This is a genomic window from Frigoribacterium sp. Leaf164, assembly GCF_001423665.1.
GTDB lineage: Bacteria > Actinomycetota > Actinomycetes > Actinomycetales > Microbacteriaceae > Frigoribacterium > Frigoribacterium endophyticum.
Map to the genome: position 1 here is coordinate 1,181,867 of NZ_LMOX01000001.1, position 57,545 is coordinate 1,239,411.

At 71.4% G+C, this 57,545-nt stretch carries 52 protein-coding genes and 1 pseudogene (1 of these 53 cut by a window edge); 32 read left to right on the forward strand and 21 right to left on the reverse strand.

The window, feature by feature from the left end:
* Window positions 1-228: 228 nt before the first annotated feature.
* The 4 genes from ASF82_RS15200 to ASF82_RS05360 all read right to left on the reverse strand — a co-directional run bounded on the left by ASF82_RS15200 (window position 229) and on the right by ASF82_RS05360 (window position 4,326).
* Window positions 229-1,176, reverse strand: a complete 948-nt coding sequence (locus ASF82_RS15200; protein ID WP_162240258.1) for an NADP-dependent oxidoreductase — start codon at window positions 1,174-1,176, stop codon at window positions 229-231.
* 104 nt (window positions 1,177-1,280) lie between these two features.
* Window positions 1,281-2,051: a glucose 1-dehydrogenase gene (locus tag ASF82_RS05350; protein ID WP_056054349.1), complete on the reverse strand. Its 771-nt coding sequence runs from the start codon at window positions 2,049-2,051 to the stop codon at window positions 1,281-1,283.
* Between the two features lie 78 nt (window positions 2,052-2,129).
* Window positions 2,130-3,347 carry an MFS transporter gene (locus ASF82_RS05355; RefSeq protein ID WP_369814250.1) on the reverse strand — a complete coding sequence of 406 codons (1,218 nt, stop codon included), beginning with the start codon at window positions 3,345-3,347 and terminating at the stop codon, window positions 2,130-2,132.
* A 91-nt stretch (window positions 3,348-3,438) separates the two neighbouring features.
* Window positions 3,439-4,326 carry a helix-turn-helix transcriptional regulator gene (locus ASF82_RS05360; RefSeq protein WP_056054352.1) on the reverse strand — a complete coding sequence of 296 codons (888 nt, stop codon included), beginning with the start codon at window positions 4,324-4,326 and terminating at the stop codon, window positions 3,439-3,441.
* 220 nt (window positions 4,327-4,546) lie between these two features.
* Between ASF82_RS05360 and ASF82_RS05365 the strand changes: the two genes are divergently transcribed.
* Window positions 4,547-5,581: an alcohol dehydrogenase catalytic domain-containing protein gene (locus tag ASF82_RS05365; protein WP_200931968.1), complete on the forward strand. Its 1,035-nt coding sequence runs from the start codon at window positions 4,547-4,549 to the stop codon at window positions 5,579-5,581.
* Here ASF82_RS05365 and ASF82_RS16290 read toward each other — a convergent pair.
* Window positions 5,568-5,699, reverse strand: a complete 132-nt coding sequence (locus ASF82_RS16290) for a hypothetical protein (protein WP_255354146.1) — start codon at window positions 5,697-5,699, stop codon at window positions 5,568-5,570. The genes ASF82_RS05365 and ASF82_RS16290 overlap by 14 nt on opposite strands.
* A 217-nt stretch (window positions 5,700-5,916) precedes the next feature.
* On the opposite strand from ASF82_RS16290, the gene ASF82_RS16045 reads away from it, so the two are divergent.
* The 7 genes and pseudogenes from ASF82_RS16045 (at window position 5,917) to ASF82_RS05395 (ending at window position 11,058) form a co-directional block, all read left to right on the forward strand.
* Window positions 5,917-6,243: a cyclophilin-like fold protein gene (locus ASF82_RS16045; RefSeq protein ID WP_235491163.1), complete on the forward strand. Its 327-nt coding sequence runs from the start codon at window positions 5,917-5,919 to the stop codon at window positions 6,241-6,243.
* Window positions 6,240-7,382, forward strand: coding sequence for a sorbosone dehydrogenase family protein (locus ASF82_RS05375; protein WP_056054360.1), 1,143 nt, complete (start codon window positions 6,240-6,242; stop codon window positions 7,380-7,382). The genes ASF82_RS16045 and ASF82_RS05375 overlap by 4 nt, the downstream gene beginning before the upstream one ends.
* 50 nt (window positions 7,383-7,432) lie before the next feature.
* Window positions 7,433-8,425, forward strand: a complete 993-nt coding sequence (locus ASF82_RS05380; protein ID WP_056054362.1) for an aldo/keto reductase — start codon at window positions 7,433-7,435, stop codon at window positions 8,423-8,425.
* A 14-nt stretch (window positions 8,426-8,439) separates the two neighbouring features.
* Window positions 8,440-8,934, forward strand: coding sequence for a lipocalin-like domain-containing protein (locus ASF82_RS05385; RefSeq protein ID WP_056054366.1), 495 nt, complete (start codon window positions 8,440-8,442; stop codon window positions 8,932-8,934).
* 166 nt (window positions 8,935-9,100) lie between these two features.
* A pseudogene (locus ASF82_RS16050) lies at window positions 9,101-9,445 on the forward strand (alcohol dehydrogenase catalytic domain-containing protein); the annotation flags it as partial.
* Window positions 9,446-9,541: 96 nt separating this feature from the next.
* Entirely contained in the window at window positions 9,542-10,105 is a 564-nt protein-coding gene (locus ASF82_RS16055) for a zinc-binding dehydrogenase (RefSeq protein ID WP_235491208.1), read from the forward strand.
* On the forward strand, window positions 10,102-11,058 hold the full coding sequence (locus ASF82_RS05395) for a PfkB family carbohydrate kinase (RefSeq protein WP_056054373.1): 957 nt from the start codon (window positions 10,102-10,104) through the stop codon (window positions 11,056-11,058). The genes ASF82_RS16055 and ASF82_RS05395 overlap by 4 nt, the downstream gene beginning before the upstream one ends.
* Before the next feature lie 45 nt (window positions 11,059-11,103).
* Here ASF82_RS05395 and ASF82_RS05400 read toward each other — a convergent pair whose 3' ends face one another.
* Window positions 11,104-12,039: an AraC family transcriptional regulator gene (locus tag ASF82_RS05400; protein ID WP_156369923.1), complete on the reverse strand. Its 936-nt coding sequence runs from the start codon at window positions 12,037-12,039 to the stop codon at window positions 11,104-11,106.
* A 164-nt stretch (window positions 12,040-12,203) separates the two neighbouring features.
* Here ASF82_RS05400 and ASF82_RS05405 point away from each other — a divergent pair, with 164 nt between their 5' ends.
* The 5 genes from ASF82_RS05405 (at window position 12,204) to ASF82_RS05425 (ending at window position 18,154) form a co-directional block, all read left to right on the forward strand.
* Window positions 12,204-13,565, forward strand: coding sequence for a sugar ABC transporter substrate-binding protein (locus ASF82_RS05405; protein WP_056054381.1), 1,362 nt, complete (start codon window positions 12,204-12,206; stop codon window positions 13,563-13,565).
* A gap of 224 nt (window positions 13,566-13,789) precedes the next feature.
* The gene (locus tag ASF82_RS05410) at window positions 13,790-14,644 is read left to right on the forward strand and encodes a carbohydrate ABC transporter permease (RefSeq protein ID WP_235491209.1); all 855 of its coding nucleotides are present in this window, start codon (window positions 13,790-13,792) and stop codon (window positions 14,642-14,644) included.
* Entirely contained in the window at window positions 14,641-15,549 is a 909-nt protein-coding gene (locus tag ASF82_RS05415) for a carbohydrate ABC transporter permease (protein ID WP_082514337.1), read from the forward strand. Before ASF82_RS05410 ends, ASF82_RS05415 begins: the two co-directional genes overlap by 4 nt.
* 58 nt (window positions 15,550-15,607) lie before the next feature.
* On the forward strand, window positions 15,608-17,143 hold the full coding sequence (locus tag ASF82_RS05420) for a mannitol dehydrogenase family protein (RefSeq protein WP_082514338.1): 1,536 nt from the start codon (window positions 15,608-15,610) through the stop codon (window positions 17,141-17,143).
* Window positions 17,144-17,260: 117 nt separating this feature from the next.
* The gene (locus ASF82_RS05425) at window positions 17,261-18,154 is read left to right on the forward strand and encodes a 3,4-dioxygenase subunit beta (RefSeq protein WP_056055861.1); all 894 of its coding nucleotides are present in this window, start codon (window positions 17,261-17,263) and stop codon (window positions 18,152-18,154) included.
* A gap of 49 nt (window positions 18,155-18,203) precedes the next feature.
* Here ASF82_RS05425 and ASF82_RS05430 read toward each other — a convergent pair whose 3' ends face one another.
* Window positions 18,204-19,145, reverse strand: a complete 942-nt coding sequence (locus tag ASF82_RS05430; protein WP_156369924.1) for a hypothetical protein — start codon at window positions 19,143-19,145, stop codon at window positions 18,204-18,206.
* 119 nt (window positions 19,146-19,264) lie between these two features.
* Between ASF82_RS05430 and ASF82_RS05435 the strand changes: the two genes are divergently transcribed.
* The 4 genes from ASF82_RS05435 (at window position 19,265) to ASF82_RS05450 (ending at window position 24,319) form a co-directional block, all read left to right on the forward strand.
* Window positions 19,265-19,753 carry a helix-turn-helix domain-containing protein gene (locus ASF82_RS05435; protein ID WP_082514339.1) on the forward strand — a complete coding sequence of 163 codons (489 nt, stop codon included), beginning with the start codon at window positions 19,265-19,267 and terminating at the stop codon, window positions 19,751-19,753.
* A gap of 335 nt (window positions 19,754-20,088) precedes the next feature.
* Entirely contained in the window at window positions 20,089-22,323 is a 2,235-nt protein-coding gene (locus tag ASF82_RS05440; RefSeq protein WP_056054396.1) for an MMPL family transporter, read from the forward strand.
* 110 nt (window positions 22,324-22,433) lie between these two features.
* Window positions 22,434-23,618, forward strand: a complete 1,185-nt coding sequence (locus ASF82_RS05445) for a sensor histidine kinase (protein ID WP_056054399.1) — start codon at window positions 22,434-22,436, stop codon at window positions 23,616-23,618.
* Window positions 23,615-24,319 (forward strand): response regulator transcription factor, encoded by a 705-nt coding sequence (locus ASF82_RS05450; protein WP_056054402.1) that lies wholly within the window; start codon window positions 23,615-23,617, stop codon window positions 24,317-24,319. The genes ASF82_RS05445 and ASF82_RS05450 overlap by 4 nt, the downstream gene beginning before the upstream one ends.
* Before the next feature lie 317 nt (window positions 24,320-24,636).
* On the opposite strand, the gene ASF82_RS15515 is transcribed toward ASF82_RS05450, so the two are convergent.
* Window positions 24,637-24,813: a hypothetical protein gene (locus ASF82_RS15515; RefSeq protein ID WP_156369925.1), complete on the reverse strand. Its 177-nt coding sequence runs from the start codon at window positions 24,811-24,813 to the stop codon at window positions 24,637-24,639.
* A gap of 107 nt (window positions 24,814-24,920) precedes the next feature.
* Here ASF82_RS15515 and ASF82_RS05455 point away from each other — a divergent pair, with 107 nt between their 5' ends.
* Complete coding sequence (locus ASF82_RS05455) at window positions 24,921-25,247, forward strand: hypothetical protein (RefSeq protein ID WP_056054405.1); 327 nt, start codon at window positions 24,921-24,923, stop codon at window positions 25,245-25,247.
* 34 nt (window positions 25,248-25,281) lie between these two features.
* Here the strand turns inward: ASF82_RS05455 and ASF82_RS05460 are convergent, their stop codons facing one another.
* On the reverse strand, window positions 25,282-26,304 hold the full coding sequence (locus ASF82_RS05460) for a LacI family DNA-binding transcriptional regulator (RefSeq protein WP_056054408.1): 1,023 nt from the start codon (window positions 26,302-26,304) through the stop codon (window positions 25,282-25,284).
* A 225-nt stretch (window positions 26,305-26,529) separates the two neighbouring features.
* On the opposite strand from ASF82_RS05460, the gene ASF82_RS05465 reads away from it, so the two are divergent.
* The 10 genes from ASF82_RS05465 to ASF82_RS05510 all read left to right on the forward strand — a co-directional run bounded on the left by ASF82_RS05465 (window position 26,530) and on the right by ASF82_RS05510 (window position 39,662).
* The gene (locus ASF82_RS05465; RefSeq protein ID WP_082514340.1) at window positions 26,530-28,143 is read left to right on the forward strand and encodes a sugar ABC transporter ATP-binding protein; all 1,614 of its coding nucleotides are present in this window, start codon (window positions 26,530-26,532) and stop codon (window positions 28,141-28,143) included.
* Complete coding sequence (locus ASF82_RS05470; protein WP_056054411.1) at window positions 28,140-29,171, forward strand: ABC transporter permease; 1,032 nt, start codon at window positions 28,140-28,142, stop codon at window positions 29,169-29,171. The genes ASF82_RS05465 and ASF82_RS05470 overlap by 4 nt, the downstream gene beginning before the upstream one ends.
* Window positions 29,164-30,261, forward strand: a complete 1,098-nt coding sequence (locus ASF82_RS05475; RefSeq protein ID WP_082514341.1) for an ABC transporter permease — start codon at window positions 29,164-29,166, stop codon at window positions 30,259-30,261. Before ASF82_RS05470 ends, ASF82_RS05475 begins: the two co-directional genes overlap by 8 nt.
* Window positions 30,262-30,366: 105 nt before the next feature.
* A complete protein-coding gene (gene rhaS, locus ASF82_RS05480; protein ID WP_056054413.1) occupies window positions 30,367-31,434 on the forward strand; it encodes a rhamnose ABC transporter substrate-binding protein in 1,068 nt (355 codons plus the stop codon).
* Window positions 31,435-31,543: 109 nt separating this feature from the next.
* Complete coding sequence (locus ASF82_RS05485) at window positions 31,544-33,043, forward strand: L-fucose/L-arabinose isomerase family protein (protein WP_056054416.1); 1,500 nt, start codon at window positions 31,544-31,546, stop codon at window positions 33,041-33,043.
* Between the two features lie 76 nt (window positions 33,044-33,119).
* On the forward strand, window positions 33,120-33,590 hold the full coding sequence (locus ASF82_RS05490; protein ID WP_082514342.1) for an L-rhamnose mutarotase: 471 nt from the start codon (window positions 33,120-33,122) through the stop codon (window positions 33,588-33,590).
* Window positions 33,587-34,750, forward strand: coding sequence for an L-rhamnose isomerase (gene rhaI, locus ASF82_RS05495; protein ID WP_056054420.1), 1,164 nt, complete (start codon window positions 33,587-33,589; stop codon window positions 34,748-34,750). The genes ASF82_RS05490 and rhaI overlap by 4 nt, the downstream gene beginning before the upstream one ends.
* Window positions 34,751-34,822: 72 nt before the next feature.
* Window positions 34,823-36,868 (forward strand): bifunctional rhamnulose-1-phosphate aldolase/short-chain dehydrogenase, encoded by a 2,046-nt coding sequence (locus ASF82_RS05500; RefSeq protein WP_056054422.1) that lies wholly within the window; start codon window positions 34,823-34,825, stop codon window positions 36,866-36,868.
* Between the two features lie 7 nt (window positions 36,869-36,875).
* Window positions 36,876-38,393 (forward strand): rhamnulokinase family protein, encoded by a 1,518-nt coding sequence (locus ASF82_RS05505; RefSeq protein ID WP_056054427.1) that lies wholly within the window; start codon window positions 36,876-36,878, stop codon window positions 38,391-38,393.
* Between the two features lie 30 nt (window positions 38,394-38,423).
* Window positions 38,424-39,662, forward strand: coding sequence for an alpha-hydroxy acid oxidase (locus tag ASF82_RS05510; protein WP_056054429.1), 1,239 nt, complete (start codon window positions 38,424-38,426; stop codon window positions 39,660-39,662).
* Window positions 39,663-39,733: 71 nt separating this feature from the next.
* Here the strand turns inward: ASF82_RS05510 and ASF82_RS05515 are convergent, their stop codons facing one another.
* Window positions 39,734-40,753, reverse strand: a complete 1,020-nt coding sequence (locus tag ASF82_RS05515) for a LacI family DNA-binding transcriptional regulator (RefSeq protein ID WP_056054433.1) — start codon at window positions 40,751-40,753, stop codon at window positions 39,734-39,736.
* A 231-nt stretch (window positions 40,754-40,984) separates the two neighbouring features.
* Between ASF82_RS05515 and ASF82_RS05520 the strand changes: the two genes are divergently transcribed.
* From ASF82_RS05520 to ASF82_RS05535, 4 genes are all read left to right on the forward strand, one after another.
* On the forward strand, window positions 40,985-43,027 hold the full coding sequence (locus ASF82_RS05520; protein WP_056054436.1) for a beta-galactosidase: 2,043 nt from the start codon (window positions 40,985-40,987) through the stop codon (window positions 43,025-43,027).
* Window positions 43,024-43,968 (forward strand): carbohydrate ABC transporter permease, encoded by a 945-nt coding sequence (locus tag ASF82_RS05525; protein WP_056054441.1) that lies wholly within the window; start codon window positions 43,024-43,026, stop codon window positions 43,966-43,968. The genes ASF82_RS05520 and ASF82_RS05525 overlap by 4 nt, the downstream gene beginning before the upstream one ends.
* A gap of 89 nt (window positions 43,969-44,057) precedes the next feature.
* A complete protein-coding gene (locus ASF82_RS05530; RefSeq protein ID WP_056055866.1) occupies window positions 44,058-44,891 on the forward strand; it encodes a carbohydrate ABC transporter permease in 834 nt (277 codons plus the stop codon).
* 116 nt (window positions 44,892-45,007) lie between these two features.
* Window positions 45,008-46,336, forward strand: coding sequence for an ABC transporter substrate-binding protein (locus ASF82_RS05535; protein ID WP_056054445.1), 1,329 nt, complete (start codon window positions 45,008-45,010; stop codon window positions 46,334-46,336).
* A 114-nt stretch (window positions 46,337-46,450) separates the two neighbouring features.
* Here the strand turns inward: ASF82_RS05535 and ASF82_RS05540 are convergent, their stop codons facing one another.
* From ASF82_RS05540 to ASF82_RS15520, 11 genes are all read right to left on the reverse strand, one after another.
* A complete protein-coding gene (locus ASF82_RS05540) occupies window positions 46,451-47,497 on the reverse strand; it encodes an NAD(P)-dependent alcohol dehydrogenase (RefSeq protein ID WP_056054448.1) in 1,047 nt (348 codons plus the stop codon).
* A gap of 162 nt (window positions 47,498-47,659) precedes the next feature.
* Window positions 47,660-48,673 (reverse strand): zinc-binding dehydrogenase, encoded by a 1,014-nt coding sequence (locus tag ASF82_RS05545; protein WP_056055867.1) that lies wholly within the window; start codon window positions 48,671-48,673, stop codon window positions 47,660-47,662.
* Between the two features lie 19 nt (window positions 48,674-48,692).
* Window positions 48,693-49,460, reverse strand: a complete 768-nt coding sequence (locus ASF82_RS05550) for an SDR family oxidoreductase (RefSeq protein WP_056054451.1) — start codon at window positions 49,458-49,460, stop codon at window positions 48,693-48,695.
* Between the two features lie 85 nt (window positions 49,461-49,545).
* Entirely contained in the window at window positions 49,546-50,937 is a 1,392-nt protein-coding gene (locus ASF82_RS05555) for a GntP family permease (RefSeq protein WP_056054456.1), read from the reverse strand.
* Window positions 50,938-51,100: 163 nt separating this feature from the next.
* Window positions 51,101-52,129, reverse strand: a complete 1,029-nt coding sequence (locus tag ASF82_RS05560) for an ABC transporter substrate-binding protein (protein ID WP_056054459.1) — start codon at window positions 52,127-52,129, stop codon at window positions 51,101-51,103.
* Window positions 52,130-52,151: 22 nt separating this feature from the next.
* A complete protein-coding gene (locus tag ASF82_RS05565) occupies window positions 52,152-53,057 on the reverse strand; it encodes an ABC transporter ATP-binding protein (protein ID WP_056054462.1) in 906 nt (301 codons plus the stop codon).
* On the reverse strand, window positions 53,054-54,070 hold the full coding sequence (locus tag ASF82_RS05570) for an iron chelate uptake ABC transporter family permease subunit (RefSeq protein ID WP_056055868.1): 1,017 nt from the start codon (window positions 54,068-54,070) through the stop codon (window positions 53,054-53,056). Before ASF82_RS05570 ends, ASF82_RS05565 begins: the two co-directional genes overlap by 4 nt.
* Before the next feature lie 122 nt (window positions 54,071-54,192).
* On the reverse strand, window positions 54,193-55,227 hold the full coding sequence (locus ASF82_RS05575) for an iron ABC transporter permease (protein WP_056054465.1): 1,035 nt from the start codon (window positions 55,225-55,227) through the stop codon (window positions 54,193-54,195).
* Between the two features lie 31 nt (window positions 55,228-55,258).
* Window positions 55,259-56,107: a glycosyltransferase family 2 protein gene (locus tag ASF82_RS05580; protein WP_235491164.1), complete on the reverse strand. Its 849-nt coding sequence runs from the start codon at window positions 56,105-56,107 to the stop codon at window positions 55,259-55,261.
* The gene (locus ASF82_RS05585) at window positions 56,095-57,153 is read right to left on the reverse strand and encodes a glycosyltransferase (RefSeq protein WP_056054468.1); all 1,059 of its coding nucleotides are present in this window, start codon (window positions 57,151-57,153) and stop codon (window positions 56,095-56,097) included. Before ASF82_RS05585 ends, ASF82_RS05580 begins: the two co-directional genes overlap by 13 nt.
* A protein-coding gene (locus tag ASF82_RS15520) for a glycosyltransferase (protein WP_156369926.1) crosses the window boundary here: on the reverse strand, window positions 57,150-57,545 show its 3' end. Its footprint extends 1,932 nt past the window's final position; the window shows 396 of its 2,328 coding nt (coding positions 1,933-2,328); its start codon lies beyond the right edge, outside the window; its stop codon occupies window positions 57,150-57,152. The genes ASF82_RS05585 and ASF82_RS15520 overlap by 4 nt, the downstream gene beginning before the upstream one ends.

Consider the following 57,545-nt stretch of genomic DNA (forward strand, 5'->3'; position numbering starts at 1 on the left):
CCCGAACGTGCGGCGCCCGCCCCCGATCTGGATCGGCTGGTCGGCCATGGTGGTTCTCCTGTCCGTCGTGTCGTGGAGGGCCGCGCGTCGCGGTCCTGTCGTCCACGGAACACCCACGCGCCGCCCGAGGGAGGCCCTGACGTGGCACCCTTTGCCGGGCATCAGGGCCGTCTGGTCAGAAGGTCTCGTTCTCCGTGAGGACTTGTTCATGAGGAGCCAGGCGGCACATCAGAAGGTCAGGATGAGGCGGCCGCGAAGACCGCCGGCTTCCATCCGGCGATGAGCGGTACTGGCCTGGTCCGCGGGGAGCGTGTCGGCGACGCGGACGGTGAGTTCCCCGCGACCGACCCGACCGGCAAGAGCCTCGATGGCGTCATGGCGACGGTTCGACCTCATGACGTAGGACTGGAAGACACGAACACCTCGCCTCGGCTCGAGATCAGCTGGCAAGAACAGTGCGAGTTGCCCACCATCGGCGACCGCCTCGAAGGCGGCAGCCCCACGAGCCGCCGGATCAGCGAGAGCGTCGGCTCCCTTTCCATCGGTGAGTTTCCTGACTTCTGCACCAAAATTCGCATCACGATCCACGACATGGTGAGCCCCGAACGCGCGGACGATCGCGTGCTCGTCCGGGCGGGCATCAGCGATGACGGTCACTCCCCGCGCCGAAGCCAACTCGACGAGATACCCGCCGACCGCCCCCGTGGCGCCCGTGACCGCGAGAACCGAGCCAGGTTCCAGGTGGAGCCCTTCTAGGGCCATCTCGGCAGTCAGGGCATTGGACAAGAAAGCGGCCCCCGAGACATGGTCACCTCGAGTGGGCAGCGCAACCAACGATTCTGCTGGCAGAACAACGAATTCGCTGTACCCGCCGTGCGAGCCTGATGGAGCGACGAAACCCACCACCTCGTCACCTACCAGAAGTGTCATGCTCTCCGGAAGATCCGATCCGACCTCATCGATGACACCGGACACGTCCGTGCCGGGAACGACCGCGGAGGTGATCTCGCCGTCATTGCCCTGGAACGATCCGCTGCGAATGATGGCGTCGACCGGATTCACCGCGGCCGCATGGACTCGGATTCGGACCTGGCCCGGGCCCGCGTGTGGCTCGGGCAGATCGACTGCCATCAGCTCCTCTGGACCGCCGTAGTGCCTCACACCGATTGCGCGCATGACTCTCCTTCTTCGCTCCGCTCCTCGAGGGCGAGGCGTCCGTCGTAGGTTCACAGGGACGGGGTGCAGCCAGGGGGACCTGGCTTGACTCCGCATCCAGTGGCTCAGCCGATGGTCTGGCCGCCATCGACGACGAGGGTGTGACCGACGGCGAAGCCGCCGTCGTCGGAGGTGAGCCAGAGAACGGCCGAGGCGATCTCTTCGGGCTTGCCGAGTCGGCCGATGGGCTCCTGGGAGATGACGTCTGCGTAGCCGTCGTCGGTCCCTCCGGTGAGGCGTTCGATCATCTTCGTGTCGATCATCCCGGGGGCGACGACGTTGACCCGGATGCCGTCTGCGACGTACTCCAGGGCGGTGGACTTGCTGAGTCCGATGACAGCGTGCTTCGCGGCGGCGTAGGCGGCTTGACCCGAGATGCCCATGACGCCTGCTCCCGAGGAGGTGTTGACGATGGCGCCTCCTCCGGAGGTCTTCATGTGCCGGATCTCGTGCTTCATGCAGAGGTACACGCCGCGCACGTCGACGCTCATGATCCGATCGAACTCGGCGTCGTCGAGGTCGGCGGTGGGGGTCTGGGTCTGTTCGACGCCGGCGTTGTTGAAGGCGACGTCGAGACGGCCCCAGAGGGAGACGACGTGGTCGAGGGCAGCGACGACCTGAGCGGCGTCGGAGACGTCGAGATCGATGGCCGTCGTGGTGCCGCCTGCTGCGGTGATCATCGAGGCGGTGTCGTGGTGGCCGGCACCGGGGAGGTCGGCGACGGCGACGCGGGCGCCTTCTGCGGCGTAGGCGAGGGCGGTGGCGCGGCCGATGCCGCCCGCGGCGCCGGTGACGAACGCGACCTTGTCCGTGAATCGGGGGGTGGTGAAGCTCATGATTGTCTCCTTGAGGAGTCGGGGGGATGGGTGGTGAGGATGCCGCGGCGCTGTGCGTCGAGGGCGGTGGATGGAGGGTCAGAGATCGGCGGGGAAGGCGTTCCTGCGACCGATGAGGGTGAGACCGAACGCGATGGTCCCGAAGATGATCAGGACGACGGGGAGGATGAGGCCGTCGGCTCGGGTCAGCAGGCCGGCGCCGACGATCCCGGCGGCGAAGATCGCGATGTTGAACGCCACGGGCAGGAACGAGTTGGCGACATCGGCGTTGTCGCCGCCAGCTGTTGTGAGGGCTGCTTGGAGCTGCGCTGCGGCGCCGCCGAAGGTCAGGCCCCAGAGCACGGCGGCGACGAGAACGGCCGGTGCTGACGCGTGGCTGACGAGGAGCACCACGCCTACGCCGACGAAGACCGCGAGGCTGCCGTGCAGCAGTGGTCGCGGGTGTCGGTCGAGGAGGGCGCCGGTGATGATGATGCCGCCGATCGAGGAGACGCCGTAGACGAGCAGGGTGAGGTCGACGCCGAGGCCTGAACCGCCGGTCCGGAGGTAGGGCGCGATGTAGGTGTACAGGGTGTTGTGAGCGATCATCCACGTCGCGATGACGGCCAGGATCATTGCGACCCCGGGGATCCTGATCACTCGGGTGAGGGGCAGGCGCGATGTCGCTGGTGCCGGTTCGGCGTCGGAGACGACGGTGAGCACCAGGACCAAGACGACGGCCCCGAGGATGCTGAGACCGCCGAAGGACCACCGCCAGTCGAAGGTCGTTCCGATCCACGAGCCCAGGGGTGTGCCGAAGGCGAAACCGACGGGGGCTCCGGCGGAGACGATCGCGAGAGAGCGCCCGGCCTGGTTCGTCGGGCTGATGCGGCGCCCGTAGGCGGCGAGCATGCCCCAGATGGTTCCCGAGAATGCTCCGGCGACGAAACGAGCGACGAGGGCGACGATCACCGTCGGTGCCACGGCGGTGACGGCATTGGCCACGATGAGACCGACGAGGGCGACGGCGAGCAACCGTCGGCGACGGACGCCCCGGGTCAGGGTGATCGCAGGGACAGTGGCGATGACGGTGCCGAGCGCGTAGGCGCTGATGAGCAGGCCCACGGTGCCTTCGCCGGTGTCCAGTCCGCTGGCGATCTGCGGTAGCAGCCCGGCGGGCATCGTCTCCATGGCCACGAGGATGAACCCGGTCGTGGCGAGGACGATGAGGGAGAACAGAGGCAGCCTCGGTGAAGGCCCGCCAGCGTCCTGTGAGGGAGGGACACCGATCGGGACGGATGCGGTCGGAGTGGTCACGAAGTCCTTTCGGGCGCGGTGAAGCAGCCTGAGATCACGAGGAGTCGGAAAGTGTCGGGTCCGAGGAGAAGACCGGGAAGGGGCTGCCGGGTCAGACCGCGTGTTCGGTGCTCCGGGCGCGTTCGGCGATGCATTCCGTCGCAGCCCAGGAGGCGAGCAGCTGCAGTCCTTGGTCGGACTCGCTGCCGGGGGCAGCGGTGTAGACGGTGAGGGAGTGGCCGGGGGAGTCCTGCAGGTCCATGGCGTGGAAGTCGAGCTCGAGGAGCCCCACGACCGGGTGCCGGAACTGCTTCGCGCCGGAGTAGTGCCGCCGAACATCGTGTGCAGCCCACCGGGTACGGAAGTCGTCACTTCGGATGGAGAGCTCCCCGACGAGGGCTGCGATGCCGGCGTCATGGGGGTCGCGTCCTGCATCCCGTCGGAGGATGGCGACGTTGACGTTCGCCGCGCGCTCCCAGTCCGGGTAGAACTCGTGTGCCCGAGGGTCGAGGAAGATGAACCGGGAGTGGTTCGCCGGCCGGAGTGAGCCACGGTACATCTCCGAGTACAGGGCGAATCCGAGGGCGTTGGCTGCGACGAGATCCATGCGGGTGTTCGTGATCATGGCGACCGAACCGGTCATCGCATCCAGCATGTGCTGAAGAGGGGAGGCTGCGATCTTCTGCTCAGGGCTCGACGTGGGGCGGCGACGGGTGGGCGCTGCGGCACGGGCGAGGTCGTACAGGTGGTCCTGTTCGGCCTGATCCATCTCCAGTGCCCGAGCGATGCTGTCGAGCACGCTGTCAGAGACCCCACTGAGGCTGCCGCGTTCGACCCTGGTGTAGTAGTCGACACTGACACCGGCGAGACGGGCGACTTCCTCACGCCGCAGGCCCGGTACCCGGCGGCGACCGCCGACGCTGATGATGCCCGGCGCGTCGGGGCTCAGTCGTGCACGGCGTGACGAGAGGAACTCCCGTACCTCAGCTCGATTGTCCATGCCGTGACGCTACGACTGATGTCCTTCGCCAGCCAGGCCCTGACGGGACCCCCGTTCCGCCGAGAGGGCCGAGCACCAAGGGGGTTCTGACCGGGCCTGTCAGCTTCTCCAGCGACGGCTTAGCGTCTCCGGGAAGAACCCCGCTGACCCGCATCGCCCTGTGACTGGGGCCTGCGCAGCGCGTACTGCCTCTCCGCAACTGATCTGAGAAGGAGCCCCAATGAAGGCCACCGTGATGTACAAGTCCGGCGACGTCCGAGTGGTGGAGGTCCCTGACCCCGTCATCCAGCAGCCCACCGAGGCGCTCATCCGCGTCACCTACGCCTGCGTCTGCGGGTCCGATCTGCACCCCTACCACGACCTCGGGGACACCCCCGAGGGCCGCCGCATGGGCCACGAGGCCATCGGTGTCGTCGAGGAGATCGGCGAAGACGTTCGCACCCTGTCGGTCGGCGACACGGTCATCGTGCCCTTCGCCTGGTCCGACGGAACCTGCCCGTTCTGTCAGGACGGCATCACGACGGCGTGCATCCACGGCGGCTTCTTCGACGGTGCGGCCTCAGCCACCCAGGCCGAGAAGCTGATCGTCCCCCAGGCCGACGGAACCGCCGTCGTCATCCCCGAGGGAACCGACGAAGCGCTCATGCCGAGCCTGCTGACCTTGTCCGACGTGTACCTCACCGGCTACCACGCCGCGATCCGCGGCGATGTCGAGCACGGGAAGACCGTCACCGTCATCGGCGACGGCGCCGTCGGCCTCTCCGCTGTCCTCGCGTCGAAGCAGCTCGGTGCGGAGACGATCATCCTGATGGGCCGTCACACGACCCGCACCGACCTCGGGCGCGAGTTCGGGGCCACGCACGTCGTCCCTGAGCGCGGCGACGAGGGCGTCGCGAAGGTCATGGAGATCACCGGAGGCGAGGGCTCGCACGTCGTGCTCGAGGCCGTCGGGCACATGCCGGCGTACGAGCAGGCATACAAGATCGTCCGTGCCGGAGGAACCATCAGCCGTGTCGGCGTTCCCCAGTACGAAGAGGCGGCGGTCGGCATGGCGTCCCTGTTCGGAAAGAACGTCACCCTCACCGGCGGCCCCGCGACTGTCCGCGCTTACCTCGAGCAGGTCCTGCCCCAGGTCCTCGACGGAAGCATCGATCCTGGCCGTGTCTTCGACCGCGAGATGCCCCTCGACGACATCGCCGAGGCGTACCGCCTCATGGACGACCGCGAAGCACTGAAGGTCCTCATCCGCCCCTGACCTCCCCGGGCGGGACTGACCAGATGCCCACCCACCCGCCGTCCAGCACGATGAACGACAGGAACATCTCCATGGCCCCGCCCACCTCCACCCACGGACGACGTGCCGCCCAGGTCACGTCGGCACTCCTTCTCACGACCGCCAGCATCGGTGTCCTCACCGGATGCTCGAGCGCCACGGGACAGACCCCGGACCCTGCCGGCGCATCCACGCCTGCGGCGGAACCCTCGGCCGCTGGCACTGCCCGACCGACTCCTGAGGCAGGCCCTACCCCAGAGCCCGAAGCCCCTCGCGAGGTCGTCGGGACCGTCATCAGGTTCAGCGGCGGAGGCAGCGTGGTCGACGTGACGCTCGAGGAAGACAACCCCACCACCCGGGATCTCCTGACCCGGCTGCCGACGACCCTGCGCCTCGAGGAGTTCGCCGGCCGCGAGAAGATCGGCTACCCCTCACCCGGACTCATCGTCGAGGGGTCTCCGGGCTCCGATCCCGAGGACGGCGATCTCATCTACTTCACACCCTGGGGCAACATCGGCTTCTACTACGACGCCTCCGGAATCGACTACTCCGAGAAGACGATCCACCTCGGCAGCTACGACGCCACACCGGACCAGCTCGCGGCGTTCGACGACACCGACGTGACCATCGAGGTCGTCCCGTGACGAACGGAACGTCGCCGGGAAGAGCGACGACACGCAAGACCGTGAGGGCCGTCGTGGCTGTAGCCGCCGCAGGTGTCCTCGCATCGGCCGTGTTCAGCGCCTGCACCAGCACCGGTTCCGGCATGGACCGACCTCCCTCGTTCTCTGCCACCTCGGGCGCGTCCCCTACCGCCCCCCTCGTCGCCGATGCCCCCACCCAGATGGCATCAGGGCTCGAGGCACCGTGGTCGATCGCCTTCCTCCGAGGCACACCGCTGGTCAGTGAACGGGACTCGGGCCGAGTCCTCGAGCTGACATCGACGGGTGAGACCCGCGTCGTCGGGACGGTTCCCGGCGTGCAGCCCGATGGCGAAGGGGGTCTCCTCGGTCTCGCTGTCGGGGAGGACGATCGCCTGTACGTCTACTCGACCGGGGAGGAAGGGAACCGCATCGAGCGGTACACCCTGACGGGCGAGGCCGGGTCCCTCGAACTCGGACCAGGCGAGACGATCATCGACGGGATCGCGTCCGCCGGGTACCACAACGGAGGCCGGATCGCCTTCGGCCCCGACGGGATGCTCTACGCCGGCGTCGGCGACGCCGGACAGAGCTCAGCCAGCCAGGACCCCGATTCGCTCTCCGGGAAGATCCTGCGCATGAACGCCGACGGGTCCGTCCCCGCCGACAACCCCTTCCCCGGATCAGTGGTCTACAGCCTCGGCCACCGCAATGTCCAAGGGCTCGGGTGGGCGGCCGACGGGACCATGTTCGCCAGCGAGTTCGGTCAGAACACCTGGGACGAACTGAACATCATCGAAGCTGGCGGCAACTACGGCTGGCCCGAGGCCGAGGGCTTCTCCGGGGGAGAGGACTACATCGACCCCGTCCAGCAATGGTCACCCGCCGACGCCAGCCCGAGCGGCATCACCGTCACCGCCGACACGGTGTTCATCGCGAACCTCCGCGGCGAAGTCCTGCGGGCAGTGCCGGTCGCTGACCCCACCACAGCCACCGACTACTACGAGGGTGAGTTCGGTCGCATCCGAGCCGTCACCGAAGGCCCCGACGGGAACCTCTGGTTCCTCACCGGGAACACGAACAGCCAAGGCACCCCACGGGACGGCGACGACAAGCTCCTCCGAGTCCCGCTCACCCCCTGACGACTGCGCCTGCCCGCCACGTCCCCTCCGATCCACGAAAAGAGCGACTCATGATCCCTCGCACATTGGGAGCCGGTGGTCCCGCCGTGTCCCCCCTCGGCCTCGGCTGCATGACGATGACCGGCGGCTACGGCGCTGCACCCGAGCGTCGCGACATGGTGGAGCTTCTCCGCGGAGCCGTAGACCGCGGGGTGACCCTGTTCGACACGGCAGAGGTCTACGGGCCGCACTCCAACGAAGAGCTCCTCGGAGAGGCCCTCGCCGATCGACCCGACGACGTCGTCATCGCCACCAAGTTCGCCATGGCCATCGACCCTGTCACCCGGGAACCCCGGGGGCGACTGCTGCGGCCCGACGAGGTCGCGGAGGCCGCCGAGGGTTCCCTCCGACGTCTCGGCGTCGAACGGCTCGACCTCTACTACCAGCACCGGATCAACCCGGACATCCCCGTCGAGGAGTACGCCGGCGCGGTGTCGCAGCTCGTCGACGCCGGGAAGGTCCACCGCTACGGGCTCTCGGAGGCCTCCGAGAGCACCATCCGCCGAGCCCACGCCGTGCTGCCCCTCGCTGCGGTGCAGAGCGAGTACTCGCTCTGGTGGCGTCGACCCGACAACGGCGTCCTCGCGGCGTGCAATGAACTCGGCATCGCGTTCGTGCCGTACAGCCCCCTCGGGAAGGGGTTCCTCACCGGCACCATCACCGCGTCCAGCTCCTTCGCCGACGGCGACCTCCGGGGCAGCATCCCGCGTTTCGGCGCCGACGTCATCGAGCACAACCTCCAGCTGGTCGACGTCGTCAAGGGCATCGCGGCCGAACACGGCGCCACGCCGGCCCAGGTAGCCCTCGCGTGGCTGCTCGCCCGGGAGCCGTTCATCATCCCCATCCCCGGTACGACGAAGGTCCACCGCCTCGAGGAGAACCTCGGAGCGTCGGACATCACCCTCACCGACGCCCAGACGCGGCGCCTCACGTCCCTCTCCGACGACTCAGCGGTCGTCGGAGCCCGCTACCCCGACTTCCTCGAAGCGCAGACCGACATCTGATCGAAAGGCACCACATGAACACCACCCACCGGACCACGAGCATCGCTCTCGCCCTCATCGCCGTCGGCGCGGCGGTCACCGGGTGCACCTCGACCACCGCGGACGCCGGCGACGCGACCGTGACGACCTCAGCGACGGCCCCGACGAGCAGCTTGACCGGTGAATGGGAGATGACCTCCCTGGAAGTCGGAACAGACGGCGACCTGGCCGAGATCCCCTACGGCGGCCAGGTGATCTTCACCGATGCCGGCACCATGGCCGTCCAGGCAGCGAACCCCGACACCGCAGCTCCCGACGGCCCCTACACCGTCAACGGGTACGAGGCCTTCTACGGCGAGGTCACGCTCGTCGACGACGACTCCTTCACCGTCGAGGTCGAGTCCGCACTCGCTCGAGACCTCATCGGGCAGAGCCTCGCCCGGGACTTCGACATCGACGGTGACACGCTCGTCCTGACCCCGACGGACCCCACGGAGGGATTCCGGGCCACCTACGAGCGACAGGGCTGACCTCCAGCCTGCTGGCCACCGACGGACGAGACGACTGCAGTCGGGCAGGGTGGCAAATTCGTACCAGTCAGAGCGGGAGCGTGAGCTAGTCGTCCTTGCCCGTGCTCCGTAACCTCGGGATCCTGTGGGACCGAACACTGCCTCACCCCGAGCAAAGGAGCCCGAGATGTCCAATTCGTCAGCCGTCCTCTACGCAGCCGGTGACCTCCGTATCGAGGAGCGCCCGACACCCGTGCCGGCGACCCATGAAGTCCTCGTGGAGATCCACGCCGTCGGGATCTGCGGGTCCGACGTCCACTACTTCGAGGCTGGTCGGATCGGCCGGTACGTCGTGGAGGCACCGATGGTCGTGGGCCACGAGTCGGCCGGAGTCATCGTCGGCGTCGGTACGGACGTCTCGCCTGAACGCATCGGCCAGACTGTCGCCCTCGAGCCAGGAGTCCCGTGCCGTCACTGTGAGCAGTGCCGTCTCGGGCGATACAACCTCTGCCCGTTCGTCCAGTTCTTCGCGACGCCACCGGTCGATGGCTCGATCGCGCGCTACGTCGTCATCGACGCCGAGTTCGCCCACGTCGTCCCTCATGGCCTGAGCGCTGAGAAGGCAGCGATGGCGGAGCCGGTGTCGGTGGGGGTGTGGGCGTGCCGCAAGGCCGAGGTGACTGCCGGCGACCGCGTCCTGGTCACCGGGGCCGGGCCGATCGGTCTGCTCGCCGCCCAGGTCGCCCGCGGCTTCGGAGCAACACAGGTCACCGTCACCGACGTGAGCGAGTTCCGGCTCGACACTGCTCGCGATCTAGGTTTCACCGCGACCCGGGCGGGCGAGGCGCTCGAGGGAGAGTTCGACGTCCTGCTCGAGTGCTCTGGTGCGGCTCCCGCGCTGGCCTCAGGCCTGGAGGCGCTCGCCTCCGCGGGCCGTGCCGTCCTCGTGGGCATGGGCGCGGACGAGGCCACGATCAACGTGCCGCTCGTCCAGGGGAAGGAGCTCACTCTCCAGGGCATCTTCCGCTACGCCAACACCTACCCGACGGCCCTGCAGTTGATCGCGTCGGGGGGCGTCGACGTCGACAGGGTCATCACGCACCGGTTCGGCATCGCTGAGACGCAGGCCGCGCTCACACTAGCGAGGCGCGAGGCACGATCCCTCAAGGCCGTCGTCGACCCTCGCGCGTGACGGCAGCGGACAGGGAGTCTCGTGCCCTGGGGCCGGGTGACGTCCTCGTCATCGGCGAGTCGCTCATCGACGTCGTGGTGCCCCGACACGGCCAACCGAGGCGACACGCCGGGGGATCACCCCTGAACGTCGCGGCGGGTGCCGCCAGGCTCGGATCCCCGGTGCGGTTCGTGACGTCTTACGCCCAGGACGACGCGGGCACCCTCATCGATCAGCACCTCGTCCGCTCGGGCGTGGAAGTCTGGAGCCAGGCCCCCGTCTCAGGTCACACGTCGACGGCGACGGCGGTGCTCGGACTCGGCGGGGCAGCATCCTACGAGTTCGACATCGAGTGGGACATCGCACCGGTGTCCGTCCCCGGCCCTGCCGCCGTCGTCCACGCCGGATCGATCGCGACCCACCTCATGCCGGGCGCGAACACTGCCTTCACTCTCCTCATGGAGCAACACGAGGAGGCGGTGGTCACGTTCGACCCCAACGTCCGGCTCGGCCTGGGCACCGCAGCCGACGATGTGGCCCGCTCATTCGAGCGCTTCGCCACGGTCTCCGACGTCGTGAAGCTGAGCGACGAGGACGCTGCTGCCTTGTTCGGGTTTTCCCTTTCCCCGGAGGACGTCGTGACCCGAATCTTGGAGCTGGGCCCAAGCTTGGTGGTGCTCACTCGTGGTCGTGAGGGGGCACTCGTCGCGACCCATGCCGATCGCAGGCACACCGTGCCCCCTCTCGTCCAGGTCGTGGACACCGTGGGCGCTGGGGACTCCTTCATGGCCGCCCTCGTTCACGGCATCGCCGGCGCCCGGTCGTCCGGCGCCCTCGACCTCGTTCGGATGCGCAGCGCCGACCACTGGCCTGAGGGCGTCCTGAGTCGCCTGGCCGATCTCGCCACCCGCTGCGCTGCCATCACCGTCTCCAGGGCCGGCGCCGATCTCCCCTGGGCTCGCGACCTCCGGTGACGCGCACCGGTGTCATGTCGAAGTCGACAACGCAGCGGAGCCCTCTCACGCCTCGTCGCCCTTACTGAGTCCGTTGCGGAATTGCCTCGGGGTCAAGCCCTTCTCACGGAGGAACTGCCGGTTGAAGTTCGAGAGATTCGTGAACCCCACGTCGAAGCAGATCGTCGCCACAGGGAGGTCGGTCTCGAGGAGAAGGCGACTGGCGTGCGCAACGCGGAGCTTGCGCACCAGCTCGCTGAAGTTCTGACCTGTCGCACGCTTGAAGTACTTCGAGAACGTGGCGTCGGACATGCCGACGGTGGCAGCAGCCTCAGCCATGCTGATCTCGCCCGTGTGCCCGGCGAAGGCGTACTCGAGAACGACGTCAACGATCGCGGCGGCGCGATCGTCCAGCTGCGGCTGGAAGAACTCGGTCGCCAGAAGGAGCCGTTCTTCGTGAGGTGACCGAGCCAGCACGGTGAGCAACTCGAACACGTGTCGCAGTCGGTCCAGACCGTTCGTGACTCCCACCTTCTCGATGAGGGCCGCGGCTCGAACGGCGGACTCGCCGGTGAATTCGATCCCCCTTGAGGACGCTAGGAGGAGCGGCTGCACCTCCCGAAGCTCCGGCATCACAGCTGAACCCTGGGTGATCCACGCCGGGTCGATCTGGATGACGGCGTCGCGGTTAACTAGGGCTTCGCCATCGGCCAGGTCGCTCACCCAGTCGTGTGGCAGGCCAGACCCGATGAGGGAGACGTGGCCGGCCTCGAACGTACCGACATGGTCACCGACGATGAATCGGCCAGTGCCAGAGCGGATCAAGTGGATCTCGTACTCCGGATGGTAATTCCACCTAGCCACAGGGCTCGGGTAGTCGTGCTGAGCCCACCGCACCGACCGGTCCGGGTCGGCCGTGATGATCTCCCTCGCCGCTCGCATCCCGGTCAGGCGCTCAGCGAGCATCGTCGCCGTGTCCGATCCAGGGCCATGTGCATCCATGGCGACAGCATACAAATTCGTACCAGTTCTCGGAGGTGGGCGCGCTAGTTCGTGTTCCGTCATGAAGTCAGACTCGTGCCCGGACGGCGCCTCGCAGCAGCGGCATCGCCCCAGGGCTCACCACGGCGGTGGGTACCCGCCCGGAGAACGAAGGAGTCCTTCCGATGAACAGACGACACAGGCGCATCGCCACGACAGTGGCCGGTGCCTCGATCATGGCCATGGCCCTCGCGGCGTGCGGCGGCGCAGGCGGATCGACGGGGGCCGACGGGGGAGACCAAGAGGTCAACGTCCTCATGGTCAACAACCCCCAGATGGTCGACCTGCAGAAACTGACCGCCGATGCCTTCACGGCCGACACCGGCATCAAGGTCAACTACACAGTGCTGCCAGAGAACGACGTCCGCGCCAAGATCAGCCAGGAATTCTCCAGCCAGGCCGGCCAGTACGACGTCGCGAGCATCAGCAACTACGAGGTCCCCTTCTACGCCACGAACGGGTGGCTGACGCCTCTCGGCGACACCGTCGCCGCCAGCGCGGAGTTCGATCAGGGCGACATCCTCGAGCCCATGACGAAGTCCCTCACCGCGGCAGACGGCAAGCTGTACGCCGAGCCCTTCTACGGGGAGAGCTCGTTCCTCATGTACCGCAAGGACGTCTTCGACGCGGCCGGGCTGACGATGCCCGACAAGCCCACGTGGGACCAGGTCGCCGAGCTCGCGGCCGAGGTCGACGGAGCAGAGGACGGCATGAAGGGCATCTGCCTCCGGGGACAGCCCGGCTGGGGACAGGTGTACGCCCCGCTGACCAGCGTCGTGAACACCTTCGGTGGCACGTGGTTCGACGAGGACTGGACCGCTCAGGCGGACAGCCCCGAGTTCACCGAGGCCGTGCAGTTCTACGTCGACCTCGTGAGAGAGCACGGAGAGAACGGTGCCGCCCAGGCCGGCTACACCGAGTGCCTCAACAACCTGCAGCAGGGAAACGTGGCCATGTGGTACGACTCCACGGCCGCAGCGGGCAGCCTCGAGGCCGACGACTCGCCCGTCAAGGGCAAGCTCGGCTACGTCGCAGCGCCGGTGAAGGAGACCGCCAGCTCCGGCTGGCTGTACTCGTGGGCCTGGGGCATCCAGAAGGCCGGCAAGAACCAGGACGCCGCAGCCGAGTTCATCGCGTGGGCATCGAGCAAGGAGTACGAGCAGCTCGTGGGCGAGAAGATCGGCTGGTCGAGCGTCCCCGCCGGCAAGCGCGCCAGCACCTACGACAATGCCGACTACCAGGCATCCGCCGGGGCGTTCTACCAGCAGACCGAGGACGCCATCACGACCGCCAACCCGGACGACCCGGGTGTGCAGCCCCGCCCGGCCCCGGGGATCCAGTTCGTGGCGATCCCCGAGTTCGCCGACATGGCGACCCAGGCCTCCCAGGAGATCAGCGCTGCCATCGCCGGGCAGACATCCGTGACGGATGCCGTCGCCGAGGGCCAGCAACTTGCCGAGAAGGTCGCCGAGAAGTACCAGGAGTGACAACGAAGGGGGCGGCGGCCACACGCCGTCGCCCCCTGTGCACCCTCCTGCCACGACATCGTGCCCACCAGAGACGAGGACGTCCAGTGACATCGACACACGCCCCATCCGTCGGCCGTACGCCGACCCCGGCGGAACCGCGCCCCACGGCGCCCCGCTTCCGGCAGCCGCGCCGAGACGCAGCCCGACTCGCCAAGGCCGGCGCCTGGGCACGTCGCGCACCGCTGCTCCCTGCCTTGATCTTCGTCATCGCAGTCACCCAGGTGCCGTTCGTCATCACCATCGTGGTGTCGTTCATCAACTGGAACTCGCTCTACCCGAACGACATCGCCTTCGGCTGGTTCGACAACTACGTCAACGTCTTCACCGACGCGACCATGCGCGCCTCCGTCGTCACCACCATCGTCCTGACCGTGGCCGTTGTTCTCGTCAGCCTCATATTCGGGCTCCTGATCGCGCTCCTGCTCGACCGGAAGTTCCTCGGTCGCGGGGTCGTGCGCACGATCATGATCGCGCCGTTCCTCGTGGTGCCCGTCGCTGCGGCACTGGTCTGGAAGCACGCGCTCTACAACCCCGAGTACGGCCTGTTCAACGGCGCGCTCACCTGGTTCTTCGGCCTCTCCGGCGCCACCGCGCCGCAGCCCGACTGGATCACGAACAACCCGCTGATCGCGGTCGAGGCGGCACTGATCTGGCAGTGGACTCCGTTCATGATGCTGATCTTGCTCGCAGGCCTTCAGAGCAGACCCCTCGACGTGCTCGAGGCTGCACGCGTCGACGGCGCCAGCGCCTGGCAGATCTTCCGCTACATGACGCTTCCCCACATGCAGCGCTACCTGGAGCTGGCAGCGCTGCTCGGGTCGATCTACATCGTCCAGAACTTCGACGCCGTCTTCACGATCACCGCCGGCGGGCTCGGCACCGCGAACCTGCCGTACACGATCTACCAACAGTTCTTCCAGGCGCACGACTACGGCGCAGCATCCGCGGCAGGCGTCATCGTCGTCATCGGCTCGCTCATCATCGCCAACTTCGCGCTCCGCACCGTGTCCACGCTTCTCAAGGAGGAGAACCGATGACCACCCTCACCACCCCACGCCGCGCTGCCCGTTCGGTCCGAGCCTCATCGGCCCCGGGAGCCACGGCGGGACGCACGCTCGGAAGCCGGGCCCGCGGGGGCTTGGCGGGCCTCGCAGCCTGGATCGTCGGCTTGGCCTTCTTCGCCCCGGTGGCCTGGATGGTGCTGACGAGCTTCCACTCCGAGACCGACGCGGCCACGAACCCGCCCTCGCTCTTCGCGCCTCTCACCCTCGATGGCTACGCGAACTTCTTCGGCGCGAACTCGGGTGCCGGCCCCTGGCCGCCGCTGATCAACAGCGCCTCCGCGTCGATCATCTCGACCCTGCTCGTGCTCGTGCTGGCACTGCCCGCCGCGTACGCCCTGTCGATCCGTCCCGTGGAGAAGTGGTCGGACGTCATGTTCTTCTTCCTCTCGACGAAGATGCTGCCGATGGTCGCCGGGCTGCTCCCGATCTACCTCATCGCCTCCCGCATCGGCGCCCTGGACTCGATCGGGCTGCTGATCGTGCTCTACACGTCGATGAACCTCCCCATCGCGGTGTGGATGATGCGGTCGTTCCTCTCAGAGATCCCCGTTGAGATCCTCGAGGCCGCTGCGCTCGACGGCGCGAACCTCCTGTCGATCTTCCGCCGTGTCATCATCCCGATCTCCGGACCGGGCCTCGCGGCGACAGCATTGATCTGCTTCATCTTCAGCTGGAACGAGCTGCTGTTCGCCTCCGTGCTCACCAGCACCCAGGCGTTCACGGCGCCGGTGTTCCTCACCAGCTTCGTCACCAGTCAGGGCCTGTTCCTCGCGAAGGTCTGCGCAGCCGCCGTCGCTGTGTCGTTCCCGGTGTTGGTCGCCGGCTTCGCGGCACAGGACAAGCTCGTGCAGGGCCTCAGCCTCGGCGCCGTGAAGTAGCTCGTCCACGCCAGCCCGCTCCGCGCCTCCACCTGCACCCCCGTCTCACGGAGAGATCATGACGAACGACAACCACGAGAGCCCTGTTCCCGGCTCCCACGCCGCACGTGAGCCCCTGCCCCTCCGGCCGGACACCCTCGCCGCCCTCGCGGCGCGTGGTGTCTCGGTGCCGACCTACGACCGGGAGGGGCTCACGGCCGGCATCGTGCACTTCGGCGTGGGCGGGTTCCACCGGGCCCACCAGGCGATGGTGATCGACCGCCTCCTCGCGGCGGGCGAAGCGCGCGACTTCGCGATCTGCGGCGTCGGTGTGCTCGAGCAGGACCGTCGCATGAAAGAGGTGATGGACGCCCAGGGCGGCCTCTACACGCTCGTCCTCAAGCACCCGGACGGCCGACGTGAAGCCCGCGTCGTCGGCAGCATCGTCGAGTACCTGCTGGCCGTCGACGACCCCGAGGGGGTCATCGAGAAGATGGCGTCGCCCGAGACCCGGATCGTCTCGCTGACCGTGACCGAGGGCGGCTACAACTTCCACCACGTGACGGGCGACTTCGATGAGTCGACCCCGGTCGTCCGCGCCGACGTCGAGACGGTCGTCTCAGGCGGACTGCCGCACACGACGTTCGGTCTCGTCGCGGCGGCCCTGCAGCGTCGCCGCGAGCGGGGCATGGAGCCGTTCACCGTCATGTCGTGCGACAACATCCCCGGCAACGGACACGTGGCGAAGAAGATGTTCTCGGCCTACGCCGACCTCGTCGACCCGGACCTCGGCGCCTGGATGCGCGAGTCCGTCTCGTTCCCGAACTGCATGGTCGACCGGATCACCCCGGTCACGAGCGACGACGACCTGGCCGAGGTGCGCGACGTGCTGGGCGTCGATGATGCGTGGCCAGTGGTGGCCGAGCCGTTCTTCCAGTGGGTGCTCGAGGACGACTTCCCCCTCGGGAGGCCGCCGTACGAGCACGTCGACGTGCAACTGGTGGACGACGTCGAACCGTACGAGCTCATGAAGCTGCGGCTGCTCAACGCCAGCCACCAGGGCCTGTGCTACTTCGGCTACCTGGCGGGCTACCGCTACGCCCACGAGGCGACCGCCGACCCCGCGATCGCGACCTTCCTCCGCAGCTACATGGACCGCGAGGCCACGCCCACGCTCCCGCCCGTTCCCGGCATCGACCTCGACGGCTACAAGTCGACACTGATCGAGCGCTTCCGCAACCCCGAGGTACGGGACACCCTCGCCCGGCTCTGCGCCGAGTCGAGCGACCGCATCCCCAGATGGCTGCTGCCGGTCGTGCGCGAGAACATCGCGTCGGGAGGTGACGTGGCTCGGTCGGCCGCGATCGTCGCGAGCTGGGCCCGCTACGCCGAGGGCACCGACGAGCACGGCGAACCCATCACGGTCGTTGACCGACTGGCCGACCGGCTGACGACCACAGCCCTGAGCCAGCGCGCTGACAGGCTCGCCTTCCTCCGTGATCGCGAGCTCTTCGGCGACCTCGTCGACGAACCCCGCTTCACTGAGCCCTACGTCGAGGCGCTCACCGGCCTCTTCGAGGACGGGGCGCACTCGACCGTGACACGCTTGCAGTGACCGAGTCCACGATGATTCCCGAGGCGCAGCTGCACCTCGCCCTCCAGGTCACCAGACGCGAGGGTGGTCGCGACAGGGCCTGGTTGCCGCTGAGGTCCGCGCCGTACCGTGGGCCACATGACGAAGCCTGCCGGTGAGCCCGCGGGGCTCATCCCCCAGCCCGAGCCCACGTCACGAGGGCAGACGTTCGAAGGACGTCCATTGGCGCGGCCTCACGACGAGGTCGTCGATCAGGGGGCCGCCTTCGACGTCACCACCGTGATCAACCGGCGTCGCGCCATCAAGCTCCTGGGCCTCGGCGCCGGCGCATTCGCCCTCGCAGCCTGTACAGCACAGGGCTCGCCATCGTCGTCACAGCCGCCCATCGGAGGCTCCAGCATGCTGGACACTCCGGAAGAGATCGCGGGGCCCTTCCCGGGCGACGGGTCGAACGGCATCGACGTCCTCGATCGTTCCGGGATCGTCCGGCAGGACATCACCTCCAGCATCGGAGGTGGACGCGCAGTAGCTGGAGTGCCCCTCGTCATCGCGCTGACCATCACCGACGCGGGCAACGGCGGCCTTCCCGTCAGTGATGCGGCGGTCTACGTGTGGCAGTGCGATTCCCGAGGGGGCTACTCGATGTACTCGCCCGGCCTCGAGACCGAGACGTACCTTCGCGGCGTCCAACAGGTCGACTCCTCGGGCACGGCCACCTTCACCTCGGTGTTCCCCGGTTGTTACCCCGGCCGCTGGCCGCACGTCCACTTCGAGGTCTACCCCCGACTCGAGTCGGTGACAGGGTCACAAGACCCCGTCCTGACGTCCCAGCTCGCGCTGCCCGAGAGCATCAGCCGAGAGGTCTACGGGCAGGCCTCCTACGAGGGATCTCTCGAGAACCTGGACCAGCTCTCCCTCGCGACCGACATCGTCTTCGGCGAAGACTCTGCAGCTCTTCAGACGGCGAACGTCACCGGCAGCCCCGGAGGCGGGTTGAGCGCGGCACTCGAGGTGCGTCTCGGCGCACGCTGACACTGCGTGCGAACGTCAGGACCCCCGCAGCCCTCCGCATCCGGGGGTGTCACGACCCAGCGACGTGTGCCGGGGTGTGTGCAACAGCGCGACGGCGAGTTCGAGAGGCCTTGACGGTGATGAGCGCGAGCCCGACGGCGGCCCAGCCGACGAGGACGAGGAGGGACGTCAGCGCGTCGGACGGGGAGAAGTACCCGAAGTCCGTGACGGCTCGAACGGCAGCTCCCGCCGGAAGGGCGGGAGACAAGAACTGAGCCCACGAGGGCAGCAGATCTTGGCCGATGGTGGCGCTGCTGAGCGCGTTGCCGGTGGTCGTGAGGAGCAAGACGGCGATGCCGATGCCCGCGGCTCCGAGCCAAGCCCCGAGGGCTTCGGTCGTCAGCGCACACGCGGCGGACAGCAGTACGAGAGTCACCGCGAGGAGAGGCCACGGGGCTGGCAGGGCGTCGTACATCGTGCCGACGACCGTCGCAGCGACGCTGCCGATGACGACGGCGAAGGCTGCCGTGACGAGCAGGCGGTGCCGCAGGCGGACACGGCCAGCCGCTCCGGTGAGTCCCTGGCCGAGGATGAAGGAAGCCAATGCGACTCCGAAGATCACGTAGAACGACACGAGGCCCTTGCTGTCGAACGGACTGAGCGGCACGACGTCATCTTCGCTGACTTCCAGGCCCGACGACTCGGCGAGCCCTGTCGCGAGAGCTCGAGCAGCCGAGCTCTCGCTGAGGCCTCGAGCGCCGGCGTACGCGACGTGGAGTGATCCGTCGGAGACGCTCAGCGAGGCCACAGTGTCGCCGCGCCGAACTGAGGCCAGCCCCTCGGCTTCGCTGTCGACCGCGGACACGTCCGCTCTGTCACCGAGCGCATCGCGTGCGGCAGCCGCGAGAGTCGTTCCGGTGACGGCGAGGGGCAGGTGTGACGGCACGGGGGCACGTTGCAGCCCGACGAACAAGCTGATGAACACGGTGCCGATGACGAGTCCGGTGACCACGACTGAGATCCACGCCGCGTGCTTCGTGGTCTGCCCCGGCATCTCCCGCGCCGTGGGTCTCTCGATGGGGGCGGATGTGTCAGCCGACATGAGTGGGCTCCTCCACTAGTGTGGTTTGAATGTCAAACCTCGACGACTCTAAGCCAAGCAGTTTGAAAAGCAAACCGCTTGGTGATTCATTGACGTTCGCCCTGGCAGCTGTGGACGACCGCTGGTCATTGCACATCGTCCGGGCGCTCGCCTTCGGTGCGGCTCGCTACACGGCGATCCTCCGGGCCGTGGGCTCACCCCGCGACGTACTCGCCGCCCGGTTGCGGTCGCTGACCGACGCGGGCGTCGTGCGGGCCGTCCCTGGCGAGGGTCGCCCGGCGGGCTACGAACTCACCTCGAAGGGGCGCGATCTGGCTCAGGTGATCCTCGTCCTGAAGAAATGGGGCGACCTCTACGGCGACCCGGACATGCAACGCCTGGAGATCTTCCATGACGACTGCGGTCATGAATTCGTGGCAGAACTGCACTGCCGGGCATGCGGGCGGGGACTAGTGCCAGGAAGCCTGTCCACTGCCTCGGAGACAGAAGCGCCGGGGCGGCTCGACGTGAACCTGTGAGGTCTCGCCGGCCTCGCCGGTGCCGTCGACGGCAGAACGGTGGTCTGACCTGTATCAGCGACGCAGCCTGAGGAGGCTCTCGTCGAGCATGAGCGCCATCACCTCCCCGAAGCGGAGAATGTCGTCGAGTTCGGCCAGGACCACAGCGGAAGGTCGTGAGCGGCAGCGCATGACTCGCTGATCGGTGAATGCGTTCGTGGTGCCGGCCTACTCCCGGGGGAGTAGGCACATCGGTCCGGAGGGACGACGGCACCGGGGGTCGTCCGCGGAAGCATGGGGACATCCCGAGGCGTCCCTGCCGCGGTCCCCACAGCCCTCTCGTCAAGGAGTCCGCCATGTCCCTGTTCCTCTCCCGGATCGGACGCTTCAGCGCCCGGCACCGGCTGCTCGTCGCCGGCGTGTGGCTGGTCGTCTTCGCCTCCCTCGTAGGCGCCTTCGCGATCGGCTCCCAGCGCGACGCACCGGCCGAGGCCGAGCGGTCCGCGTCGTCGTCCACGGCGGCCGCGCAGACCCTCGACCGGCTGCACGACGAGTTCCCCGCGACCGACACCGAGACCGACGCGGCTGCGGACACGCTGCAGCTGGTCTTCCAAGTGCCGTCGGGTACGACCGTCTCGGACGCCGCGAACTCGGTCGCCATCGGGGACGTCCTCGCCGTCGCGACGGACCTGCCGGGTGTCACCTCCGTGTCCGACCCGCTCGACCCGGCGGCGCCGTTCGTCTCCGAGGACGGCCGCACGGCCGTCGCGACCCTGTCGTACTCCGACCTCGGCGACACTGCCGACAAGACCGGGAAGTACGACGCGGCCCTCGACCTGCAGCGGTCCGCCCCGAGCGGCCTCCGGGTCGAACTCGGCGGCGACCTGCTCGAGACGCAGGCCCCCGAGGCAGGCATCGGCGAGGGCATCGGCGTGATCGCCGCCCTGCTCGTGCTCGTGCTCACCTTCGGCTCGCTGCTCGCGGCCGGCGCCAACCTCCTCGTCGCCGCCTTCGGGGTCGGCGTGGGCGTGGTCGGCATCCTGACCTACGGCGCCTTCTTCCCGATGGGTGACAACACGCTGATCCTCGCCGCCATGCTCGGGCTGGCGGTCGGCATCGACTACAGCCTCTTCATCCTCAGCCGGTTCCGCGCCGAGCTCCGCGAGGGACGGGGCGTCGAGGACGCCGTCGCGAGATCGGTCGGCACCGCCGGCACCGCCGTCGTCTTCGCCGGCCTCACCGTCATCGTCGCCCTCGTCGGGCTGCTCGTCGTCGGGATGCGCGACATCAGCGAGATGGGCGTCGCTGCCGCCGCGGCCGTCGCCATCGCCGTGCTCATCGCCCTGACGCTCCTCCCCGTGCTCATGCGCACCCTCGGACGCCGGGTGTTGCCGCGGCGCGAACTTCATGTCCGCGAGACCGCGCGCGCAGCGGATACATCTGCACGTCGGGGCTTCCTCGCCGGCTGGGCCCGCACCGTCGTCGCACATCCTGTGCTCGCGATGGTCGCCGGCGTCGCCGTCCTCGTGATCGTCGCCCTGCCGACCCTCAGCATGAAGACCGCCTTCAACGTCCCCGGCGGCACCGACCCCGAGTCGACCGAGCGTGCCGCCTACACGCTCGTACTCGACGAGTTCGGCGGCGTGCAGAGCCCCCTCGTCGTCCTCGCCGAGGGCACCGACGCCGGCGACCGCTCCGAGGCGGTGTCCACCGAGCTGTCCCGTCTCGACGGCGTGCAGTCGGTCTCGCCCGGCCTCGTCTCCGACGACGGCGATGCCGTGATGTACAGCGTCGTGCCCACCGGCAGCCCGATCGACGACCGCACGATCGACCTCGTCTCGGCCGTCCGCGACGACGCCTCCGTCTCGGGCGTGACCCTCGAGGTCACCGGCGAGGCCGCGATCTACATCGACGAGGACGCCGCCCTGAACCAGGCCCTCATCAAGTACATGATCCTGATCGCCGTCCTGTCGCTCGTGCTCCTGACGGTCCTCTTCCGATCGCTCGTCATCCCCGTCATCGCGACCCTCGGCTACCTCCTGTCGCTGCTCGCGTCCTTCGGCGGCAGCGTCGCGGTCTTCCAGTGGGGCTGGCTCGACGCGCTCATCCCCGCGCCGCAGGGCGACCCGATGCTGAGCCTCCTGCCGATCCTCCTGGTCGGGGTGCTGTTCGGCCTCGCGATGGACTACCAGGTGTTCCTCGTCTCGCGCATCCAGGAGATGCACTCGAAGGGCATGAGCCCGAAGGAGGCGGTGGTCGCCGGGTTCACCCGGTCGGCTCCCGTGCTCGTGGCGGCGGGCAGCATCATGGCCGTGGTCTTCGCAGGGTTCGCGTCCAGCACGATGGCGGTCGCCGCCTCCATCGCCTTCGGCCTCGTCGTCGGCGTGCTCGCGGACGTGTTCCTCGTCCGGCTCGTGCTGATGCCGGCGGCGCTCGCGCTGCTGGGGAAGGCCGCCTGGTGGACTCCGGCCTGGCTCGACCGCCTCCTGCCCCGCCTCGACATCGAGGGCCACGCGCTCGACGCACAGGACGAGGCCTCTCGCGACGCCACGTCGTCCGACGAGCACGACCCCGAGCTCGTGCGGGCGTGACCCCGTGACCGTGTGAGACGGCTGTGGGCCGGGACGACCGAACAGCGGTCGTGCCCGGTCCGCCGCCGTGTGCGATCCGACCTGCACCGCCGAAGCGAGAGGATGACACCGTGACCGACACCGCCCCGCAGTACCTCCAGCCGGAGGCCTGGTTCCGACGGCCTGCCGTGCTCGACCGCGGCGCCTTCGTCGTATCGCTGGCCGCGGTGGTCGGCGAGGTGATCCACCTCCTCGGCGACGCTGCACCTGCTCCCGCGGGTGGCTGGGTCGCCCTGGTCGTCGTGCTGGCGGGTGTCCTCGTCGCCCGCCGCCGCGCGTGGGCGGGACTCGCGGTGGTGCTCGCCGCCGCGGTCGTCGCCGCCGTGTCCGGCTGGGAGCCCATCACGCTCTGGACCATCGGCGTCTTCACGGTCTTCTCGGTCACCGTGCGGGGCGCTTCCCCCCTCGTGGCCGGCCTGCTCACCGCGGCAGTCACAGCCTTGTCGGAGGCGCTGGTCGCGTCGTTCGAGCTCGGCCGGCCCGAGGTGACGCTCGCGGCGATGACCTCGATCGCCGGGGCCGCGGCCGGCAGCGCCGTGCTCAGCCAACACCGCTGGTGGCGGTCGCTCGAGGAGCAGACGCGTCAGGCTGTCCTGACCCGCGAGGTCGAGGCCGAACGTCGAGTGGCTGAGGAGCGCGTTCGCATCGCACGCGACCTGCACGACGTCGTGGGGCACGAGGTCGCCGTCGTGAGCATGCACCTCGGGCTCGCCGAGGTGGGGCTGCCCGACGGGGCGGACGCGTCACGCCGCGCACTCGCGGACGCACGGGTGGGGGTGCAGTCGGTGCTGCGGGAGATGCAGGAGATCCTGACGTTGCTGCGCGCCTCCGGTCCCTCGGCAGACGACGACCGGCGGCCGGCGGCCGGCGTCGCGGCGCTTCCCGCCCTGCTCGACTCGTTCTCTGGGTCAGGGCTCGACGTCCGCGTGCAGCTCGGCGAGCTGCCGCGTCACCTTGACGTCACCGTGGACACCGCGGTCTACCGCATCGTGCAGGAAGGCCTCACCAACGCGCTGAAGCACGGCGACGGTCCGGTCGACCTGTCGGTCACGGCGGGCGTCGGGGCGATCACGATCGTCGTGTCGAACCCGGTCCACGAGCCAGGACCGGACCGGCCGGCCGATCGACGAGGCCTGGGTCTCGTGGGGATGACGGAACGGGCACGGAGCGCAGGAGGCGACGTCGTCGTGTCCCGCACGCCCGATGTCTTCCGCGTGGTGGCGACTGTGACCATGGACCAGAGGAGCGACTCATGAACGACGACGCCAGGGTCGACGGACGTCCCGGCCCGGTCCGGGTGCTGATCGTCGATGACCAGCTGATGATCCGGCTCGGACTGCGCGGCATCCTCGAGGCGAGCGACGACGTGACGGTGGTCGGTGACGTGGCCGACGGCCTCCTCGCCGTGGAACGAGTGCGGACGGAGACGGTCGACGTCGTCTTGATGGACGTCCGGATGCCGGGCATCGACGGGGTCGAGGCCACGAGGCGCATCCGTGCCGCGGGCTCGGAGGGCTCCCCGGGTCGGCCGTCGATCATCGTCCTCACCACCTTCGACGACGACGCGACGGTGCTCGAGGCGTTGCGGGCCGGTGCGGACGGGTTCCTCAGCAAGGGCGTCGGGCCGACCGAGCTCGTCGCGGGCATCGTCGACGTGGCACGGGGCGGGGGAGTCCTGTCGGCGCGGGCCACTGCAGCTCTCATCAGGCAGGTCTCCGAAGCGACGCCCCCTGTTGTCGACGCAGGAGTTGCGGCGCTCTTCGATCGGTTGACACCCCGCGAGCGGGATGTGGTCGTCGCCGCTGCGGCAGGCAAGGACAACGCCACGATCGCGGCCGAGATGTTCGTCTCGCCCTTCACGGTCAAGACCCACGTGTCTCGCGCCATGACCAAGGTGCAGGCCCGCGACCGGGCTCAACTCGTCGCCTTCGCGTACCAGGGTGGGCTCGTCCCGTAGCGACGAGACCCCGTGTTCGTCTGGTCACGAGCACTCGGTTCCTGGGCGCCGAGTTCCCGAGCACTCCGACGGAGGGCGCTCGGCGCGAGTCCAGGCCACTGCCGACCACGCCCCGGCTGTCGCACCCTCACCGGTGGCGCGTCGTGGTCGGCTCCTCCCTCCTCGCCGTGGGGACCGCCGGCCTGGCCGTCGGGGGAGCCGTGGGGCCCGCGGCGTGCCTCTGGTTCCTGCCGACCGTCTGCGGGCTGGCCCTCCTCGGGAGTCTCGTCGGACGGCACCGTCGCCGGTAGGGCGGCGGCTGCGGTGCGGGGGAGGTGTCAGGCCGGGACGCCGGGGAGCGTCGACAGCGCCACCGCCAGCGCGGCCGCCACCGCACCCAGCACGATGATGACGATGCCCGGGGCCGGGCTGCCGCCCGCCCGCCGCGCGACGATGAGGGCGCCTCCGACGACGCCGACGAGACCGAGGACGAGGAGGGTGATCGCGAACAGCACGGGGGCCTCCGGGGTCGGGGAGTCGAGGGGCGAGCGACGAGGTGCGCGACACGGTACCAGCCGGGGCGCGGGGCGCAGAGCCCGAGCCCCGGGCCTAGGGTCGAGCGATGATCGTCGTCGCGGTGACCCGCTTCCTGGCCGGTGCCTTCCTCGCCAACGCCGTCCCGCACGGAACGGCGGCGCTCCGTGGGCGGGAGTTCCCCAGCCCGTTCGCGACACCTCCGGGGGTCGGCCTCTCGTCGCCCCGCGAGAACGCCGCGTGGTCGCTGACGAATCTCGTCGTCGGCACGGCCCTCCTGCTCGCCGTCCGTCGGCGCGCCGGGTCACCCGCGTGGGCGGCGGCCGGGGCGACGCTCATGGGCGGCTTCCTCGGGTGGTGGTTCGCGCCCGCACGACGGGAGGCGCGCCTCCTCGCAGTCCCTCTCGAACGGTGAGCAGGTCCGGGCCCCGAGCAGCACCCGGCGCGCCTCAGCCCGAGGCGCCCGCCACGGTGCTGGCCCGCACGACGAGCTCGGGAGCGAAGACGACGCGCCGTGGCTCGCGCGTCGGGTCGTCGATCTCCTCCTGCAGGATCTCCATCGCCGTCTGGCCGATCAGGCCGCTGGGCTGGCGCACCGACGTCAGGGGCACCACGGCGGCCTGGGCGAAGTCGATGTCGTCGTAGCCCACGAGGGCGACGTCGTCGGGCACCCGCAGGTCGCCGAGCATCACCAGCGACTGGAGCACGCCCATCGCCACGAGGTCGTTCGCCGCGAAGACGCCGTCCGGCCGCTCGGCCGCCGGCCGGGCCATGAGGGCCGCCGCCGCCGCCCGGCCGTGCTCGACGGTGAGGCCCGGGACCTCGACCACCTCGAGGGTGACCTCCGGGCCCGCGGCGCGCACCGCCTCCCGGGCCCCCGCGACGCGGTCGGCGACCTGCTGCAGATCGAGGGGGCCGCCGACGACCACCAGGCGACGACGGCCGATCGAGACGAGGTGCTCGACGGCGAGCTGGCCGCCGCGCACGTCGTCGACGGAGACGGAGGAGAAGTCGGTGAGGTCGGCCCGCCGGTCGACGAGCACGGCCGGCGTGCCTCGACGACGGAGACGGGCCAACCTCGCGGTGACGTCGCCGACGGGGGAGATGAGGATGCCGAGCACGCGGTGCTGCTCGAAGAGGTCGAGGTAGTGGGCCTCGCGCTCGACCTGCTGGTCGCTGTTGCCGAGCAGGACGACGCGGCCCGCGCGCTCCGCCGCGGTCTCGGCGCCCCGGGCCACGTCGGAGAAGAACGGGTTCGCCCCGTCGAGGATCACCAGGCCGACGGCCCGGCTGGCCCCGGCGCGCAGCTGGCGCGCCGCGTCGTTGCGCACGAAGCCGAGCTCGTCGATGGCGGCGTGCACGCGCTCGACGGTGGCGGGGCTGACCTTGTCGGGGTGGTTCAGCACGTTGCTGACGGTGCCGACCGACACGCCCGCGGTGGTCGCGACGTCGCGGATGCTGACCGACTCCACCGGGGCCCCCTCCGTCGTCGGCGCCCGGGCAGGCGACGGTCGACGTCCGTCCGCCGACGGTGACGAGTGTAGGCCGACGGGTGGCTCCGGGCGGGGCGGGCCGCGCCTCCCGCGTGGCGACGACGCGGCCCGCGGCACGCCGTGCTTGACGTCGGACCCGCCCGCCCCTACTGTCGTCCCCACGAGCTGTTGAAACGATTCATTTCTCGATGAGGAGAACGATCGATGACGATCGACCCCCCGGCCTCCGGCTACTCGCCGACGGCCCCCGTCCTGGAGCTGCGGCACGCCCGCAAGACCTTCGGAGCGGTCGTGGCCCTCGCCAGCGGCAGCGTGCAGCTGCGGGCCGGCGAGATCAACGCGCTCGTCGGCGAGAACGGCGCCGGCAAGTCCACGATGGTGAAGATCCTCGCCGGAGTGCACCAGCCCGACTCCGGCGAGTTCCTCTTCGACGGCCACCCGATCGTCTTCCGCACGCCGGCGGAGAGCAAGGCGGCGGGCGTCAGCGTCATCTACCAGGAGCCCACGCTCTTCCCCGACCTGACCGTCGCCGAGAACATCTTCGTCGGCCGTCAGCCCACCTCGCGCCTCGGCTTCATCGACCGCGGCAGGATGCGGGCCGACGCCCGGGCCCTGTTCGAGCGCCTCGGCGTCCCCATCGACCCCGACCGCGTCGCCGAGGGGCTCTCGATCGCCGACCAGCAGATCATCGAGATCGCCAAGGCGATCTCGCTCGACGCCAAGGTGCTGATCATGGACGAGCCGACGGCGGCCCTCAGCGGCGTCGAGGTCGAGCGTCTCTTCGGCGTCGCCCGGGCCCTCCGCGACCGCGGCAGCGCCATCATGTTCATCTCGCACCGCTTCGACGAGGTCTTCGGGCTCAGCGACCGCATCACCGTCATGCGCGACGGCGGCTTCATCTCCGAGCACGCCACCGGCGACGTCACGACGGCCGAGGTCGTCCGCGCGATGGTCGGCCGCGACGTCGACCAGCTGTTCCCCAAGCAGGAGGCGCGGATCGGCGAGCCCGTCGTGACCGTCCAGGGGCTGACGCGGCAGGGCGTCTTCCACGACGTGTCGTTCGAGGTGCGGGCCGGCGAGATCGTCGGCCTGGCGGGGCTCGTCGGGGCGGGCCGGACGGAGGTCGCCCGCGCCCTGTTCGGCATCGACCGCTACGACGCCGGCAGCGTCACCGTGAACGGCAAGCCCCTCGCGCGGCGGAGCCCGCTGGCCGCCATCACGGCCGGCATCGGCTTCGTGCCCGAGGACCGCCGCAGGCAGGGTCTCGTGATGGACATGTCGGTGAGCCGCAACACCACGCTCACCCTGCGCAGGACGCTCAGCCGGGCCGGCCTGGTGAGTGCGCGCCGCGAGCGCGAGGCCGCGGCCGAGTGGTCGCGGCGCCTGCAGGTCAAGACCGGCAGCCAGGAGCTCCCCGTCGCGACCCTGTCGGGCGGCAACCAGCAGAAGGTGGTGCTGGCGAAGTGGCTGGCGACCGACCCGACCTTCCTGATCGTGGACGAGCCGACCCGCGGCATCGACGTCGGCACCAAGAGCGAGGTGCACCGGCTGATCAGCGACCTGGCGGGCCGCGGCATCGCGGTGCTGATGATCTCGTCCGAGCTGCCCGAGGTGCTCGGCATGGCCGACCGGGTGCTCGTCATGCACGAGGGTCGTCTGACCGCGACCCTCGACCGCGCCGAGGCCACGGCGGAGCGCGTGATGCACGCCGCGACCGGGTCGGGAGCGGCGGACCCGACCGCGACCGGGGCGCCCGCCGAGCCCGCGCCTCCGGCCCCGTCCCCGTCCATGCCCCCGACCGCAGAGGCCACCCGATGACCACGTCCCACGCCCTCGCGCCCGCCGCCACGTCAGGGCGCAGCTCCCTCGCCTCGGTGCTCCGTCAGCGCGAGGTGCCGGTCGCCTCGGCCCTCGTCGTGCTGGTGATCGTCACGACGATCGCCAACCCGCTCTTCGTCTCGGCCCAGGGCGTCAAGGACCTCATGCTCAACGCGACGATCACGGTCATCATGGCCGTCGGCCTCGGCGCGGTGATCATCACGAACAACATCGACCTCTCGGTGGGCTCGATCCTCGGCCTCGTCGCGTTCGCGACCGGCACGGTGTTCGCGGCCGCGCCGGAGATCCCGATCGTCGTCGTCTTCCTCCTCGGCCTCGCGATCGGCGCGGTGCTCGGCGCGGTCAACGGGTTCCTGGTCACGGTGGCCCGGGTGCCGTCGCTCGTCATCACGCTGGGCATGCTCTACATCTACCGCGGCCTCAACAACGCGTGGGCTGGCGGCCAGCAGTACTTCGCGGGGGACCGGCCCGCCGCCTTCGGCCGCCTGTCGGTCGACACGGTGCTCGGCGTCCCGATCATCACGGTCATCGCCGTGGTCGTGGTCGTGCTGGTCGCGATCTTCCTCGCCCGCACCCGGCCCGGTCGCGACCTGTACGCCATCGGCTCCGACGAGCAGGCGGCACGCCTCTTCGGCATCCCGGTGAGCCGGCGCGTCGTGACGGCGTTCGTGCTCAACGGCACCCTGACGGGCCTGGCGGGCGTGCTCTACGCCAGCCGGTTCAACTCGGTCGGCGCGACGACGGGCACCGGGCTCGAGCTCGACATCGTGGCCGCGGCCGTCGTCGGCGGCATCGCGATCTTCGGCGGCTCCGGCAGCGTCGTCGGCGCGGCCATCGGTGCCGTGCTGCTGACCACCATCACGAGCAGCCTCACCGCCCTCGGCGTCGACAAGTTCTGGCAGCAGGCCATCGTCGGCGTCCTCATCCTGACCGCCATCCTCGTCGAGCGGATCGCCTCGATCCGCAAGGCCCGACGACTGCGCACGAGCGAGGCCACCAATGCCTGACCAGACCGTCACCCGCGCCCCCCAGGCCCCCGCCTCGCCGTCGGGCGGCGCCGCCCGCGACCCCGGGCAGCGCGCCGAACGGGCGCTGCGCCGCCGTCGCCTCCTCACCGGTCGCGGAGCGATCATGGTGTGGGCGCTGCTCGCGACCCTGCTCGTGTGCGCCCTGACGGTGCCGCGCTTCGCCAGCGTCCAGACCACCGGGTTCCTGCTGCTCGACGCGATCCCGATCCTCATGATCGCCATGCCGATGGCGCTCGTCGTCATCACCGGCGAGATCGACCTCTCGGTCGCCAGCACCGCGGGCCTCACGAGCGCCACCATGGGCGTGCTCTGGGCCGCCGGCTGGGGCATCCCCGAGATCTTCGTCGTCTGCGTGCTGATCGGCGTCGTCTGCGGTGCGCTCAACGGCGCGCTCGTCACGACGGTCGGTCTGCCGAGCCTCGCGGTCACCATCGGCACCCTGGCGCTCTACCGCGGTCTCGCGCTCGTCGTCATCGGTGACGACGCGGTGGCGAACTTCCCTCCCGGTCTCACGTCGTTCTTCACCTCGAAGATCGGCGGCACGGGAGTCCCGACGGTGATGGTCGGCGTCGTCGTCGTCATCCTCTTCTTCGGGGTCCTCCTGCACCTCAGCTCGTTCGGCCGGGCCCTGCCCGCGATCGGCTTCAGCAAGGAGGCCGCGAGCTTCGTCGGCGTGCACGTCGGCCGCGCCAAGTTCTGGATGTTCGTCGCCACCGGGGTCGTCTCGGCCCTCGTCGGCATCTACTGGACGCTCCGCTACTCGAGCGCCCGCAGCGACAACGCGACCGGCATCGAGCTGGCCGTCATCGCCGCCGTGCTGCTCGGCGGCGTCTCGATCTTCGGCGGCCGGGGCTCGATCCCCGGCGTCGTCGCCGGCGTGCTGATCATCTCGAGCATCAGCTACGCGCTGCGGCTCGGCGGCATCAGCGACGTCGTGCTGAACGTCGTCACCGGGCTGCTGCTCGTCGGCAGCGTGGTCACCCCGAGCCTGATCGCGGTCGTCCGCGAGAGGGCCCGGGCGAGGCGGGCCGCGAGGGCCGTCCTCGACGGCTCCGCCGAGCCCGCCTGACCTACCCCGATCCCGCCTGACCTCCCGGATCCCCCCGACCCCCTCGCCCCGCCCCGGCACCACCCCACCCCGGCACCACCCCACCCCACAGCAAAGGACAGAACGATGGAGTTCCCCACCTTCCCCCGCGGCCGCGCCCTCCGGCGAGGCCTCGCCGCCGCCGCGACCGTCGCCGCCGTCTCGCTCGTCGCCTCCGGTTGCGCCCTGACGGCCGGCGGCGACGACGCCGGCTCGGGCTCCGGCTCGGGCGGCGGCTCGTCGTCGATCGCCTTCGTGCCGAAGCAGCTGAACAACCCGTACACCGACGTCGTCCTCGGCGGCGGCGAGGCCGCGTCGAAGGACATCGGCTACGACTACAGCGTGGTCGGACCGCTCGAGGCGAGCGCCTCGTCACAGGTCACCTTCCTCAACACGCTCACCCAGCAGGGCACGAACGTCATCGTCATCGCCGCGAACGACCCCGACGCGGTCGGGCCCGCCCTGAAGGAGGCGCGCGACGGCGGAGCGAAGATCGTCGCGTTCGACTCCGACACGAACCCCGACTACCGCGACGTGTTCGTCAGCCAGGTCGAGGCGAAGGACGTCGCCCTCATCCAGATCCGCCAGATGAGCGAGCAGATCGGCGGGGAGGGCGACATCGCCATCCTGTCGGCCACGGCGAACGCCACGAACCAGAACGAGTGGATCAAGTACATCCAGGAGGAGGTCGAGACGAACCCGGACTACGCGGGCATCTCGATCGTCTCCACCGTCTACGGCGACGACGACGACGCGAAGTCGTTCCAGGAGGCCCAGGGCCTGCTGCAGGCGAACCCCGACCTCAAGGGCATCATCTCGCCCACCACGGTCGGCATCGCGGCCACCGCCCGCTACCTCTCGACCTCGGAGTACAAGGGCAAGGTCGCGCTCACCGGGCTCGGCCTGCCCAACGAGATGCGCGAGTTCGTCAAGGACGGCACCGTGACGGCCTTCGCCCTCTGGGACCCGGCGCAGCTGGGCGAGGTCGCGGCCTACGCGGGCCAGGCGCTGGTCGACGGCACCATCACCGGCGCCGAGGGCGACACGTTCACCGCCGGCGACCTCGGTGAGCGCACCGTCGGCGCCGACGGGATCATCATCGTCGGCCCGCCGACCGAGTTCGACGCCGACAACATCGACGACTACGACTTCTAGTCGTCGTCCGTGACGGGGGCGGCGGCCCAGCCGGCCGCCTCCGTCACCGCCCCGCGGTGCTCCCGTGCCGCCCCTGCCCGCCCTCATCCCTCGCGACGGAGCGACCCCCATGAGCGCCACGCCCCCGCCGGCCACCGACCTGCTGCCCCCGATCCGCCGTCGCCCCACCCGCGTCGGGCTGGTGGCGGGCGGGCTCGGCACCTACTGGCCGCAGTTCCCCGGCCTGCTGCCCCAGCTGCAGGAGTCCACCCGCTACGTCGTCGACCGCTTCGGCGGGCTCGACGCCGAGGTCGTCGACACGGGCTTCATCTCGGACGCGAGGGAGGCGCGGGTCGCGGCCGAGACGCTGCGCACGGCGGACTGCGACCTGGTCGTGGTCTTCCTCACGACGTACCTGACCTCGTCGATGGTGCTGCCGATCGCGCAGCGGGCGGGCGTGCCCGTGCTCGTCATCGACCTCCAGCCCAGCGAGGCGATGGACCACGCGACCTTCGACACCGGGCTGTGGCTCGCGTACTGCGGCCAGTGCCCGGTGCCCGAGGTGGCGAACGTCTTCCGGCGAGCCGGGGTCGAGTTCCGGTCGGTGACCGGCCACCTCCGCAGCGAGCGGGCCTGGGCCCGCATCGAGCGGTGGGTGCACGCGGCCGGGGTCCGCGCCCGGCTGAGGGAGGCGCGGCACGGCCTCATGGGGCACCTGTACCCGGGCATGCTCGACGTGTCGACCGACCTCACCCTCGTCTCGACGCACTTCGGCTCGCACGTCGAGGTGCTCGAGCTCGACGATCTCCGGGTGCGGGTCGACGACGTGACCGCCGCGCAGGTGCGGGACCGCTCGGCGCTCGCCCGCCGGGTCTTCGACGTCCACCCGTCGGTCGACGAGGACGACCTCGACTGGGGAGCACGCGTCTCCGTCGCCCTCGACCGCCTCGTCGACGACTTCGACCTCGACTCGCTGGCCTACTACCACCGCGGGCTCGACGGCGAGCTGCACGAGCGCATCGGCGCCGGCATGATCCTCGGCGCCTCGCTGCTCAACGCCCGCGGCCTGCCGGCCGTGGGGGAGTACGAGCTCCGGACCTCGGTCGCGATGCTGGCGGCGCAGTCGCTCGGCGTCGGCGGCTCGTTCACGGAGATCCAGGCGATCCACTTCGGGGACGGCGTCGTCGAGATGGGCCACGACGGGCCGGGGCACCTGGCGCTGTCGTCGGCGAGGCCCGTGCTGCGCGGCCTCGGCGTGTTCCACGGCAAGCGCGGGCACGGCGTCAGCGTCGAGTTCGACGTGCAGCCGGGCCCGGTCACGACCTTCGGCCTCGGGCAGGACCGCGACGGCGGCCTCTCGTTCGTGACGAGCGAGGGGGCCGTCGTGCCCGGGCCGCACCTGTCGATCGGCAACACGACCTCCCGTGTCGACTTCGGGGGAGACCCCGGTGAGTGGGTCGACGAGTGGTCCCGGACGGGCATCGGCCACCACTGGGGTCTCTGCACCGGGCACGTGGCCCGCGACGTCGCCGCCGCCGCCTCCCTCCTCGGCATCGAGCACCGCCACGTCTCGGCGCCGTTCGACGACGCCGACGGCTTCGCCCGGAGCATCGGCCGCTCGACGCCCTGACCTGCTCGACACCGCGTGCCCCCCGGGATACGCTCAGTCCATTGAAACGATTCAACGACGAACCGGAGATCTCCTGATGACCGCCGACGAGCACGAGCGCTACGCGTTCCGGCTGCAGGTCGCCCCCGACCGACTCGACGACTACGCCCGGCGCCACGCCGCGGTCTGGCCCGAGATGCTGCAGGCCCTCCACGACAGCGGCTGGCACGGTTACTCGCTCTTCGCCGCTGCCGACGGCCTGCTCGTCGGCTACGTGGAGGCCGAGTCGCTGGTCGCCGCCCAGGCAGCGATGGCCGAGACCGAGGTCAACGCGCGCTGGCAGGCCTCGATGGCCGAGTTCTTCACCTCGCTCGACGGCACCCCGCCCGACGAGGGCCTCGAGCTGCTGACGCAGGTCTTCAACCTCGAGCGTCAGCTCGGCCTGCCGGGCGGCGGCCGCCCCGCGGCCGCCGACGCGAGCCCCGGGCCACGCGTCACCCCCCTCACCCCCACGACCCCGGCGTCGACGACGACGACCGGAACGACGACCACGGAAGAGACCTCATGACCACCTTCGAGTCCATCGTCCCCGTGCTCGAGCGGCAGGCCATCGAGCTGCCCAGCTGGGCGTTCGGCAACTCCGGCACCCGGTTCAAGGTGTTCGGCACGCCGGGCACGCCCCGCACGCCGGAGGAGAAGATCGCCGACGCCGCCACGGTGCACCGCGTCACGGGCCTCGCCCCGAGCGTCGCCCTGCACATCCCGTGGGACGAGGTCGACGACTTCGGCGCCCTGCGCTCGTTCGCCGCCGAGCAGGGCGTCCACCTCGGCACCGTCAACTCGAACACCTTCCAGGACGAGGCCTACAAATTCGGCAGCCTGGCCCACAGCGACGCGGCCGTCCGCCGCAAGGCCGTCGACCACCACCTGCGCTGCCTCGAGATCATGCACGAGACCGGGTCGCGCGACCTCAAGATCTGGCTCGCCGACGGCACCAACTACCCCGGCCAGGACTCCCTGCGCCAGCGCCAGGACCACCTCGCGGAGTCGCTGGCGGAGATCTACGCGGGCCTGGGCGCCGAGCAGCGCCTCGTGCTCGAGTACAAGTTCTTCGAGCCGGCGTTCTACCACACCGACGTCCCCGACTGGGGAACGAGCTACGCGCAGGTGACCGCCCTCGGCGACCGGGCGCTGACCTGCCTCGACACCGGCCACCACGCTCCAGGCACGAACATCGAGTTCATCGTCATGCAGCTGCTGCGGCTCGGCAAGCTCGGCTCGTTCGACTTCAACTCGCGCTTCTACGCCGACGACGACCTGATCGTCGGGGCGGCCGACCCGTTCCAGCTCTTCCGCATCCTGTTCGAGGTCGCCGACGGCGGCGGGCTCGACGAGGGCTCGCCCGTGCAGTTCATGCTCGACCAGTGCCACAACGTCGAGGACAAGATCCCCGGGCAGATCCGCAGCGTGCTGAACGTGCAGGAGATGACGGCGCGCGCCCTGCTCGTCGACCGTCCGGCGCTCGACGCGGCCCGCGCCTCCCACGACGTCCTCGGCGCCCACGCCGTGCTGATGGACGCCTTCTACACCGACGTCCGCCCGGCCCTGGCCGACTGGCGCGAGGGCCGCGGCCTGCCCCGCGACCCGATGGCGGCCTACCTCACGAGCGGCACGCCCGAGCGCCTGGCCGCCGAGCGGGCGGGCGGCACGCAGCTCAGCTGGACCTGATCCGCGCACCCCGACCCGCGCCTCCCGCGCCCCCTCGACCCGCCCCTCCTCACCTCGAACGGACCCCACCTCGTGACCAGCACCACGCCCACCCCCGCCGCCGACCTCGTCGCGCGCAGCAACCGCCTCGGTGCCGACCCGGCCAACACGAACTACGCCGGCGGCAACACCTCGGCCAAGGGCACCGCGACCGACCCCGCGACGGGCGAGCCGGTCGAGCTGCTCTGGGTCAAGGGCAGCGGCGGAGACCTCGGCACCCTCACCGAGGGCGGCCTCGCGGTGCTGCGGCTCGACCGGCTGCGCGGCCTGGCGGGCGTCTACCGCGGCGTCGAGCACGAGGACGAGATGGTCGCGGCGTTCGACTACGCCCTGCACGGCAAGGGCGGGGCGGCGCCGTCGATCGACACGGCCATGCACGGCCTCGTCGACGCGGCGCACGTCGACCACCTGCACCCCGACGCGGGGATCGCGATCGCGACGGCGGCGGACGGCGAGCGGCTGACGGCCGAGATCTTCGGCGGCGCGGTCGTCTGGGTGCCCTGGCGCCGGCCGGGCTGGCAGCTCGGCCTCGACATCGCGGCCATCAAGGCGGAGCACCCGGAGGCGCGGGGCACGATCCTGGGCGGGCACGGCATCACCGCGTGGGGCGAGACCAGCGAGGAGGCGGAGGCGGCCTCGCGCTGGATCATCGAGACCGCGCAGGCCTGGCTCGACGAGCACTCGCGGCCCGAGACGTTCGGGCCCCCGCTCGCCGGGTACGCGGCCCTGCCCGCCGAGGAGCGTCGCGCGAAGGCCGCGGCCCTCGCGCCGGTCGTCCGTGGCATCGCCTCCCACGACCGGCCGCAGGTCGGCGCGTTCACCGACAGCGACGTCGTGCTCGACTTCCTCGCGAGCACCGAGCACCCGCGGCTCGCGGCGCTCGGCACGAGCTGCCCCGACCACTTCCTCCGCACGAAGGTGCGGCCGCTGGTGCTCGACCTGCCGGCCGACGCGACCGTCGAGGAGTCGATCGCGCGCCTCCGCGAGCTGCACGAGCAGTACCGCCTCGACTACCAGGCCTACTACGACCGGCACGCGACGCCCGACAGCCCGGCGATCCGCGGCGCCGACCCGCTGATCGTGCTCGTGCCGGGCGTCGGCATGTTCTCGTACGGGGCCGACGCCCAGACGGCGCGCGTCGCCGGCGAGTTCTACGTGAACGCGATCGCCGTCATGCGCGGCGCCGAGGGCGTCTCGAGCTACGCGCCGATCGACGAGGCCGAGAAATTCCGCATCGAGTACTGGGCCCTCGAGGAGGCCAAGCTGCAGCGCCGGCCCGCGCCGAAGAAGCTGGCCACGAGGATCGCCCTCGTCACGGGTGCCGCCTCGGGCATCGGCAAGGCCATCGCGACGCGCCTCGCCGCCGAGGGCGCGTGCGTCGTGGTCGCCGACCTCGACCTCGCGACGGCGCAGGCCGCGGCGGCCGAGATCGGCGGCCCCGACGTGGCGCGGGGCGTGGCGGCCGACGTCAGCGACGAGGCGGCGGTGAAGGCCGCGATCGGCGAGGTGCTGCTCGCGTTCGGCGGGCTCGACCTCGTCGTGAACAACGCCGGGCTGAGCCTGTCGAAGTCGCTGTTCGACACCACCGAGGCCGACTGGGACCTCCAGCACGACGTCATGGCGAAGGGCTCCTTCCTCGTCGCGAAGAACGCGGCGCGCGTGCTCGTCGACCAGGGCCTCGGCGGCGACATCGTCTACATCTCGTCGAAGAACTCGGTCTTCGCCGGCCCGAACAACATCGCCTACAGCGCGACGAAGGCCGACCAGGCGCACCAGGTCAGGCTGCTCGCGGCGGAGCTCGGCGAGCACGGCATCCGCGTCAACGGCATCAACCCCGACGGCGTCGTGCGCGGCTCGGGCATCTTCGCCAGCGGCTGGGGCGCCAATCGAGCCGCGACCTACGGGGTCGACGAGAAGGACCTCGGCGCCTTCTACGCCCAGCGCACCATCCTCAAGCGCGAGGTCGTGCCCGAGAACGTCGCCGCCGCCGTCGCCGCGATCTGCACGAGCGACTTCTCGCACACCACCGGGCTGCACGTGCCGGTCGACGCGGGCGTCGCCGCCGCCTTCCTCCGGTGAGCCGGCGATGAGCACCGTTCGCGCGACCGGCGGAGCCGTCGCCGCGGTCGACCTGGGGGCGACGAGCGGCCGCGTCGTGGTCGGCCGGGTCGACCGTGACGGCGTGCGCCTGCAGCACGTCGCACGCTTCGCGAACGAGCCCGTCGCCGTGCCGGAGAGGGAGCCGGGGGGAGTCGCGGGCCGGGTCGGCCTGCACTGGGACGCCCTCGGGCTCTGGCAGTCGGTCACCGCGGGGCTGACCAAGGCCCTCCGCGACGAGCCCGCCGTCGTGTCGATCGGGGTCGACTCCTGGGCCGTGGACTACGGGCTGCTGCGGGACGGCCGCCTCCTCGGCTCGCCGTACCACTACCGCGACGAGCGGTCGGCGGCCGGGGTCGAGGCCGTGCACGCCGTCGTGCCGCCGGAGGAGCTCTTCGCGCGGACGGGCCTCCAGCACCTGCCCTTCAACACCGTCTTCCAGCTCGCCGCCGACCGGGCGACGGGAGTCCTCTCGCCCGCCGACCGAGCCCTGCTCGTGCCCGACCTCTTCTCGTGGTGGCTCACCGGCACGGCGGCGACCGAGCGCACCAACGCCTCGACGACCGGCCTGCTGTCGCCCGTGACAGGAGAGTGGGACGCCGAGCTCGTCCGGCGGCTCGGCCTCGACCCCGGCCTGTTCGCGCCGCTCGTCGACCCGGGGACGTCGCTCGGACCGCTGCGGCCGTCGGTCGCCGCCGCGGTCGGCGCTCCGCCCTCGCTCGAGGTCACGGCGGTCGGTTCGCACGACACCGCGTCGGCCGTCGTCGCCGTCCCGATGACGGGCGACGACGCCGCCTACGTGTCGAGCGGCACGTGGTCCCTCGTCGGCCTCGAGCTGTCGTCTCCGCTGCTCGGCGACGACGCGCGGGCGGCGGGGTTCACGAACGAGGGCGGCGTCGACGGCCGCGTGCGGTTCCTCAAGAACGTCTCCGGTCTGTGGCTGCTCAGCGAGTCGATGCGCGCCTGGAGCCGCTCGGGCACCTCGGCCGCCGAGCGCAGCAGCGACCTGGCGACCCTCCTGGGCGAGGCGGCCGCCGTGACGCGGCCGGTCTCCGTCTTCGACGCGACCGACGAGCGGTTCACCCCGCCGGGCGACATGCCCGCGCGCATCGAGGCGTGGTGCACCGAGCACGACGTCGAGCCCCCGCGCGGCCGCGCCGAGACGGTGCGGAGCATCCTCGAGTCCCTGGCGGCCGCCTACGCGGCGACCCTCCGCGACGCCGAGCGGCTCTCGGGCCGCACCGTCCGCACGGTCCACGTCGTCGGGGGCGGCTCGCAGAACGAGCTGCTCTGCCAGCTCACGGCCGACCGCACCGGCTGCACGGTGCTGGCCGGGCCGGTCGAGGCGACCGCCCTCGGCAACGTTCTCGTCCAGGCCCGTGCGGTCGGGCTCGTCGATCGCTCGTCGTCGCTCGAGTCGCTGCGCGCCCTCGTCGCCGCGTCGCACGCCGTCGTGACCTACCGGCCGCGGACGTCGCCGCTCGCGGCCCCCGCCCGCGCCTCCTGACCTCTCCACCCCGACCCGGAAGGACCACCCATGGTCGACCGCCGCCTGCCGAACCTGCACGACCTCGCCCCGCTGATGCAGTTCAAGAAGCCCACCTTCGACCTCAAGGCGAAGCGCCTGCGCGAGGCGCTCACCATCGAGGACCTGCGCAGGATCGCCAAGCGGCGCACCCCCACCGCGGCCTTCGACTACACCGACGGCTCGGCGGAGGCGGAGATCTCGCTGCGCCGTGCCCGCCAGGCCTTCCGGGACGTCCAGTTCAACCCGGCGATCCTGCACGACGTCGCCACCGTCGACACGGGCTGGGACGTGCTCGGGAAGCGGGTCGAGCAGCCGTTCGGCATCGCCCCGACCGGCTTCACCCGCATGATGCAGACCGAGGGGGAGAAGGCGGGAGCCGCCGCCGCGGCGGCGGCGGGCATCCCGTTCAGCCTGTCGACGATGGGCACGGCGTCGGTCGAGGACGTCGCGGAGGCGGCACCCGGCGGCCGGAACTGGTTCCAGCTCTACATGTGGAAGGACCGCGACCGGTCGATGGCCCTCGTCGACCGTGCGGCCGCGGCGGGCTTCGACACCCTGCTGGTGACGGTGGACGTGCCGGTCGCCGGTGCGCGCCTCCGCGACTCCCGGAACGGGATGACCATCCCGCCGTCGCTGACGCCCCGCACGATCGTCGACGCGCTGCCCCGGCCCTGGTGGTGGATCGACTTCCTCACCACCGAGCCCCTGGCGTTCGCGTCGCTCGACCGCTGGTCGGGCACGGTCGCCGAGCTGCTCAACACCATGTTCGACCCCACGGTGACCTACGACGACCTCGCCTGGATCAAGTCGCAGTGGCCGGGCAAGCTGGTGGTCAAGGGCGTGCAGACCGTCGAGGACGCGCGGCGCGTGACGGACCTCGGCGTCGACGCCCTGATCTTGTCCAACCACGGCGGACGACAGCTCGACCGGGCACCGATCCCGTTCCACCTGCTGCCCGACGTCGTGAAAGAGGTCGGCGCCGACACCGAGGTGCACCTCGACACGGGCATCATGTCGGGGGCCGACATCGTCGCCGCGGTCGCCCTCGGGGCGCGCTTCACGCTGATCGGCCGGGCCTACCTCTACGGCCTCATGGCCGGCGGGCGCGAGGGCGTCGACCGGGCGATCGAGATCCTCTCGGTCGAGATCGCGCGCACGATGCGCCTGCTCGGCGTGAACTCGCTCGAAGAGCTGGAGCCGCGCCACGTCACGCAGCTCGAGCGGCTGGTGCCCCGCGCACGCAGCTGACGCGACAGGCGGCGGCGGCGGGGGCCATCGGCCGCACGCCGGCCCGCGGCCCCGGACCCCTGCGGGACCGGTCAGGCGCTGTCGCGCCACACGATGTCGGTCGGCAGCAGGACGCCCACGGCGCGGTCGGTGCCCCCGAGCTGGTCGAGCACCTGCTGGGCGGCCCGGCGGCCGAGGTCCTCCGCCGGCTGCCGCACGGTCGAGAGCGCCGGCGTGCAGCGCAGCGCCCACGAGCTGTCGTCGAAGCCGACGATGCCGACCTGCCCCGGCACGTCGACGCCCCGCCGGTGCAGCACGTCGAGGGCCCCGGCCGCGACGGCGTCCGACGCGGCGAAGACGCCGTCGACGGTGGGGTCGCGTCGCAGCAGCTCCGTCATGCCGTCGACGCCGGCGGTGTAGCTGTAGAACGGGTTCCGGACGACGAGGTCGGGGTCGAAGAGGTCGCCGAGGGCGGCCTGGAAGCCCGCGAGGCGGTCCTGGCCCGAGTCGCGGTCCAGGCCGGAGGCGAGCATGCCGACCCGGCGCCGGCCGGTGCCGAGCAGGCGACGCACGATCGCCTCGGCCGCCGCGGCGTTGTCGATGCCGATGTAGGGGATGTCAGGGGCGTCGAGCGGGTGGCCGACGAACGACGCGGGGAGGCGCAGCTCGGCGACCGCCTGCGAGATCGGGTCGCCGGTGCGGGCCGACAGGATGATCGCGCCGTCGACGAAGCCGCCCCGGAGGTACTCGACGACGCGGTCGCTGTCGCGGCGGGAGTCGATCATCAGGGTGACGAGCTGGTGGTCGGCCTGCGAGAGCACCGCGTTCGTGCCGATCAGGATGTTGCCGATGTTGGGGTCGTCGAGCACGACCGAGTGCGGCTCGTGCACGATCAGCGCGACGGCCCGCGACCGCTGGGTGACGAGGTTGCGCGCGGCCGCGTTGCGGACGTAGCCGACCTTCGCCACCGCGGCCTCCACGGCCTCCCGGGCCTGCGCCGACACGTAGGGCTCGTCGTTGAGCACCCTCGAGACGGTGCCTCGTGAGATGCCCGCCTCGGCGGCGACGTCGTGGATCGTGGCCCGGCGCCGGGGGGCTGGCTGACCAGGCATGGGAGTCACCTTAGCCGACCCTGGACGGCCGGGCCCGGCATCTCCGGGCCCGTCGTGTTGACAAACCGGAGAGCCTGGGTTTTACTCTGTGAACGTTCCCAGAAAGACTCGCCCCGGCCCTCGTCGGTGGTGTGTGGGAACGATCACAGAAACTGTGTGTGAACCTTCACAGACGAAGGGCTCCGGCCTGGCGTCGGCGGGGGAGAACCCGACGACGAAGCCGAGGCCCCCGTGCTGACCCAGACCCTCCCGCAGCGCACCGCGCTCGACCTCGGGCTCGACGGCCTCGTCTTCGGCTGCGACTACAACCCCGAGCAGTGGTCGCGCGAGACCTGGGTCGAGGACGTGGCGCTGATGCGCGAGGCCGGGGTCAACCTGGTCGCGATCAACATCTTCGGCTGGTCGCACGTGGAGCCCGAGCCCGGGCGCTTCCGGTTCGACGACCTCGACACGGTCATCGAGCTGCTGCACGAGGCCGGCATCGGCGTCAACCTCGGCACCGGCACGTCGTCCCCGCCACCGTGGCTCACCACGCGCCACCCCGAGGTGCTGCCGGTCGCGGCCGACGGCACGACGCGCTGGCCGGGCGGCCGCCAGGCCTACTGCCCCAGCTCGCCGGTCTTCCGCGAGCGCGCCCTCGACCTCGTGCGGGCGACCGCCGAGCGCTACGGCTCGCACCCGGCCCTGAAGCTCTGGCACGTCTCGAACGAGCTCGGCTGCCACAACGCACTCTGCTACTGCGACGAGTCGGCCCTCGCCTTCCGGGCCTGGCTGGAGGCGCGCCACGGCACCGTGGACGCGCTGAACGCCGCCTGGGGCACGGCGTTCTGGAGTCAGCGCTACTCGTCGTTCACCGAGGTGCTGCCCCCGCGGGCCACGCTGTCGTTCGTCAACCCGGCCCAGACCATCGACTTCCACCGCTTCAGCTCCGACGCGCTGCTCGAGCACTACCGCGCCGAGGCGGAGGTCATCCGGCTCGCCAGCGCCGTGCCGATCACGACCAACTTCATGGTGGCCGCGCACATCAGGAACCAGGACTACTGGACCTGGGCGGGCGACATGGCCGTGATCGCCAACGACCACTACCTCGACCACCGCCTCGAGCGCCCCGAGGTCGAGCTCTCGTTCGCCGCCGACACCACCCGGGGCCTCGCCGGCGGCGCGCCGTGGATCCTGATGGAGCACTCGACGGGAGCCGTCAACTGGCAGCCCCGCAACCTCACGAAGGCACCGGGCGAGATGCTCCGGAACACCGCCTCCCACGTGGCCCGCGGCGCCGACGGCATCTGCTTCTTCCAGTGGCGCGCCTCCGTCAAGGGCACCGAGAAGTTCCACTCGGCGCTCCTGCCGCACGCCGGCACCTCGTCGCGCACCTGGCGGGACTCCGTCGAGCTCGGCGCCCTCGCCGGCCGGCTCGGCGAGCTGCGCGGCTCGCGGGTCGTCGCCGACGTCGCCCTCGTCTTCAGCTGGGAGAACTGGTGGGCAGCCGACCTGGAGGCGCACCCCACGGCCGACTTCTCGTACATCGAGCAGGTCCACCGCCTCTACGGCGCCCTCTGGGAGCTCGGCGTCACCGTCGACGTGGTCGCGCCCGGCGCTTCCCTCGACGGCTACGCGCTCGTCGTGGTGCCGAGCCTCTACCTCGTCCGCGACGAGCACGCGGCCGTGGTCGACGAGTTCGTCGAGGCCGGCGGCTCGGCCCTCGTCACGTTCTTCAGCGGCGTCGTCGACGAGACCGACGCGGTGCGCGTCGGCGGCTATCCCGGGGCGTTCCGCGACCTGCTGGGCGTGCGGGTCGACGAGTTCTCCCCGCTGCCGGTCGGCGGCCGGGTCGAGATCTCGGGCGGGCCCGTCGGCGCCACCGGGTCGCTCTGGTCGGAGCCCGTGGAGCTCGTCGGCGCCGAGGCCGTCCTGGGCTACGCCTCGGGCACGCTCGCCGGTCGCCCCGCCGTGACGCGGAACGCGCACGGCCGAGGCCTCGGCTGGTACGTCTCGACCGAGCTCGACGCCGCGACGCTCCGCCACGTCGTGGCCCGCGCCGTCGACGAGGCCGGGGTCGCCCCCCGCAGCGAGGTCGCCAGCCGCGCCGGGGTCGAGGTGGTCCGCCGCGTCGGCGACCAGCACGAGTGGATCTTCGTCCTCAACCACTCCGACGTCGTCGTCGTCCACGAGTTCTCCGGCTACGACCTGGTCTCCGAGCAGCACGTCTCGGGGCCCGTCGAGCTCGCCGCGGGCGGCTCGCACATCATCCGCCAGGACAGGAAGGCATCATGACCGTCACCTCCGCCCGCTCGCGAGGTCGCCGCGCGACCGACGAGGCCCCGCGACCCGAGGCCGCCGGCCGCAGGAGGGGGTTCCGCTACCGCAAGGCGATCGCGATCTTCGTCCTCCCGTTCGGCGTGCTCTTCGCGGCCTTCTACCTCACGCCCATCCTCTACGCGGTCTGGCAGTCGCTCCAGAAGATCGAGCGCGAGGGCACCTTCGGCGCCCCCACCCAGGTCTTCGGCGGCCTGGCGCAGTACGCGCTGGTCTTCCAGAACGGCGAGTTCTGGTCGTCCATCCTCCGGGTGCTGCTCTTCGGCGTCGTCCAGGTGCCGGTCATGCTCTTCCTGGCCCTGCTCTTCGCCCTGCTCCTCGACTCGCCCCTCCTCCGCGGCAAGCGCTTCTTCCGCCTCGCCTTCTTCGCCCCGTACGCCGTCCCCGGCGTGATCGCGGCCATCATGTGGGGCTACCTCTACTCGCCGAGCCTCTCGCCGTTCTCCGCGGTGACCTCGAGCGTGGGCCTGCTCGACGGCGGCACGGTGCTGTGGGCCATCGCCAACGTCGTCACCTGGGTCTTCGTCGGCTACAACATGCTGATCATCTACTCGTCGCTGCTCGCCATCCCCACCGAGATCTACGAGGCCGCGCGCCTGGACGGCGCCTCGCAGTGGCGCATCGCCGTCGCCATCAAGATCCCGCTCGTCATCCCGGCGATCGTGCTCACCGCGGTGTTCTCGGTGATCGGCACCCTGCAGCTGCTGACCGAGCCGCTGGTGTTCCGCCAGTTCACGTCGACGATCTCGTCGACCTTCACGCCGAACATGCTCGTCTACTCGACGTCGTCGGTGCCCAACTTCAACCTCGCCGCCGCGTTCAGCGTCGTCCTCGCGGTCGCGACGTTCATCCTCTCGATCGGCTTCCTCCGGTTGACCCAGCGGAAGGCCGACCAGTGACCGTCGACGCACCCACCCGTCCCGCCCAGTCGTTCGACGACGCCAGCACCCCGGCGCCGAAGCGCGGCCGCGGCCCCCGCGAGAGCGTCATGTCGCGCTCCGCCGCGATGATCATCATGGGCGCCTTCACGCTCTACTTCCTCATCCCGATCTTCTGGCTGTTCGTCTCGTCGACCAAGACGCTCGACAACTTCAACAGCGGGCCGGCGCTCTGGTTCTCGGCGACGTCGCTGCAGGACTTCGTCGGCAACATCGGGCAGCTCTTCACCTACAACGACGGCATCTTCCCGCGGTGGATGCTGAACAGCATCGTGTACGCCACGGTCGCCGGCGGGCTCGGCACGATCCTCTCCGCCATGTGCGGCTACGCCCTGGCGAAGTACCGCTTCCGCGGTCGCGAGGCCCTGTTCAACGTCTTCCTCGGCGGCGTCCTGGTGCCCGCGACAGCGCTCGCGCTCCCGCTCTTCCTGATCTTCAGCCAGGTGCAGCTGACCGACACCTTCTGGGCGGTCTTCCTGCCGAGCATCGTCAGCCCGTTCGGCGTCTACCTGAGCCGGATCTACGCGGCGTCGAGCGTGCCCGACGAGATCATCGAGGCCGCCCGCATCGACGGCTCGAGCGAGCTCCGCACCTTCTTCACCGTCGCGATCCGCCTCATGTCGCCCGCCCTGGTGACGGTGTTCCTCTTCCAGTTCGTCGCGATCTGGAACAACTTCTTCCTGCCCCTCGTGATGCTGCGGTCGCAGGAGCTCTTCCCCGTGACCCTCGGCCTCTACACCTGGAACTCCAACGTGAGCCAGTACCCCGAGCTGCGCACCCTGGTGCTCGTGGGGGCGTTCGTCTCGATCATCCCCCTCCTGGTCGCCTTCCTCAGCCTGCAGCGCTTCTGGCGCAGCGGCCTGGGCGCCGGCGGGCTCAAGTGAGCCGGCCCGGCCCGCTCGACCCGCACCGCGCCTCCTCGACTTCCCTTCCCCACGGCAACAGCGTCGTTCCCACCCGTGACCGGGCACCCCGGTCACGCACCTCGATAGGAATCAGCATGAACAGATCCCGCGTCCTCACGATCGCGGCAGCCGCCGTGGTCTCGACCATCGCCCTCGCCGGCTGCAGCTCCGGCAGCGGCTCGGACAGCGCCTCCGGCGACTCCGCCTCGTGCGAGGCCTCCTCCGGCACGGTCACCCTGAACTTCACGACCTGGGTGCCCAACATGGACAAGGTCGTCGCCCTCTGGAACGAGGAGAACCCCGACATCCAGGTCAAGGTCTCCATCGTGCCGAACGGCAACAGCGGCACCTACCAGAACTTCTTCAACCAGCTGAAGGCCGACAACGCCCCCGACATCGGTCAGGTCGAGTACGACACGCTGCCCGCGTTCCGCGTGCAGGACGGCCTCGCGAACATCGCCTCGTGCGAGGGCGTCTCCGACGCCGAGGCCGACTTCTCCGACGGACTCTGGAACCAGGTCACCTTCGGCGAGGACGACTCCGTCTACGCGATCCCGCAGGACTCCGGCCCCATGGCGCTGTACTACCGCAAGGACCTCTTCGAGCAGGCCGGCCTCGACGTGCCCACCACGTGGGAGCAGTACGCCGAGGACGCCGTGACGATCAAGGAGATGGGCGGCAGCATCACCAACTTCGCCAAGGGCGACGTCAACCAGTTCGCCGGGCTCGTCTCGCAGGCCGGCGGCCAGTGGTTCGACACGAGCGACGGCACCTGGAGCGTCGACATGACCGACGAGGCCTCCACCAAGGTCGCCGACTACTGGCAGGACCTCATCTCGAAGGGGCTCGTCAGCACGCTGCCGAGCTTCACCGACGAGTGGAACAACGCCTACAACACCGACCAGGACTGGACCTGGGTCTCGGCGGTCTGGGGCGCCAACACCATCTCGAGCGGCGCGCCCGACACGTCGGGCAAGTGGGCCGTCGCGCCCATGCCGCAGTGGGAGGAGGGCGAGAGCGCCTCGGCCGCCTGGGGCGGATCGTCGAACGTCGTCTTCAAGGGCAGCGAGCACCCCGCCGAGGCGTCGAAGTTCCTGATCTGGCTGAACACCTCCACGGAGGCGCTGGACGCCCTCAACAAGGAGGCCAACCTGTACCCGGCCTCGACCACCGGTGCCGACCTGCCGGCCCTGACCGCCGGCGTCGAGTTCTACGGCGACCAGCCCATCTACGAGGACTTCGCGAAGGCCGCCGAGAACATCCAGCCCTTCACCTGGGGCCCCACGATGACGCAGACCTACAGCGACATCTCGGACGGCTTCGGCACCGCGGCCTCCGGCGACGGCACCCTGCTCGACGCGCTGAAGGACGGCCAGGAGAAGACGATCGCCGCCCTCGAGGCGCAGTCGATCGCGGTCAAGTAGCGGCGCAGCACCGCAGCACCGCAGCACCGCAGCACCGCGACACGACGACGCCCGTGCCGGAGGACCTCCTCCGGCACGGGCGTCGTCGTCGTCGCGGGTCGCCCCGCGCGGGCCTCAGGCCATGGTCGCCGTGTCGATGACGAAGCGGTAGCGCACGTCAGACGCCAGGACGCGCTCGTAGGCCTCGTTGATCTGGTCGGCGCTGATCAGCTCCGTCTCGGGCAGGATGCCGTGCTCGGCGCAGAAGTCGAGCATCTCCTGCGTCTCGCGGATGCCGCCGATGGCCGAGCCGGCCCAGCTGCGACGCGCGGGGATGAGAGCGAACGCCGGCACCTCGAGGGGCTCCGACGGGGCGCCCACGTTGACGAGCGTCCCGTCGACCCTCAGGAGGCTGAGGTACGCGCCCATGTCGATCTTCGCCGACACGGTGTTGACGATCAGGTCGAACGAGTTCGCCAGGTCGGTGAAGGTCTGCTCGTCGCTGGTCGCGTAGTGCGCCTTCGCGCCGAACCGGAGCGAGTCCTCCTCCTTCGAGGTCGTCTGCGAGAGCACGGTGACCTCGGCGCCGAGCGCCGCGGCGATCTTGACGCCCATGTGGCCGAGGCCGCCCATGCCCACGATGGCGACCTTGGTGCCCTCGGTCACGCCCCAGTGGTGCAGCGGCGAGTAGAGGGTGATGCCGGCGCAGAGCAGCGGCGCGACCTTGTCGTAGTCGAGCGACTCCGGCACGCGGAGGACGAAGTCCTCGGTGACGACGACGGCCTGCGAGTAGCCGCCCTGGGTGATCGTGCCGTCGGCGGGGTCGACGCCGGTGTACGTGCCGACGTTGCCCTTCGCGCAGTACTGCTCGTCGCCGCGCAGGCAGTACTCGCACTCGCCGCACGAGTTCACCATGCAGCCGACGCCGACGCGGTCGCCGACCTGGTGCTTCGTCACCTCCGAGCCGACCTCGGAGACGGTCCCGACGATCTCGTGGCCGACGACCTGCGGGTACTGGATCTCGCCCCACTCGCCGCGGACGGTGTGGATGTCGCTGTGGCAGATGCCGGCGTAGGCGATCTCGATCATGACGTCCTTCGGGCCGACGTCGCGGCGCTCGATGGTCGTCTTCACGAGGGGCTCGGTGGCCGACGGGGCGGCGTAGGCGGTGACGGTGCGCATGGGGGTGCTCCAAGGGTGGTGGTGAGGGGGAGGCGCGGAGCCCGACACGAGGTCGCTCCGGTCGCCTCCCACCACGCTACGCGCGGTACCTCCGGGGAGGCAGGCCCCGTCAGTGCCCCCTCCGCGCCCCCTCCGCGCCCGCTCCCGGCGGGAGGCGCGTCGTCAGCCGTGCCAGGCGGAGACGAGCACCTTGCCGCTGGCCGAGGAGTCCTTCGCGACCTCGAAGGCGCGGACGGCCTCGGCGGCCGGCAGCCGGTGGGTGACGACCGCCTCCAGCGAGGGGTCGTCGGTGAGCAGGCGCACGGCCTCGTCGATCTCGTCGTCGAAGCGGAACACGCCGACGACCGTGAGCTCCTTCGAGATGGCGGGCGCGAGGTTCACGGGTCGGGGCTGGTCGGGCACCATGCCGATCTGCGCGACGACGCCCCGACGACGCGCGGCGACGAACGCGGCGCTGATCGCGGGGGAGGCGCCCGAGCACTCGAGCACGACGTCGAAGGCCTCGGTGGGCACCTCGTCGACGCCGAGGCGCAGGACGACGTCGGCCCCGACCGCCGTGGCCCGGGCGAGGGGCTCGGGCAGGAGGTCGACCACGGTCACGTGGGCGGCTCCGCGGGCGCGGGCTGCCGCGGCGGCGAGCAGGCCGATCGGCCCGGCCCCCGACACGAGCACGCGCGCCCCGGTGACGTCGCCCGCCCGGCCGACGCCGTGGAGGGCGACGGCGAGGGGCTCGGCGAGGGCAGCCCGGTCGAGGGGCAGCCCTTCGGGCAGCACCCGCACCATGCCCGCGTCGACGACGAGGTGCTCGCTGAGGGCCCCCTGCGTGTGCGGTCGGGTGGACGCGCTGCCGAGGTAGGAGCCGCCGGGCCAGAGGTGCGGGGCGTCCTCGACGCCGGGCGCCGGCGTGCCCCGACGGGCCGGGTGGACCGTCACGGGGGTGCCGGGCGCGAGGCGGCCGCTGGGGTCGAGGTCGACGCGGCCCGAGAGCTCGTGCCCGGGGGTCAGGGGCTCCTCGACGACGAAGGCCCCGTTGGCGCCCTCGAAGTAGTAGTGCAGGTCGGAGCCGCAGATGCCGACCCACTCGACGCGGATGCGCACCTCGCCCTCCGTGGGCTCGGGCAGGGGGACGTCGCGCTCGGCCAGGCTGAGGGCTCCGTCGATCTGGATGGTCTTCATGGTCGTGTCCTCCACTGCTCTAGACGACGCTCGTCATGCCGCCGTCGACGAAGATGTTCTGCCCCGAGACGAAGTCGCTCGCCGCCGAGGCGAGGTAGATGAGGGTGCCCTGCAGCTCCTCCACCCGGCCCCAGCGCTGGGCGGGGGTGCGCTGCCGCAGCCAGGCGTCGAAGGTCTCGTCCTGCCAGAGGTCGGTGTTCATCTCGGTCGCGAAGTAGCCGGGCGACAGGGTGTTGACCTGCACGTTGTGCCGCGCCAGGTCGGCGGCCATGCCGCGGCTCAGCTGCGCGACGCCGGCCTTGGTCGCCGAGTAGGGCGCGATCGTCTGCCGCGCGAGCATCGACTGCACGCTCGCGATGTTGACGATCTTGCCCGAGCCGCGCTCGACCATCCCCGGGGCCACGAAGCGCGAGACGTAGAACACGCTCGAGAGGTTCGTCCTGACCACCGCGTCCCAGTCCTCGACCGGGAACTCGGTGAAGGGCGCCCGACGCTGCACGCCGGCGTTGTTCACCAGGACGTCGGGCACGCCGTGCTCCGCCACGAGGTCCGCGACGGCGGACTCGACGGCCGCGGCGTCGGTGACGTCGAAGAGCGTCGCGGCGGGGCGACGGCCGGTCGCGCGCTCGATCTCGTCGCGCGTCTCCTCCAGGGCCGCGGCGTCGCGACCGTGCACGACGACCCGGGCCCCCGCCTCCGCCAGGGCCGTCGCCAGGGTGCGGCCGAGGCCGCGGGAGGAGCCGGTCACGAGGGCCAGCCGGTCGGTCAGGTCGAACAGGTCGTTCACGATGTTCCTCTCGAGGGGCCCTGCCGGCGGACGGCGGGCAGGGGCGGGGCGGTGCAGGGCCGGGGCGGGGCGGGGCGGGGGAGGGCTAGAGCAGCGCGCCCACGCCGAAGACCAGGAGGGCGGCGGCGAAGCCGAGCACCGACTCCACGGCCTGCTGCACGGTCCAGACACGGAGCGTCGTCTTGACGTCCATGCCCATGAGGCGGCCGACGAGCCAGAAGCCCGAGTCGTTGACGTGACCGGCGAAGACCGAGCCCGCGGCGGTGGCGAGCACGACGGCGGCGAGCTGGACGGGGTTGAGGTCGGCCAGGGCGACGGCGGGGGCGATCAGGCCGGCGGCCGTCACAAGGGCGACGGTGGCCGAGCCCTGGGCGAGGCGCAGGATGGCGGCGATCAGCCAGGCGGCCACGATGACGGGCAGGCCGAGGTCGCCGAGGACGTCGGCGAGGGCGTCGCCGATGCCCGAGGCGCGGAGCACGCCGCCGAACATGCCGCCGGCGCCGGTGATGAGCACGACGGAGCAGATCGGGCCGAGGGCGCTCTCGAGCACCTTCTCGAGGGCGCTGCCGCTCACGCCGCGGGCACGGCCGAGGACAACGGCGGCGACGAGCACCGAGATGAGCAGCGCGATGCCGCTGGTGCCGACGAGCACGAGGGCCTGGACCCAGGTGGCGTCGCCGTCGACGACGCCGACGGACGAGAGGGAAGTGAGGCCGGTGTTGAGGAGGATCAGCACGAGCGGCACGGCGAGGACGGCGATGACCGTGCTGGCCTTCGGCGGGTTGCCGGCCTGCACGTCGTCCTTCTCGTCGCCGAAGAGCGAGAGCACGGGGAGGGGGATGCGCGCGTTGACGTACTTGGCCCACAGGTAGCCCGAGACGTACCAGAGCGGGAAGACGATGACGAGGCCGGCGAGCAGGACGATGCCGAGGTCGGCGCCGAGCAGCTCGGTCGCCGAGACGGGGCCCGGGTGCGGGGGCAGGAAGACGTGCATGACCGAGAAGGCGGCGGCGGCGCTGATGCCGTAGAGCAGCATCGACTTGCCGCCCATGCGGCGGGCCACGGCGAAGACGATCGGCAGCATGACGATCAGGCCGGCGTCGAAGAAGATCGGGAAGCCCATGATGAGCGAGGCGAGGCCGAGCGCGAACGGCGCCCGCTTCTCGCCGAAGACGTCGACCATCCGGTCGGCGAGCACCCGGGCGCCGCCCGACGACTCGACGAGGCGGCCGAGCATCGCGCCGAGGCCGACCAGCAGGGCGACGGAGCCGAGCGTGGTGCCGAAGCTCGTCACGAGCAGCTCGGCGATGGCACCGGTCGGGACGCCGGCGACGAGCGCCGTCAGCGCCGCGACGATGACGAGGGTCAGGAAGGCGTGCAGCTTGAACTTGATGACCAGCAGCAGGATGAGCGCGATGGCCCCCGCCGCGATGGCGAGGAGCGGCCCCGCCTCCAGAGTCTGTGTCCAGTCGTCCATGTCGATCTTCTCCGTTGAATTCGTCGGGCGAGGTGCGCCGTCCCACGCCGGAGCCCGGTGCGGGCCCTGCGTCCGGGTCAGGGTGCCATGAAAAGTAGGACTTTTGCAAACGGACTGACCCGGACACGGCGGCGGGCACGACGCACCCTCGCCTCGACGAGCGTCAGAGCGGTCGCGACTCGCGCAGGATCTCGGCGAGCTCGGTCATGTGCTCGGCCTGCGAGCGGTAGTCGAGGGCGGCGCCCGACCAGCCGTCGTGCACCTGCCCCGCGGCGAGGGCGGGGTGCGACGCGAAGGTGGGCTGCGCCTCCAGGTCCGCGGTCTGGAAGCCCTCGTTGTTGACCAGCAGCACGTCGCCGGTCATCATCTGGCTCGCGTTCTCCCAGCTGAAGATGTCCCAGTAGTAGTACCCGTCCGGGTGGAGGTCCGTGTACCGGACGCCGAGGCTGCGGTACAGCTCGGTCTCGGGCTCGTCGGCGGGCTTCGTCACGTAGACGCCGTCGGCGTCGGCGTACATCGCCGTCACCTCGACGTCGCTCTCGTCGGCCGCCGCCGTGAGGTCGGCCGCCGCGGCGTCGAACTCGGTCTTCGCGTCGGCGATCGTCGCGTCGTCCACGCCGAGCGCCGAGGCGAGCCGGTTGACGCTGTCGATGACGTCGAGGCCCGAGCCGCCGACCTCGATCGCGACGACCGGGGCGATCTTCTCGAGCTGGGCCTGCTGCTCGGCGTCGGCGAAGCCGTAGTACGGCGCCTCGAGGTCGAGGGTTCCCTCGCGGTCGGTGGGGTAGATGCCCGTCACGATCAGGTCGGGGGCGGCCTCGGCGAGGGCCTCGAGGTCGATCTCGCCGTAGGAGTTCCCGACGATCGCGGTGTCCTCGAGGTCGGCGCCCTCGAGGCGCGCGTCGCTCGCGACGTCGTAGCGGCCGAACAGGGCCACCGGCTCGACGCCGTAGCTCATCAGGCCGATCGCGTAGTCGGTGAAGCTCGCGACGCGCTCGGGGCGGTGGTCGAGCTCGACCGTCGTGCCGGTGTCGTCGGTGAAGCTCCAGGCGCCGGTGTCGGCGCCGTCGGCGGCGGGGGAGTCGCCCCCCGCGTCGGTCGAGCAGCCGGAGAGCACGAGGGCGAGGGCCGCGACGGGCGCGAGGAGGCGGAAGGGGCGGAGGGGGCGGCGCACGGCCGTCGAGATGGTCACGAAGAGTAAGGGTAGCCTACCCTTACCTCGTGGCGCCACCGGCGTCCGCGTGGCCGGGCTCGCCGGCGGGATCCACGGCGGGGTGCAGGTCGGGGTCGCGCGGCACCACGAGCGGAGCACCGCTCGTCGGGTCGGTCAGCACCACGGCGTCGAGGTCGAACGCCTCCCGCAGCAGCTCCGGCGTCAGGACCTCCCACGGCGTCCCGTCGGCCAGCACCCGTCCGGCGCCCACGACCACGAGCCGGTCGGAGTACCGGGCGGCGAGGGTGAGGTCGTGCAGCACCATCACCACCGTGGTGCCGCGCCGCCGGTTGATCGACCGCACGAGCCGCAGGATCTCGAGCTGGTGGGCCAGGTCGAGGAAGGTCGTCGGCTCGTCGAGCAGGAGCACGTCGGCCTGCTGCGCGAGGACGAGCGCGAGCCACGCGCGCTGCAGCTGCCCGCCGGAGAGCGACCCGACGTCGCGCCCCGCGAGGTCGCGGAGCCCCGTCGCGTCGAGGGCGTCGTCGATCGCCGCCGCGTCGGCGGGCGTCCACGGGCGCAGCAGGCTCTGGTGCGGGTGTCGACCGCGCGACACGAGGTCGCGGACGGTCGTCGCCGACGGGGTGAGGGGCTTCTGCGGCAGGACCGCCAGCCGTCGCGCGACGGCCTTGCCGGGCAGCGAGCGGAGGGGCTGGCCGTCGAGCTCGACCGCGCCCGCGACCGGCGCCAGCAGCCTGCCGAGCGCGCTCAGCACCGTCGACTTCCCGCTGCCGTTCGCGCCGATCAGGGTCGTGACGGTGCCGCGCTCGATCGACAGGTCGAGCCCGTCGACGACGATCCGCCGGTCGTAGCCGAGCGTCACCCCCCGGGCGCGGAGCGCGGGGCCGGGGGAGTCGCGGGCAGGGGAGGCAGGGGAGGCGGGGGAGTCGCGGGTGGGGGCGGTCATGCGGGTCGGTCCTCTCGACGGTGGCGGACGAGCAGCCAGATCAGGTACGGGGCGCCGACCACGGCGGTGACGATGCCCACGGGCACCTCGCCGGGCAGCAGCGTCCGGGTGGCGAGGTCGGCGGCGACGACGACGAGCGCCCCGAACGTCGCCGAGGCGGCGAGGGGCGGGCGGCCCGTGCCGGCGACGCGCCGGGCGAGCTGCGGCGCGACGAACGCGACGAACTCGAGCGGCCCTCCGGCCGACACCGCGGCGGCGGTCAGCAGCACGGCGCAGGCGAGCACGACGAGGCGGTGGCGCTGCACGGCGACGCCGAGCCCCCGCGACAGGTCGTCGCCCAGCTGGCTGACGTCGAGCGCCCTCGTCTGCGACGCCGCCAGCGGGGCGACGACGGCGAACACGACCAGGGCGGGCCAGACGCTCGCCCACGAGATGCCCGAGACGCTGCCCACGAGCCACTGGCTGGCCGCCGCGGCGTCGGTGATCCGGGCGCGGGCGACGAGCCAGCTCGTGAGCCCGCCGAGGGCGGCGGTCGCCCCGATGCCGACGAGCACGAGCCGGTAGCCGTCGACGCCGCCCCGCCACGACAGCGCGTACACCGCCACGGCGGCCACGAGGGCCCCGACGACCGCGGCCGCCGGGACGCCGACGCTGAGCAGCCCTCCCGTCACGGAGTACCCGCCACCGGCCAGCACGATCGCCGCGACGGCGCCGAGGCCGGCGCCCGAGGTGACGCCGAGGATGTCGGGGGTCGCCAACGGATTGCGCGCGAAGGTCTGCGTGAGGGCGCCGGCCAGGCCGAGGCACGCCCCGACCACGAGCGCCCCGGCGACCCGGGGCAGGCGCAGGTCGAGCACGATGAGCTCCTGGGCGGGCGTGCCGCCGCCGGCGAGGGTGCGGACGACGTCGGCGACCCCGAGCGACGACGACCCCGCGGCGAGCCCCACCAGGGCGAGGGCGACGACGACCAGCAGCGAGCCCGCCGTCGCGGCGGCCGCGCGGGGCCCGCCCACGGCGCGAGGCCGTGCCGGTGCCCGAGCCCCGGCCTCGGTCCCGGCCGCGACCCGGTCGGCGGGCGCCGGCGGCGTGGTCGCGGGGCCGCCCCCGCCGGCGGGCGCGCGGGCGTCGAGCCGGCTCACAGCGCGGCCGCCGTCCCGCGGCGGACGATCGCGACGAAGGCCGCCCCGCCGAGCACCGTGAGCACGACCCCGACCGAGAGCTCGGACGTCCCTCCGACCAGCCGGCCGACGACGTCGCAGGCGAGCAGGACGACCGCGCCGACGAGCGCCGAGGCCGGCAGCAGCCGGGCGTGCCCGCCCCCGACCAGCGCCCGGGCCAGGTGCGGGGCCGTGAGCCCGACGAAGCCGATCGGCCCGCTGACGGCGACCGCGGCGGCCGTCAGCAGGGTGATGGCCCCGAGCCCGACGAGCCGTGCCCGGAGGAGGCTCTCGCCGAGGCCCCGGGCGAGCTCGGCGCCGAGGGCGAGCGTGTCGAGCGACCGGGCGTTGACCGCCGCCAGGGCCGCTCCGGCGAGGGCGACGGCGACGGCGGGCCCCGCCCCGTCGAGCGAGCGGCCGGAGAGCGAGCCGACGACCCAGATGCGGTACGCGGCGAGCGTCGTCTCGTCGGAGAGGACGAGGAACGACGTCAGCGCCACGAGGAGGGCCGAGACCGCCGACCCCGCGACCGCGAGCGGCACGGGGCTCGCGAGCCCCCGCCCGAGGGCGGCGACCGAGAAGACGACGACGCTCGCGACGACGGCGCCGACGAGCGCGAGCCAGAGCGTCGCGACGACCGAGCTCGTGCCGAGCACGTACACGCCGACGACGACGGCGAGGCTCGCCCCGGCCGAGACGCCGAAGAGCCCCGGGTCGGCCAGGGGGTTGCGCGTCTGGCCCTGCATCACGGCGCCCGCGAGGCCGAGGGAGGCGCCCACCAGCAGCCCGAGGACGGTCCGCGGCACGCGGGAGCCCCAGACCACGGACCCGACGTCGCGGGCCGGGTCGAGGAGGGCGCCGACGACGGTGGCCGGCGAGAGGACGGCGCTGCCGAGGGTGAGGCTCGCCGCGACGACGACGACCAGTGCGGCGAGGAGGAGCACGCCCCGGGGAGCGGCCCGCCGGGCAGCACCGAGGCCGGAGGTGGAGAGGGGAGGAGCGGACGAGGTCACCAGGTGAGGTTAGCCTACCCTCACCCCGAGGTCAGGCCGGCTGCTCCGTCGCCGCGCGCGTCGTCCGTGCCCAGCCCCCGCCGCGGCGCTCGATCGCCCCGGCCTCCTCGAAGGCGGCGAGCCACCCCTCCATGGGCCAGCTGCCCCAGCGCTCGGCGAACACCCGCCCGTTCCGGAGGATGTCGTCGAGGTGCTGCCACGGCGGCGAGGAGGTCGGGTGCCACTGGTGGTAGGCGTGCGCGCCGCCCACCCAGACGAGCGGCACCTCCGCCGCGTGCGCCGCGAACGCGAAGTCGGTGTCCTCCCCGCCGTAGCCCTCGTACTCCGCCGAGAAGCCGCCGACGCGGGCCCAGGTGTCGACGCCGAGCGCGAACGAGAGCGACCAGAACAGCCGGTGGTCGCCGTCGCGCGCGACGACGGTGCGGCCGGCGGGAGGCGCGGGCCGGGCCGCGTGCGGGCGCGTCAGCCCCGCGGGGTCACGGTCGAGCTCGGCGAGGCTCGCGCCCTCGGGCAGGTACGTGACGGGGCCGCAGAGCAGCGCGCCGGGGTGCCGGGCCGCCGCGGCCTCGTAGCCGCGGACGAGGTCGGGCCCGGGCACGCAGTCCGCGTCGAGGAACACGAGCAGGCTCGCCCCGAGCGCCCGGGCCGCCGCGGCGCCGCGGTTCCGGCCCTCGGCCAGCCGCAGGCCGTCCGGCCCCGGCGGGACGTGCACGACGACGGCGTCCTCCAGCCCCGCGCCCTCCGGGGCCGGGGACTCGTCGAGCCACACGACGACATGGGGCACCGGAGGCGCCAGCCGGCCCAGGCGGACCCGCTGGGCCCGCAGGTGGCCGAGCCGCGCCTCCGAGCACAGCGTCACGGCGACCGTCAGCGCTGCCACGAGGTCACCTCCGCGACGACGGCCGCGGCCCGGGCGGGCGCGCCCTCGACCTGCCAGGTCGACCAGTCGGGCGTCGTCGCCAGCGCCCGGTCGAGGAGGGCGGGCCACGCCTCGTCGGCCGGCCACCCGTCGACGACGACGGCGAGGCCGCGGTCGGCCAGCAGGCGCGCCGTCGCGCCCTGCTCGTCGAACGGGCGGCCCTGCGGCACGACGACGGCGCGGGCCCCGGCGGCGGCGAGGTCGGCCACGCTGTTCTGCCCGGCCGCCGTCACGACGACGTCGGCCGTCGACAGGAGCTCCCAGGGGTCGTCCACCCACGCGCCCGCCTCGCCGCCCAGCAGGGTCCACGAGGCGCCGGGGGTGACCGCCGCGGCGCGCGCGACGTCGTCGGCGAGGCGACCCGCGCCTCCGTCGCCCCCTCCCGGCAGCACCAGCACGCGCGGGCCCGCCGGGGCCGCGGGGCGCACCGCGCGGGGTCGACCGGCGAAGCGCGAGATGCCCCCCACCGTCCGGACGCGGTCGGCGGCGACGTCGAGGGCGGGGGAGGCGTGGAGGCCCGGCGCCCAGGGCGCGAGGACCCGCTCGGCGGCGCGGAAGGCGAGGAGGTGGGGCTCGTCGGAGCGGTCGCCCGGCTGGGTGACGACGACGGGCGGCACGCCGAGGAGGCGCACGAGCAGCGCGACCTCGACCGAGACGTCGACGACGAACGCCGCCGGCCGGTGCTCGGCGACCCAGCCGGCGATCGCGGCCAGCCGCCCGGAGTGGCCGGGGTGGTGCAGCGGGGCCCAGTGGAGCAGGCCCCGCACCGTCGGGGAGGCGTCGAGGGGGTCGAGGTCGGCGCCGTCGCCCGAACGGGGCGCGACGGGCTCGTCGTCGCGCGGCAGGAGCACCCACTCGGTGTCGGCGGGGAGGCCGGCGGGGGCGGGCAGGCTGCTGAACACGACCACCCGTGCGGTGAGGTGCGGACGGACGGCCGTGAAGCGCGTGACGTGGCCGGCCCCGTGGTGGTGGACGTACCAGCCGACGAGCGGCGGGGCGTCGCTCACGCGTCGGCCCGGGCGCCGGCGTCGGTCACGTCGAGGGAGTCGAGCGTGTCGACCGTGCCCGTGTCGACCGTGCCCGTGTCGACCGGGGAGGGCGACGACGTCGACGAGACGCCTCGGCGGGTCTCGACGAGCGACCGGTAGAGGCCCTCGAGCACGCCCGCGCGGTGCCGCAGCGACAGCCGGTCGACGGCGTCCTCGCGGATGCGCGCCCGGAACCCGGGGGTGCTCTGCGACTGCGCGGCGAGCCCCTCCGCGACGTGGGCCAGCGCGTCGGCGTCGCCCATGGCGACGAGGCCCGCTCCGGCCGACGAGCCGACGACCTCCGAGACGCCGCCGGTGTCGAAGGCCGCCACCGGCGTCCCGACGGCGAGCGCCTCGGCGATGACGAGGCC

Coding starts and splice junctions, on each gene's coding strand:
- ASF82_RS05510 (WP_056054429.1), top strand. CDS start 38,424: ATGGTCGACCGCCGCCTGCCGAACCTGCACGACCTCGCCCCGCTGATG.
- ASF82_RS05385 (WP_056054366.1), top strand. CDS start 8,440: ATGAACACCACCCACCGGACCACGAGCATCGCTCTCGCCCTCATCGCC.
- ASF82_RS05435 (WP_082514339.1), top strand. CDS start 19,265: ATGTCAAACCTCGACGACTCTAAGCCAAGCAGTTTGAAAAGCAAACCG.
- ASF82_RS05425 (WP_056055861.1), top strand. CDS start 17,261: ATGACGAAGCCTGCCGGTGAGCCCGCGGGGCTCATCCCCCAGCCCGAG.
- ASF82_RS05540 (WP_056054448.1), bottom strand. CDS start 47,497: ATGCGCACCGTCACCGCCTACGCCGCCCCGTCGGCCACCGAGCCCCTC.
- ASF82_RS05420 (WP_082514338.1), top strand. CDS start 15,608: ATGACGAACGACAACCACGAGAGCCCTGTTCCCGGCTCCCACGCCGCA.
- ASF82_RS05365 (WP_200931968.1), top strand. CDS start 4,547: ATGAAGGCCACCGTGATGTACAAGTCCGGCGACGTCCGAGTGGTGGAG.
- ASF82_RS05360 (WP_056054352.1), bottom strand. CDS start 4,326: ATGGACAATCGAGCTGAGGTACGGGAGTTCCTCTCGTCACGCCGTGCA.
- ASF82_RS05485 (WP_056054416.1), top strand. CDS start 31,544: ATGAGCGCCACGCCCCCGCCGGCCACCGACCTGCTGCCCCCGATCCGC.
- ASF82_RS05515 (WP_056054433.1), bottom strand. CDS start 40,753: ATGCCTGGTCAGCCAGCCCCCCGGCGCCGGGCCACGATCCACGACGTC.
- ASF82_RS05470 (WP_056054411.1), top strand. CDS start 28,140: ATGACCACGTCCCACGCCCTCGCGCCCGCCGCCACGTCAGGGCGCAGC.
- ASF82_RS16055 (WP_235491208.1), top strand. CDS start 9,542: ATGGCGGAGCCGGTGTCGGTGGGGGTGTGGGCGTGCCGCAAGGCCGAG.
- rhaS (WP_056054413.1), top strand. CDS start 30,367: ATGGAGTTCCCCACCTTCCCCCGCGGCCGCGCCCTCCGGCGAGGCCTC.
- ASF82_RS05440 (WP_056054396.1), top strand. CDS start 20,089: ATGTCCCTGTTCCTCTCCCGGATCGGACGCTTCAGCGCCCGGCACCGG.
- ASF82_RS05490 (WP_082514342.1), top strand. CDS start 33,120: ATGACCGCCGACGAGCACGAGCGCTACGCGTTCCGGCTGCAGGTCGCC.
- ASF82_RS05545 (WP_056055867.1), bottom strand. CDS start 48,673: ATGAAGACCATCCAGATCGACGGAGCCCTCAGCCTGGCCGAGCGCGAC.
- ASF82_RS05450 (WP_056054402.1), top strand. CDS start 23,615: ATGAACGACGACGCCAGGGTCGACGGACGTCCCGGCCCGGTCCGGGTG.
- ASF82_RS05565 (WP_056054462.1), bottom strand. CDS start 53,057: ATGACCGCCCCCACCCGCGACTCCCCCGCCTCCCCTGCCTCCCCTGCC.
- ASF82_RS05555 (WP_056054456.1), bottom strand. CDS start 50,937: ATGGACGACTGGACACAGACTCTGGAGGCGGGGCCGCTCCTCGCCATC.
- ASF82_RS05350 (WP_056054349.1), bottom strand. CDS start 2,051: ATGAGCTTCACCACCCCCCGATTCACGGACAAGGTCGCGTTCGTCACC.
- rhaI (WP_056054420.1), top strand. CDS start 33,587: ATGACCACCTTCGAGTCCATCGTCCCCGTGCTCGAGCGGCAGGCCATC.
- ASF82_RS05415 (WP_082514337.1), top strand. CDS start 14,641: ATGACCACCCTCACCACCCCACGCCGCGCTGCCCGTTCGGTCCGAGCC.
- ASF82_RS05525 (WP_056054441.1), top strand. CDS start 43,024: ATGACCGTCACCTCCGCCCGCTCGCGAGGTCGCCGCGCGACCGACGAG.
- ASF82_RS15200 (WP_162240258.1), bottom strand. CDS start 1,176: ATGCGCGCAATCGGTGTGAGGCACTACGGCGGTCCAGAGGAGCTGATG.
- ASF82_RS05505 (WP_056054427.1), top strand. CDS start 36,876: ATGAGCACCGTTCGCGCGACCGGCGGAGCCGTCGCCGCGGTCGACCTG.
- ASF82_RS05380 (WP_056054362.1), top strand. CDS start 7,433: ATGATCCCTCGCACATTGGGAGCCGGTGGTCCCGCCGTGTCCCCCCTC.
- ASF82_RS05405 (WP_056054381.1), top strand. CDS start 12,204: ATGAACAGACGACACAGGCGCATCGCCACGACAGTGGCCGGTGCCTCG.
- ASF82_RS05475 (WP_082514341.1), top strand. CDS start 29,164: ATGCCTGACCAGACCGTCACCCGCGCCCCCCAGGCCCCCGCCTCGCCG.
- ASF82_RS05400 (WP_156369923.1), bottom strand. CDS start 12,039: ATGGATGCACATGGCCCTGGATCGGACACGGCGACGATGCTCGCTGAG.
- ASF82_RS05535 (WP_056054445.1), top strand. CDS start 45,008: ATGAACAGATCCCGCGTCCTCACGATCGCGGCAGCCGCCGTGGTCTCG.
- ASF82_RS05530 (WP_056055866.1), top strand. CDS start 44,058: ATGTCGCGCTCCGCCGCGATGATCATCATGGGCGCCTTCACGCTCTAC.
- ASF82_RS05465 (WP_082514340.1), top strand. CDS start 26,530: ATGACGATCGACCCCCCGGCCTCCGGCTACTCGCCGACGGCCCCCGTC.
- ASF82_RS05455 (WP_056054405.1), top strand. CDS start 24,921: ATGATCGTCGTCGCGGTGACCCGCTTCCTGGCCGGTGCCTTCCTCGCC.